Below are 57671 nucleotides of genomic sequence, written 5' to 3' on the forward strand. Positions count from 1 at the left end.
GAAAAGAATTGTGCGGTAAAAACCAAAGTAATTTCAAAACCTAAGCAGTCAACACGCTTTTATAAAAAAGTTCGCGGTTCAATGCGGAATTTTCTATAAATAATGAGCACTAAGAGAATGTAATGAGACATAATTCAAGAACGAATGCGACCAATAACAATACCAACTTGCAGATGTTTGATGATGAAAATCAACAGACTAACAAGAAACTGTCGGATTATCTACCAAACTCGGTTACCAGCTATTACTGGTTAGCCTGTAAATCAACAGCCTTTCTGCAATTTTCTATTGCATCAATGACTCGATTACACTTTGTCTTTTCCCTAGGTTCCATTCACTGGGATTCACTTCCTCATAACACAACTTGTTTGTTGATGGGTGGGCTCCAACCAAACAAGAAAGCGTTACTAGTTAAAGAAATATGAACTTATCGGAAGAATATTTTTAAGGAATGGATTTGGGTTTGTGGGATTGGTACATCTGTGGTAGAAGGAAACCATTGGGTGGCGGGTCTAGTTCCCCTCCCTCAATTCAGGGCGGGGTGATTATACCCTCAGTAACGCACGTTAAACTGCATATAACCATACCCCTCGCGAGCACTCTGCCCGTAACTCACTGAGGACGGGAAATTCGCAGCATTCCCTCCAATATTTCATCAAGTGAATCACCCAAAATTCTCTTGCAATATCTTGATTAAATGTAAAAATTTCAGGAACCTGGAATGGATTCCTATCTATGAAAAAAACCCTATTATTATCTTTTCTTATCTCACTTACCTTTCCCCTACTTGCAGTCAATACCGTCATTCTAAAGAACGGCAAAACACTCAAAGGGAAAGTAACCGACCAGGACGAACGAGGACTCACCGTCCAAACGGCTGAAGGACCACAAATCGTTTCCAAATCTCAGATTTTAAAAGTAGTTTATAAAGATGTGAGTGAAAAGGAAGCAGAAAGAATTCGAATCGCAGAAGAAAAAAAATTAAAAGAGAAAGAAGATAAAGAAAAAGCTAAACTAGAGAAAGAACGTCTACTTGCTGAGGCAAAGGAACAAAAACGTCTGGAAGAAGAAGCGAAACTTGCAGAACAAACAAAACTAGCCGAAGAAAAAAATAAAGAGACATTAGCGGAACGAGAAGCGAGAGCAGAGGCAGAATGGCTTGCCACAAGAAAATTGGGGCCATCACCGGCGGCGACCCAATGCGGTGGTCGCTTAGCAATCCTTTGGCGATCAGCAATTTTACCTGGTTGGGGACAACTTTGCGGTGGATACAATGTATCTGCAGGATCATTTAGTACACTTTTTATAGGAACTTTGGTTTATTCCCTCGGGCCCCTTCGCACAGAGGAAAAAAATGCACAATCTCATTACGACACAATGGTCCTTCTCAACCAAATCGGAGGGCCAGGAACTAGGTTCAATGCACAAAACATCAGTTTGCCATCGGAACTTGTTCTCGGATTTATGGAAACTTCCTTTGCGGAAGACCTAATTGTTAAAAGTAAAAACAACGCCAAAGAGGCTAATGCCAAATACTTGGCCGGACTTGGGACTGCAGGTATCATCTACATCACAAATTTAATCCATGCTTTTATGATTGGGCAAGATCGTTACCCCGATCGCCCAAGTGTCACCACAGGGGGAAAACAAATTCGCGAAGGCTTGGACTTCGATACAGGGTGGGACAGACCTTACTCCATAACAGGCATTCGGCCACAAACAAATTCAGTTTATGCTGAAGTTCGGTATTCTATTTTATTCTAAGGAGCCTCTCATGAAAAACTTATTCATAACCATCATATTACTTATATTTTCATTCCAATGCAAAATCTTCAAACCTTCTGACTTAGACCCAACACAAGATTTAGGATCTTTGCAAACATTACTTCGATTTCTAACATTAGCTGATGCTTTCAATACCTATAGCCAATCTGTTGTCTTTATGAAGTTTACCGATTCTAATGGAACTCCATATAGCACTGGTACTGTTGAGTATTCTGTTTTCAATGAGGCCGATGAAAATGGAGTTCCAACTTCCCCTTATGGAGAAACTGGAAATATACAAACATATACGGTCACTTTGGATACATCCGGTAGAGGATTCTTAGTCTTTAGTGAAAGGGGGATTGCAACTCTCACTGTAAAAAACTCAGGTGCAGTTGTGGTTGGTTCGGCAAGGTTTCGAATTTATAATGGAATCACAAAACAATCATTTTCTATATTATCCCAATCGGGGGCCACTCAGTTCCACTTAGAGGATTTAGCCAATTACCGCAATCGCTTGGCATCCAATTTAACATTCACTCCGCTTGGTTCAGTGAACGGAAGGCAATTTCTGTATGTACAAGTGCAAACATCTTATATATCGCCCACAGATAACGAGTTCAAAGGATACATCATCTCCAGCGCTGATGGAGAAAATTACGACCAAGTAATCGCTATTGATGGAGTCTCCATCAATACAAAAAGCACTACTCAAAAACGGCTAAAAATATCACTACCAACATTTGACGGAAGCCAGTATGTTTTTTTCCTATCGGAACAAACGGATTTGTCTGGCAGTTACAATTCCAACAGAGATTTAGTATTTAGAATACCAGCATTCTTTGCACCATCGTCAATTACCGTAGAACCATTAGGACTCCCGACAAATTATCATTTATTTACACTAAATGATAATACCTGGCTCTATCCTGCACTCTATGCTGGGAACGGAAGGTTTCTTGTTACTCCGTTTTTATCCAATGTCCCTAGACCCATACTCCTAAGTTTTGATTCCACAACTACGAATGATTTAAATTCTGGTTTTAGTTGTAACATTGCAACACCGGAACTCCATTTTCCAGGTTACCAAGTTTTTAATGTGAATGGAATTGCATACCTACAGTGTCCCACTACAGTAAGTTTGGTCGTAAATCCTTTGCCAGTACGAACCATCCGTATGACTGATTTGACTTCAAATACAATCAACTTTGATGCTGGACTTCAATTCGAATCAAACGTATTCTCATATAAAGGTAAGTTGATTGCACTTGCAAATGGAACCCAACCATATAATGGTTATACATTTCCCACAGGTTCGTACACCTCTGCCAATCCAACAATTACGAGAAATACTCCGATCATTTCCGGAGTTTCTGTTTCTATGTCATCGTCATCTACCTTGCTCAGAGCCATCAAAGGGTCTTTAAATACAGATTTTATGATTATATCAAACAATGGTTTATTTTCGACACCAACCCTAATAATCTATAAGTCTACTGATTCTCTTGCTAGTGTTACAACCGTTGGAACTCTACCGACAACCTATTTCAGTACTAACATCAACAATCCGGAACAATTACAATCCGCAAATGGCAAACTCAACTATAGTTACTTCATATCCGTCGGGACCGGGGTTGGATCCGCACCAGTGTATCTGACCTACTTCACAAATGACGATGGGACTTGGGAAGCAATCCCAAGATTAATTAAAATTCGATAGAATTCATCACCTATCTAATGATAGGTGATTTTTACAGATAAAGAACTAATTCATCGAATTAATGTTAGTTGTATCTAAGATTCTCGAACTTTACAAAGGAAGTTCCTTTCCCGTTAAGATCCAAACAAACAATGGAAATACTTACATTCTCAAAATGAAAGGAGCCGGGAATGGTGCAAAAAGCCTAATCCAAGAATTTATTGTCAATAGAGTCGGCCATCTCATTGGATTCCCTATTCCCAATGTACAGCCAGTCCTTATCCCTGACGAGTTCCCTTGGACTTTCGGAACCGATGAATTCGATGATTTGGTAAAAAAGAGTTTTGGCATTAACTTAGCTCTGGATTATATAGAGAACCAAAGAGACAAAATAGAAATAGAACTTAACTCTTTGAATGAAGAGTTAAGAAACCAAGTGAAAGCAATTGATTTCTTTTTTAAAAATTTCGACAGAACCATTCAAAGTAATAATTTTCTAAAAGACCAAACAGGCAAAATTTGGATCATCGACCACGGAAGTTGCGAATTCCTAAATGATTCGTTAATGAAAGAATCAAAATTGCTTCCATCCAATCATATTTATAAATCCGAGCCCGTTCAAAATGATCCGTATCTTATCAAAATACTACAATTTGATTTTGAACCATTCATCCAAGAGGTCCCCAAATCATGGTTAAACGAAATCGGGCTTCAAAAAAATGACCTCAGACTGATCTTACGTAACAGAGTGCAATGGATACTATCTGCATTTTCATCATAACATACAGATTTCCTTCATTACGAAAAAATTATTTTGGAAAGGAAGTATCTTCTTTTAAAAAGGTATTCACAATGGATTCGTATTCCTCATATCTTAGATCAATCGACTTACAATGACTAGCTCCCCAATCAGTAACAAACAACTGTTTGTGATTTGATCTTAAATTTTGGAAAATCTCTTCCGAATGAAAAGAAGGTGTAATCTCGTCAAATTTGGAATGAATGAGAAGGACTGGCTGAGAAATGAATTTGGCTGCCCTTTTTGGAGATACTTCATCTACAAGAAAGTCTGCCCGAAGTTCTGCAATGGAAAGGGCAATGGGAGAAAGAAACAAAACCAAAGGTGAATACAAATCTGCAGCTCGTTTTTCCACAATGGAACGCATATCCATAAAAGGAGAGTCTGCAATCACAAAAGCATAATCATTTCGTCCTTCAGCGTATTGTAAAGCAGTAGCAGCTCCGAAAGAAGCTCCAAAAATACCAATTTGTTCTTCAGGAACTGTGCTAATTTCTGAAAAAAATTCAATGGCTCGTTCTAAGTCATGTTTTTCATAGAATCCGTACGTTCCGTATTCACCGGCACTTTCTCCATGGTGGCGTGCATCATAGGCAAACAAACTACAGCCTCTCTTCCAAAACAAAGGTGCATATTTAAGAATCCCATAACGAGTCCTGGTATGCCCATGAAGCAAAACCACTCCACATTTTTTCTTTTTAGGATTTTTGAAATACCATCCACGGAGTCGCAAACTTCCGTTTTGGAATCGAACAGATTCGGGAGTTGGTAGCCCAAAATCTGCAATGGAAAGAATTTTTAATTTTGCCTTATCTTCTTCTAAACTTGTAATAGGAAAGGAAACAATGGAAGATGAAAAAAAATAACCTGCACCTAGCAAAAAAAAGGTGAGAAAAATTACGGATATACTGAGAATCTTTTTCATTAAAGGAAGCCTAGTTGGAAAAATCTAGGAGAGACCACAATCGGAAAAGCGAATTTTCCAAAATGTCCGTTTTTGGCACGAAAAAGAATTGCCTACTTGCTATCGTCCCCCCATTTCTTAAGGAAATCTATGAAACTATATTTAGCGTGCCTATCCCTCCTCCTAAGCCTTTCGTTGGTAAATTGTCGTACGATGGATGCCGCCATCCAATATCCCGAATCGGGAAAAACAGATTTGGGAATCTCCAAAGTAGCGGTTTTGCTTTTCGACATTGAAGAAGCAAAATGGGGGGACGAATTCACAGATGCAGTTTCTTTACAAATTGCAAAACTTCTTCCGATCAAAGTGATCGAAAGGGAACAACTTTCCAAGGTTGTGAACGAACAAAGTTTTTCAAAAACGGGAATCATCGACACACAAACAGCTGTTCGACTAGGGAAAGTTTTGGGAGTGGATGCACTTATTTTTGGTCGGGGGTCGGCCCTCAAAAAGTATGATGAAAAAGGAAAACTCATCCCTAATTTAGTGGATACCGTTTCATTAAAAATAGTTCATATTGAATCGGGACATGTCATCGTCAATGCTCGCAAAAAACCTGGAGCTGATTGGACAGTAGGTCGTCTCCTGCAATACAGTTTGGGACTCGGGTTCATTTGGAGTCGCGAGGACATTCTAATTTCCACAAGCCAATACGACTTTGTGGCAGAGAGTTTAGTCGAACGAATTGTTTCAGAACTTAGTAAATAAAAAGCACATACAATAAGGACAATTAATGAAAATTAACATTGGAATTCCCGAAGAAGAAAGGAGCGCCATCTCCGAGTCATTAAAAAAACTCTTAGCTGATACGTACACTCTGTATCAAAAAACTCATAGTTACCATTGGAATGTAACAGGGCCGATGTTCCAGACTCTACATATTTTGTTTATGACTCAGTACACGGAACTTTGGAATGCCATCGACCCCATTGCAGAAAGAATTCGATCCCTTGGATATTATGCTCCAATGGGTGGATGGGAATTTGCGAAATATTCCAGTATCACGGAAGACAAAGAAGTTCCCAAAGCAACTGATATGATCAAAAGATTGGTTGAAGGTAATGAAGCAGTCATTCGCACTGCACGCGCCGCTTACGAGCCAGCCGAAAAAGGCAATGACCAAGCCACATTGGATTTACTCACACAAAGACTCGACATTCATGAAAAAACCGCTTGGATGTTACGTTCGTTACTCGAAGACTAAAGATTTGAACAGTAGTCAGATATAGACTACTGTTTGTTACTTTTCTTAAAATCGTTCTAATCCTCAACAAAAACACCCACTAACACCTATTTTTTCTTGCAAACTTTTCTCACTTTACATTAACCTTGCGTTAAACGAGGGAAAAGTGAAAAACTCAATCTTAAAACCTACCATCTATCTCCTTATTTTTCTTAGTGTTTTCCTAATCGGTTGCCATGAAAAAAAAGACAATACAACGACAAATCTACTCACACTCTACATGTTATCTGGTGACCCAACGGATACAATGAATTTAAACACTCCTCTCGGACGTGCCAGCGCAACCGCAAATGTGGTTTCTTCCATTTCGTCAAACTCCACAACCGTTTCGAATTCGGGAAGTTTCACTATGAAAAACCCTAATATGAAACTGCCGTTAGACAGGCAACTACTCGCGGCCATTCATAAAATCTATCAATATGGAAAAGATCCTGTTGTTGCGAAGGAAGTGATGGCAGAGTTTATTGCGACCAATTTCCCGCAAAAAAATGGCAAGGTGGAAAAGGTATTAACTGCTTGGTCTGGTGCCACTGTTGTCAATGGCCGGAATGAATACACTTATTCTGGAACATTAAAAGGAAGAGTTTTTGAAAAAAGATCAACGAATATGACAGTGAATGGAGCTGCTTGTCCAATCACTGCTTATTTTGTTGCACAATTACAACAAAATCAATTAGCAGAAAAGGGAAATGCCGTTTTTTCCAATGGAAAACTATCTGTCAGTCAAACCAATACGTTAGGAGATTCCATCAACAAAGCGGACATAGTTTTTAATAACTTTGGATCCATTTATACTGATAGTTTTGCATATTACAAAGAAATGAAAAAAATGAACAGCCTGCCTACGATTGGTACTTGTGAAGGTCTTCAAACATCTTATGCAATGCAAGATAATTACACAAAACCCGTCACGATGAATGGTCCTCTCAGTTTTGAATCTACTTATTTGGTAACGGGAAGTTTTCCAACAATAAGATTTAGGGCTAAGTCCGTCAGCAGTTCCAATGGATTGACGATTAGCCAAGGTGATATTACAACACCTTCATTAGTAATTGAAAGTTTATCCTATGATTCTGAATTCGACTTAGTATCTTCCAATAGTAAATTGGCAGGAACCATTAAGGTTACGATTACCGGAAAAATCAATGGAGCAACATTAACAGAAAATCTAACTGTTATCTTCTAAGTTAAATCAAAGAACTTTACTGCACTCTAAGGGTTAATGTAAAAAACATTTTCAGAACGGTTTCGAATTACTTTGATTTGTAATCGTTCTGAACGGGCCACCTTCCTAAAAAAAGAGTTCATCTCATCGTTATTACTTATCTTCTTCCCATTGATTTCTACGATCAAATCATACCGTTTTAAACCAGAAACTTCCGCAGGACTTTTTTCTACTAAGTAACTGATCAGAACACCTTCCCTAGTTGGTAAATTCAAGTTTTGAACCAAAAAATCGGTGATGGTGGGTACCTCAACAATTCCTCTTTGTATCTCATCATTAGAAAATTTCGTTAATGGAACGGAACTTACAAATTCTGACAAGTATTTGGATAAAATGGCAAACCCAACTCCTTGTTGATTGTATTCTGAATTTTTTAATTGGAATTGCGCCATTCCTAATAAATTCCCACTAACATCAAATATGGCAGCTCCAGAACTTCCTGGCAATATCGATTGGTTGAGTTGTAAAAAAGATATCTCCGACAAAATGGAATCAACTCCTATTCGTTCAGGATCGGCCACTACACCAGTTGTAAAACTTTCTTCTAAACCCAATGGCGAAGATATGGAATAATAACTTTGCCCTCTTTCCGCTCTTTTAGTGGGATTCAATTCAAAATAATCAAAAGTATCATCCGTCTCTAATACAACCAAAACGATATCTTTTTTTAAATCGGAAGTGATTACTTTACCTAGATATCTTTTCCCCGATCCACCGAGTCGGACCACAAACTTTTTGTGATAATCTCCAATAACGTGAGCGCAAGTAAGAAGGAATCCATCTTTAGAAATGAGAAATCCAGATCCAACCCAATGTTTTTTTCCTAATAGATCTTCATTTTCAATAGAGATCGAAACTGTTCGAGAAACATTATCCTCAAAAATTCTTTGGTTTGGGTTTTTTGATTGAACCCTACATAAATTAAAAAAGACAGAAAAAAGGAAAATAGAAACACGGAATTTCATTACAAAATGCACAACAACAAATATCAGTTATGTGAATACTTAAATCAAGAAATTAAAGCAAACTCATCACTCAATATCTGCAAATATTCTTTTTGGTGCGTAAAATGAATATAATGTCCGCCCTCAGGAATGATTTTAATAACAAGATTGGAAAAAACTTTTTGGATTAAAACTAAATCTTCCTTGGTGATGTATTCAGATTTTCCTCCAATTAAAAAAATAGTTTTAGTTTTTGATATCACTGTTTCTGAAAACGCACTTTCGAACACTCGCCTTGCCTTGTTTAAACCAGACACATTCAATTTCCAACGATATTCCCCAGATTCCATTCTGTCCAAACTCATCTGTAAAAATTGGCGGATAAAAGTATCAGGCAAAAATTTTGCCATTTCTGTATCGATCTCTGTTCGAGAACTAAATCCATTCAACGAAAAAGACATAGACTTAATTTCGTTTTCATAAGCAAACGGATAAGACCGAGGAGAGATGTCTTGGATGATGAGTTCTTTTAAAACACCCGGATGGGCAAAGTCGAAGTACATCGCCACAAGTCCTCCCATAGAATGCCCGATCAGAATCGGCGATTTCAACGCATGATCCGAAATGAATTCTTCTAAATCATCTGCCAAAAGGGGAATCGAATGTTCACTAGAATGAGGTGAGTCTCCATGATTTCTTTGGTCGAGAGTATACACTGACCCAAAAGCGGAAAGGGTTTTTGCCACTGTTACCCAGTTTTTAGACGATCCGAATAATCCATGTAAGATGATGATATCCCCGATGGATTTTTTCCCTTCTACATTGGATTGGAATGGGTATAGTTTGTAACTTAATCTCACAAAATGATCTCTAACGAAAACATTCTTTCTTTAGGATTTGTAAATGAGGAAGAATTTGTTTTTTTTCTCTCGGCCCAATTTCAGAAGCATATCGAATCATCTGATTGATTTCAGATTTGATTCCTTCTCCTACTGGCGTAAAACAAGGAATGGAGTCAGGATCCTTTGTCATCGATTGTAAACTGGACACTAAATCCTTAGTGTATAAATTAATATAATTACCTGTAGGGAATAAATAAATATAACGAAGTTTCCCTTTTCGCAGCTCTTCCAATCGGCACCTTAGATCCGCTCCACAATCGACATTAGGCATACTCTCCGTCGCCAGATAACCTGCGTAATCCGAATGTTTCGTTTTTGGGTAAGATTCTAAAAGTTTCCAAAAATAATTAGAATCTACATAGTATTTTCCGGAAGTATAATCATATAACAACTGAGTTTGATGGCGTTTTAAAAATTCAAGAGTTGCAGGATCGTTATCAGGTTTGATTCCTTTCGTATTCATGAGATCCACTGTTTTCTTTAAAAAAAATCCAGCCTTCGCCCGCAGAAATATAAAATCATCACCCGTAAATTTTCCAGAACCTGAAATTTGGAAAATTGTATCTGTGATTTCTTGTTTCGCTAAAAAATCAACATCCTTCGACAAAATCATTCGTTCCGCTTCAAATAACAAAGTGGGTAAATACTGTTTGGGTGGAACAGAACGAACGATAGACCGTTTAATAAATCCAGACAGACCATCTTCCAACTTTACCGGAATCCAATCTTCTTTCGGACTTTCTAGGGAATCTTTATCAAAAGAAACTGGTTCTCCAAACTTAAGTTTGCGAAGAACATCACTTTTTACATCAGCAAACAAATGTAAGTTCAAGCCAATGACAGGGATCACTATCAGTGAGTTAGAATCACGTTTTACTAGTTCAGAAGGTTTTGCCTGTTTCTGTTTTTCTACCAAGGTAGGTGTTGAAAAAACTGGCCCTACCATAAAAAACATTAAAATTGCGAAATAAGAAGAAAACCCAAATCGGATACAAACAGCAGATTTGGGTCGCATAAATAAAATAATATAAGAACTCACAACCCCTCTACGAAATGGTTTCAGTAAAGGGCGGAAATTCATTTTACTTTTGTAGGTCCTCTACCATTTGTTTGATACGAGCCACACCCTTTTCAATGTCTTTATCACCTAACGCATAAGACAAACGAATGGCTTTATCATCTCCAAATGCTATCCCAGGCACTGCTGCCACATTGTATTTATCAAGCAGGACGTCACAAAATAGTTTAGAGTAAGAACTTTCTTTTTTCTCAGCAAGAAGTCTTTTAAACCCAGGAGTTTCATAAACACCGGTGATATAAGGGAAAGCGTAAAAGGCACCTTCAGGCATACGGCAATCAACACCTGGAATCTCACGTAAAAGGCCAACAATGAGTTTACGTCTTTTGTCAAAAGCTTTTAACATATCCGCAACAGGTGTTTGGTCTCCGGATAACGCTGCCTCTGCGGCGGCTTGAGAGATCGAAGATGCATTACTAGTTGATTGGCCTTGCATGGTGTCCATGTTTTTCACAATCTCTGCATTCCCTGCTCCGTATCCAATCCTCCATCCAGTCATGGAATACGCCTTGGATACTCCGTTAATCACAAAGGTTTTTTCCTTCATCTTGTCTGAGATCATCGCAGGATTTACAAATTCCAATCCATCATAAATGATTTTTTCATAAATATCATCGGAAACGGTAACGATATCTTTTGGTTCCAACACCTTTACAAGAGCTTCCACATCCGCACGTGTATAAGCTGCCCCTGTCGGATTAGATGGTGAGTTAAAAATAAACACTTTTGTTTTAGGAGTGATCGCTTTTTCTAATTGAGCTGCAGTGATTTTAAATCCACTGGAAATATCCGTGGATACAATCACCGGAGTTCCCTCAGCCAAACGAACGATATCCGCATAACTTACCCAATACGGTGCAGGAATGATTACCTCATCACCAGGATTGATCGTTGCCATAAAAAAATTGTAGAGAACCTGTTTTCCACCTGTTCCAACTATGATTTGGTTCTTTTCGTATTTAAGACCGTTTTCAGTTTCTAACTTACGAATGATTGCCTCTTTCAAAGAAACAGTTCCACTCACAGGAGTGTATTTGGTTTTCCCTTGGTCCATTGCTTTTTTAGCAGCTTCTTTGATATGTGTAGGTGTATCAAAGTCAGGTTCCCCTGCGCCAAATCCAACAACATCAAGTCCACTTGCTTTCAGCTGATTTGCTTTTGCAGTGATCGCAAGTGTGGGGGAAGGTTCTACGACATCCAGTCGTTTTGCTACAAGTTTCATTCTATCCTCTATTTAGTGAGTAATTCTTCCGGTACAGTTTCTTTAAACTGATCCAAAGTATAAATTTCATATTCATACCCTTGTTCGGTGAGGAAGAGTTGTCGGTTTTGTCCAAACCTTTCTTCGTTGGTATCACGCGAAATCAGTGAGTAAAAAATCGCTGTATTGTCTTGGGATTTCGGACGAAGGATCCTTCCCAAACGCTGCGCTTCTTCTTGTCTCGAACCAAAAGTTCCTGATACCTGAATGGCAATGTTTGCATCTGGTAAGTCGATAGAGAAGTTTGCAACCTTTGAAACCACAAGTTGTTTGATTTGGCCCGTACGAAATGCTTGGTAGAGCTCTTGTCTTTCAGGTAATGGTGTTTTTCCTGTAATCAAAGGGATTTTGAAGGTTTGGGAAATTTCTTCTAGTTGATTGATATACTGTCCAATCACCAAAACGTTGTTAGTAGAGTGTTTTTTCAAAATATAACTGATCGCACGAAGTTTCTCTGGATTTTCTGATGCTAAACGAAACTTTTCGCGGTCATCAGCCACAGAATACTTCATTCGAAGGTCGTCTTCCATAGGAACACGAATCTCCACACAATTAGCTTCCGCGATCCAAGATTTTGCTTCAAGCTCCTTCCAAGGCACATCATATTTTTTAGGACCGATGAGTGAGAACACATCTTCTTCCAATCCATCTTCACGAACAAGCGTTGCCGTTAGACCTAACCTACGTTTTGCTTGAAGTTCCGATGTCATACGAAATACAGGAGCTGGCAATAAGTGAACCTCATCATAAACAATCAATCCCCAGTTGTTTGCGCTGAAGATATGAAAGTGAGTGAAGTCTCCACCTTTTTTCTTTCTATGAGTTAAGATGTTGTATGTAGCGATTGTAATCGGTTTGATTTCTTTCATCTCTCCCGAATACTCACCGATGTCCGATTCTGGAATGTCAGTTTTGTCTAAAATTTCATTTCTCCACTGACGAATGGACAAAGTGTTCGTTACAAGAATGAGAGTTTCTGCTCCGACAATTTGCATAACTCCCATACCTACGATGGTTTTTCCCGCACCGCAAGGAAGAACCACTACACCAGATCCCCCTTCGTTACGTCCACCTGCATGAAAAGCTTCAACAGAAGCTCTTTGATAGTCACGCATTCCAAACTTAATTCCTCCGATTGTCGTAGGACGTAAGTTAAACGGATATTTATTTCCTTCATCGTAACCCGCAAGGTCTTCTACAGGAAAACCAATCTTGATTAACGCTTGTTTGATGTGACCACGGTATTCTTTTTTGATACGAATTTTATCACCTTCCATTCCATCCACAAAGGGTTGAACGGCGCGGTTGTTTGCAATTTCTGTAATGAATCCTTTTTCGTTGGAAATGATATACAATTCCCCAGATTCTTCTTTTACCAGTTTCACTTTTCCGTAACGAGAAATTTGTTCTCTCACTTCATTCATTACGTTTTTCGGAACTGAATAACGAGCAAACTTTGTTAAACCTTCAATGATCTCTTCTGCCGTCATTTTGATAGAGGCTGCATTCCACAAAGACAGTGGAGAGATGCGGTAAGTATGCATATATTCCGGGCTTTTTTCGAGCTCTGCAAATTTGGCAATGAGGTCCCGACAGGCTTCAAATTCTGGGTTATCCACCTCAAGAAGCATTGTTTTATCACTTTGTACGGTGAGTGGTTTGGTCATGGTATTCCCTCTCAATTTAACCAGGCTGGGAACGGAAACCGCCCTGTCAACCCATTTGATTTTAATAGATTTTGGATGCCATTTCGCGCTCTTTTTGAGGTAAATCCAGAATTTTTCGAACCAATCGATCCTCTCGACCGTCTAATCCAAGTTATCCTATACGCTCAGGATTAAAATAATTGATTTGACTTTTCTTTTTTTTATGGGCGTTCCCAATCCTTACTCTACCGAACTTCTATTCAAAACTGGGTCAGGCTACTTCGGGGTGCGCTAAACGCTCCCGTCCCCCACCATCTAACGATGGTAGGTGACCAAGCCCTACGTATCCTTAACGCGAAATACAAGCTTCCAAAATGGATTCATTAGCACCGTTTGTATGCATTCTGTCGGTGAGGAACTTTCGATATTCCCTTGCCCCTTTTTCTCCGTGATAAAGTCCCAAAATATGGCGAAGGATGTGATGAACTTTCCCTTCCCTAACTAAAACACTGCGAACATAAGGGATCAATTCAGAAAGAACCTCTTCCCGTAGGCGGACAGGCAATTTTGATCCGTAATATAAAACGTCTACGTCTTGAAACAGAAATGGATTGTCATAAGCGGCTCGCCCAATCATCACTCCATCGACCTTAGATAAGTGATCGGCAATCTCTGAATGGGTTTTGATCCCACCGTTAATGACAATGGATAAATCAGGAAAGTCCTGTTTTAGTCTATAAACATCTTCATACCGAAGTGGTGGGATACTTCGATTTTCTTTCGGGGAAAGGCCTTCCAAAATGGCAATCCTTGCATGAACGATGATTTGGTCGACACCTGCCACATTGATTTTAGAAACAAAATCATATAGATCTTCATAACTTTCTTTTCCATTCACACCTATACGGTGTTTCACGGTTACGGGAACCTTTACCTGTGATTTACAAGCAGCCACCATCTCAGCAACCAGATTTGGTTCCTTCATGAGACAGGCCCCAAAACTTCCACTTTGGACACGGTCGGATGGACAACCTACATTCAGATTGATTTCATCATACCCATAATCCTCACCGATTTTGGCACATTCCGCAAGGGAACCAGGAGAATCACCACCTAACTGTAGGGCTACGGGATGTTCTTCTTTGGAAAAACTTAAGTATCTATGATTGTCTTTTCCGCGGAGGATGGCCCCGGTGGTAACCATCTCCGTATAAAGTAATGCATGTTTGGAGATCAGCCGCATAAAATACCGATAGTGCCTATCAGTCCAATCCATCATTGGTGCGACGGAAATTCGACTGAAAGGGACTGCTGGCTTCAAAGACTTTCTCCTATGCTTCTTGTGGGTGTTCCTCTCTAGATGGAAGGCTGAGAACTGAGGCAATTTCCGTAGGAACCCCTCTATGGATCTCTTCCGAAGCAATTACAGCAAAGTTCCTGGGGGGTAGTTCCTTTGTCAAAAAGAATGCGAACGCTTGTCTTAAGTACCTGGACACAACAAAAATAAGAAACCTATTTTCATCGAGTGCCTTCTGGAGTTCATTGTATACAGATTCCAAAATTCTCACACGAACATCATGAGGAAGGATGATGATTTTGCTCCCATCCGTTTCATCAAGAGTGATACTTTTGTTCATACGATCAATGATCCTTGGATCAATTGTGACCACATGTAATTTTCCATCAGGAGAAAGGAAATCATTGATGATTTGTCTTGAGAGAGCTTGTCTTACATGTTCTGCCAAATCAAATGGATTGTTGGTACGAGGTAAATGGTTGGCAATGGCATCCATAATTTTGGGAAGGTTTTTAATTGAAAGACCCTCTGCCAAAAGATTTTGTAAGGTTTGTTGGATGATTCCAAGTCTTCCTTGTTTATCGTAATCCAATTCGCCCACAAGTGTTGGATGTGTTTGTCTCAAATGTTCAAGAAGAGCTTTCACTTCTTCTCTTCCAAGAAGCTGAGATGCATAATTGGAAATCAGTTCTTTTAAGTGTGTGATGATGACTGTGGATGGATCAACCACCGAATAACCCTTGTTCTCCACTTCAATTTTATCGTTAGGATCAATCCAAGTGGCTTTCAACCCAAACGCCGGTTCCGTAAAAGGTTCACCAATGATCGCTTCCAAATTACGTGCGGTATTATTCATTGCCATCAATCGATCTGCTCTTACTGCCGACTGACCCACTACAACTCCGTTGATACGAATGCTATAGTTATCATGAGGAATTTCTAAATTGTCTATGATACGAATGGCAGGAATCACAAGTCCAAAATCAATTGCGAATTTTTTACGTGTATTGGCAATTTGTTCCAGTAAGTGTCCACCAGAAGATGCATCCACTAACGGAAGTAAGTCGCGTCCTAATTCCACTTGAATGGCTTCCACAGAAATTTCTTTGATGTAGTTCTCTGGTTTTTTCTCTTGGACCTTCTCTTGGGCCACTGTTTCGATTTTTTTGATCTCTTCTTTGGCTACTTTTTCAATTGAATAACCCAAATACCCGATGGCTCCTGCTAAAAACAAAAGAGAAAAGAACGGAAGACCCGGAATCAAACTAGAAAGTCCTAGTGCCCCTGAAACCACATATAAGGTTTTTGCATTTCCAAAAAGTTGGTCTTTGATCTCCACAGTGAGTTTTTTTTCTGAACTCGAACGAGTGACAATGATACCAGTTGCGGTTGTAGAAAGTAATCCTGGAATTTGGGAAACAAGTCCATCCCCAATAGTAAACTTTCCATAAGTTTCAATCGATGCGAGAAAAGATTCACCTCGAATGGTAGATCCAATCAAGATTCCACCAAGTAAATTGATCGCGGTTATGATCAAACCCGCTCTCACGTCCCCTTGAACAAATTTGGAAGCTCCATCCATAGCCCCATAAAAATCAACTTCTCGTTGGACTTTTTTACGTTTTACCTTTGCTTCCGCTTCAGTGATTGCACCACTATTCAATTCCATATCAATGGACATTTGTTTTTGTGGTAATCCGTCCAACGTAAACCTTGCTGCCACTTCCGAGATACGAGTCGCACCTTTGGTAATTACTAGAACCTGAACAATCGTTAAGATAATAAAGATAATAAGTCCCACAACGTATTTACCAAGTCCCGATTCTCCACCCACCACAAAGGTTCCGAAGGCTTCGATTACACTCGAATTCATCGCAGGTCCCTTGGATAAAATTTGTCTTGTTGTTGAAACGTTAAGAGCTAACCGAAACAAGGTGGTAATTAGAAGTAAACTAGGGAAAATAGAAAACTCACTAGGTTCGGTAACAGAAAGTGCAGTCATGAGTATGAGTAACCCAAGCCCTATACTCACAACAATCAGAACATCTAAGACAAAACCTGGCAAAGGGACAATCAACATTGCCAAAATAAGAAGTGTCCCCACTCCCAATACTAAATCGGATTGTTTGAGTAAGTCTCTAAAATTCATTCGCTTATCCCATTCCTACTTTTTTTCTAAACTTCTCAAGAGTGATTAGGATTTGAACTACCGCATTAAAGAACTCTTGCGGAATTTCCTGACCCACTTCGACTTGTGCGTATAAAAGACGTGCTTGTTTTGGACTTTCTACGATCGGGACATCATTTTCCCGAGCGATCCTTCGTATTTCGAGTGCTAAGCGGTTTTCACCTTTTGCAATCACTCGAGGAGCGGAGTCCCTTCCCATTTCATAAGATAATGCAACAGAATAATGTGTGGGGTTTGTAATGACAACATCGGCTTTCGGAACTTCACGAAGCATATTCCCTTGCATCATATCTCGAGCTAATTGCATCCTGCGGTTTTTCATCACAGGGTCCCCGGAATCTTCTTTCATCTCTCGTTTAGCTTCGGAAGGAGTTTGTTTTAGCGATTCTTCAAATTCTGACTTTTGAAAAAAGAAGTCAGCCACAGCAATCCCAAGTAACAAAAGTCCGGCGGCCATCATAATCTTAAAGCCTGAATATGTGATGAGTTTGATGGCTTGCATCATTCCCATATTTCCCGTCAGAAGAACTTTTAAAAAATCACCGGAGATCAATATATAACTAATGATACCAATTAACACAACCTTAGCTAGGGACTTAACTAAGTTAAACAATGTTTGGCGGTTAGGCAGTACACGTTTAAAATTGGGAGAAATTCGATCAAACCGAAAGGATAATGCTCGAGGGGAAAACATAAACCCCACTTGGACTACGTTCCCCACAACAGCAAAAACTAAAGTAATTGCAAGTACAGGCCAAAGGAGATTGAAAAAATCACGTGAGACTCCCGCGAGGATCACCCGAAACTCTTCGGCTCCGAACCTATCAATTTTCATTCCCATCGGAAGGTATTTTTTAATAAAAATGGCAGTATTACGAATAAAAGTATCACCCAATATAAAGAGGACACCTGTTCCACCTAACAAAACCAAAGTGGATGCTACTTCATTGGACTTAGGAACATTCCCCTTCTCTTTTTCTTCCCGTCTGCGACGTTCACTCGGCGGTTCCGTTCGCCCTTCATCGGCAGCGGCAAAAAGTTGGAGGTCTATCTCATAGTATCCAGAGGAAAAACCAGGAAGAACCAATGTGGTTTCCTTCGGTTTTAAAGAACCCAAACCAAAGGGAACAGGCAGGGCCAAAGAAAATGAATCAAATCCACCAAACAACGATTTGATCCAAGTAAAAATGAACTCCCTATTTAATACAAACTGAATGAATCGAATCCATTTCATAGACTTGGCCACTCCCGAATGAGTAAACTTGCCTTATCCATAGAAATTTGAATCCCTTGTACCATTTGTGTAGCGATAAAAGTAAGTGTCGCAATGAGAGTGAGTGTTCCAATAAAGACTTTCAGCGGAAAAGACATAGACATCACATTCATCTGTTGTGCGGCCTTTCCCATAAGGCCTTCCGCTAGAGAAACTAAAAACAAAATTCCCATCACAGGAAGTGCAATTTTGAACGAAACCACAAACATCGCACCAATGGCATCTTCCATCAGTCGATATAAACCTTGGTTCACCTTACCTGTAAAAGAAATGATTCTAATTTTTTCGAAAGAATAAGCGAGTGTTTCAATAAGAAACCTATGTGCGCCAATCACAAGAAAAAGGGCCGTAGCCATTAGGTTTTTCATCGTTCCAATCGCTGGGAGTGAGTTTTGAGTAACAGGATCTAAAATTTCTGTATATCCGAAACCAATTTGGTTATTAAAAAACTCACCTGCCATTTGAAAAGCAGCAAACACCAGTGAGACGAGAAATCCAATAAACACTCCAATCAACATCTCAGAAATAATGAGAATTCCGTAGTTAACCATATGGCCCGGAACTGTTGGCATATAGGTTGCCACAACAGGATATACAATGAGAGAAACCATAAAGGAAAAGATCATTCTAAGCGAAAAATTGATCGACTCCGAAGAAAAGAAAGGGGCAACAAGAAAGAGTCCGAGGAGGCGGACTAAGACCAAAAGGAAAGATTGAAAGTGTAAAACAAATGGTTCCATATCATATCTTTTCTATCATAAAAAAAATTTCACGAGTATAGTCCGTCATCACTCGCACCATCCAAGCTGAAAAGAAAACAATCACAGCAAATATAGATACCAGTTTCGGAACAAAAGCAATGGTTGGCTCTTGTATCGAGGTAGTTGTTTGTAAAATACCAACAATGAGCCCCACAACAAGAGCCGTAATGAGGATAGGACTAGAAATCTTGAGTGTTACAATAAATGCATCGCGGAGTAAGTTGACTACATCGACCTCTGTCATTTATAACTCCTCACTAACTCAAGAACGAGTAAGTTCCATCCATCAATTAAAATGAAAAGAATGAGTTTTAGAGGAAGTGAAATCATCACCGGAGGTAACATCATAAAACCCATAGCGAGAAGTGCAGAAGCTACAATCAAATCGATAACAATAAAAGGGATGAAGATATAAATACCGATAATAAAAGCTTTTTTAATCTCGCTTAACATAAAAGCAGGAACTAAAACATAAGAAGGAACGTCTTCAAAGGACTTCACATTTTGAACCTTCCCAATTTTTAAAAACAAAGCGACATCTTTTGTTCCATCTCGCCCTAATTGGCGGATCATAAACTGACGTAAGTGTTTCATTGACCCTTCCATAAATGTGGATTGGTCAATTTTTCCATTTAGGTAAGGTTGTAAGGCTTCATCATTTACCTTACCAATGGTAGGTGCCATAATGAAAAAAGTAACAAAAAGAGCAAGCCCCATCATCACCTGGTTTGGTGGTAAGTTTTGAAGTGACAGAGCCCTTCTCACAAAATCAAAAACGATTACAACCTTTGTAAACGAAGTGACACTCATCACAATGGCCGGAGCCAAGGATAGAATAGTCACAAGAAAAAGAATCATAAGAGAAAGACTTGTATCCTTTGGTCCTTTCGCCTCATTCACGTTAAATGATAGATTAGGAATTGGAATTCTTGTGCCTTTTTCTTGAGCCATAAGTCCGGTGAACCCACCGGCCGTGATCAGGAATAAAACACTAATGAGAAAAATAATAGATTTATGTCTCTTACAGAAGGAAAAAAAACGCAGTCTCACGATTCCCCTCCTTCTAACAATTCCCGGTGTTTTCGTAAACGTTCCAATCCTTCTTTTGCTTTTCTTTGGATCTCGGCTGCTCCGTCAAATTCCAAACTTTCCATTTTGGATGGATTGATGCGGATTTTTCTTTGGGCTTTCGATTGTAAACTTTCCAAAACAGTTTCTAAAAAATTCGGAACATAAGGATCCGCTTCTTCTTTCATCTTCTGAATTTGTGATTTTTCATCAGGACTTGTTACTTCTGTCAGTAAACTCACAGATCCATCAGCAACACCTAACACAAGTGTACGTCCCCCCACTTCCACAATTTGTACTGATTGGGTTGCTGAAAGTGACAAACTAGACAAAACCTTCATAAATCCTTTTACAGGATATTTTGCCGATTTTGATTTTTGCATTTGTAGAATGAGGTAGTAACCTGCACCAACGAGAATGGCTAAAATAAATAAAATTTTCAGTAAAATCCAAGTCGCAGAAGGAGAATCATCCGGGTTTTCTGCATACCTTTCTTGAATGAGATTGGTTTCTTCAGAGGCCTTTCCTGCCTCACTCGCATTCGTTTTGTTAGAGTTAGCTGAACCTTCGAATTTTGGAGCTGAATTAGAATTGTTTGGTTCCGTAGGTTTTGTTTTGGAATCACCTAACTCTTGACGAAGAATTTGATCCAATTCCTTTGTCTCCAAACCTTGCGAAACAACAGGTGAAGTGACCAAAACAAGGGTCAGGCAAAAGTACATAACTTGCCCCTTTTGTTTTGACATTCTCATTAGATTCTTAATCATTTTTCGCCTTTGAGTCGGTCGGTAGGACTTACGATATCGGTCACACGAACACCAAAGTTTTCATCGATGACCACAACCTCACCCTTTGCAATGAGTTTGCCGTTAACCAGTAAATCTACCGGCTCACCAGCTAACTTATCTAGTTCGATGATGGAACCTTCTCCGAGCCCTAAAATGTCTTTGATGTACATTTTAGTTCTTCCAAGTTCCACAGTCAGTGCCATCTGCACATCCATAAGAAGATTGAGATTGGTTTGTCCGGGCCCACCACCTGCAGTGGCAAGTGAAGGAAAATTAACACCTTTGATTCCGACAGAACCTTGACCGCCACCCATTCCCATATTGGGTTGCATGTTAACGTTCATTCCGCCAGACTGCTGCTGTTGTTTTTGGCCTCCCCCTTTTTGGATGTCCAATACGGAGTTTGCCATAGAGAGAGAAATTACATAATAAACTTTAAATGAACCGACTCCGTCAATATTCAAACTGAGAGAAGTCTTCACCAAACTATTGTCATCTGGCAGCTGTAAATCACGGCCAGAATTCACAAGGGCAATTTCAGGTGGACTACCAGACATGGTACCACCCAATTTCATCCCAATTTGTGCTGTTACTGTTCCTAAAATTGGAGCAAGGGAATCTTTTAAAGTTTGGAGTTGTGCATTGTCGAGTTGGCCCGGAGGAGTCATCCCCCCCATCATCACACCAGCAATTTTGGCTGCGTTCTCTTGTGCCATAATGAGGCAAACACGTCCCGCCAAACTACCGCTAATGGTTGAAAATAAACTGACTGACTTGGTTCCAAGCTCTTTCTGGATATCGGTAGAGGAGCTCGATTCGGTGGCAGGGTTCATAAAACGAGTGTTTTTTGCCAAGATCGTGCCAAGTGTGTTCCCCGCCACCTGGAATGCAGAGCCGATCACATCGGAAATAATGTCGCGGTCAATTGGAGATAGGTTGTCCGATGACGAACTTGCGGCGCCACTTAAAGATGAGAGGTCGAATGTATCATCCGCGCCTTGTAGTAATGCGTCTATCTCGTCTTGTGAGAGTGAACCTTCACCCATACCCTTTTATCTCCGGAAAAACTTAGGATAATGAGACATAATATGAATCTTTTTGTCACTCAGTTTTTTTCCGAATTGACAAAAAGTAAGAAGAACTAGTCGAAAGCACTCGCAATTCCATCCGAATAGGCACGGAGGTTGTCATAGGAGTAAATTCCCGTATTATGGTAGTCGCTCCAAACAATAGAAATCGCATAACGGCCCACTTTCGTCCAAGAAAGGAGTTTGATGGACTGGATATGGCCAGTTGCATCCCCTACTTTCCCCCCATGCCCACCTCGGCAAGTGGCACAAGGGCATTTTTTGCGAAGATCGAGAAGCGAATACTTCGAACCGTGCCCATCCTTCCATTCGATATAGAGAGAATCGTCATCGAATGAAATCTCTTTCGGGAAGGTGGCAAGCTGCGAGTTTGGCATTTTTACGCTTTCACCGGTAGTTTGGTCGTTTTGGAACGAAAGTTTCCTACGGTAGTCCCGTATTGAATTTTGTCACCAAGAGCAATGTTTGTCAAGTCGATGGTGTCATTTTCAAACACTAGGATGACCGTAGAACCCATTTCAAATCGACCAAGTTCTGACCCTTTGTCGATCATGATGGAGACATCTTTGTAATGGTGTTCCTTTGCAAAACGGATCCAGTTGTTTGTGACAATTTTATTGTCGTAAGTCACTCGGATCTTTCCCACGTTGGAAGCCCCTACTTTGATGACCGCAACTTTACCGTATTCAGTTTGTAAGAAGGTAATGAGCCTTTCATTTTTAGGAAAAAGCCCTCGGATGTTAAGAACAGCCAAATCATTTACCGGAAAAAGTTTTCCTGGCTCATAATAATAACCCAAAATTTGACCGGCAAACGGACTGTGAATACGATGGTAGTCTTGTGGGGATAAATAGAATGTAATGTATTTTCCATTTGTAAAGAACGGATAGTATTTTTCTGAACCTAACAATTCTTTTACGGAATAGTCAATCCCTTTGGCTTGAATGATTGTTGACTGATTGATATTACCAAAACTGGTAATTTTAGAATCCGTCGGAGAGACCACTGCATTCACTGCAGAGTCAATGATCCTTGCTTCGGCACGAAGGGCACGAGTAAAAAATTGATTGAGTGAGGCATATTCTTTAATCTCAAGCTCTGCTTCGCTTAAATTGATTTTATAAGCCTTTGCAAAAGCCTTTAAAATAGGAATCATCATAAATCGTGGCAAACGCAATGTTGAAAAGTAACCGAAAATTTTTGAGATTAGGTTCTTCGGAAGTAATGTTAAAAACAACAAGTAGAAATCTTTGAAGATTTCATACCGAGCGCCAGACTCAGAAAGGTATTTTTTGAGTTCAAAGTTAGCAGATTTTCCAAGTAACATAAGGGAAACAAGCAGAGGAACACTTGTAATCACTGCGGCAATATAACCCCAATGCATCACAAAACTAAGAACATCAATCCCATACTTTACATAAAGATAAGAAAATCCTAAAGTAGAACCAATGAATAACATTCTGAAAAAATTAGAGAATTTTTCCCCAAATACATAAAAAGCGTTTTGTTCCCCGCTATAAAACCAACCGGCAAGACTGAGAATCCCAAAACAAAGAAAAGAAAGACAAAACAATATCACAGACAAAGATTCTTTTTGTTCCAAAATTCTTGCAGGAAAGGAAAGGATAGTTTCTAAATTGACAGCGCCATAAGAATATAAAACAAACCCAACGAGAGTTGCCATGATAAAACCCTCAAAAAAGGAAGCCAACATACTCACTAAGCCTTGTTTTGCGGCGTAGTCAGTCCTCACAACACCAGCAATCCCAGAAGATTTACCAACAGCAGTTTCAGTAGAAAGAAAAAAAGTACTCAGAGAAACCGAAAGGGCACGTAAAACGCCGAAAGCACCTCCACCTTGTAAAGCTTTAATGGAGAAGGCTTCGTTTGTGACATCGGATAAAAATCCAAAAAAGGAAATCATAGCGTTGGAAAAAAGAGACACATAACCAAAAATAAAAAGAGTGATTCCTATAGGAGCGAGGATAGACGAAGCACGACCAACTCGCCTAACACCACCAATAACGATAAAAAGTAAAATGACGGAAATGGATATAGGACCAGAGAGTCCGGATAAGTTTAAACCTTCCTTGGTGATGTATGTAAGTCCAACAAAGGGAAAAATACCACCAAACAAAAGCACTGTAACCATACTAGCAAGGGAAAATGCCACAGCAAGCCACTTCGCACGTAAGGCTTTTTCGATAAAGTACATAGGGCCGGAAAGATAACGTCCGCTCGGAAGTTGGTTTCGAAACTTGACAGCCAAAGTTGAAGACACAAACCGAATGGGCATAACAAACAAACTCATCACCCAAATCCAAAAGAGAACGCCAATTCCGCCGTAGGCGATGGCAAGAGCAGTTCCAATGACAGAACCCGCAAGAAGGGAAGACCCAATCCCAGCAAAGAAAGCTTGTGAATGGACCAGTTGACCCTTGGAACCTTTGAAGTCCATATTTCCCGTAAGGATTTTAAGAGCGAGAAAGAGAAAACGAATTTGTGGGAATCCCAACCGAAAGCTCAAATAGAGCGAGGCGATAAGGATGAGATAGAAATAAGGGCTGAGGATGTCCGATCCTAAAATCAGATTAAACTTAGATCCGTTTTGAAAGAGTGTTTCCATATTGGTTCTTCCTCACGAAATTGGATGAAATTGTTATGTCAAGATGTATTGTGATCCTTCCGTTTCTGGTTTTTATGATTTCTTCCTTAGTCTTCGGCAACTTAAGAGCGGAACCCTCAGGGATAGAAGTGGGAATGCGGTATGGGGCCGGCGAAAGAATCCCGGGCCGCTTTGATGGTAACCTACAGCAGTTCTCCTCCACCTTTAACCCTTTGGTTTTCTCCGATGTAAGTTTGAGCGGCGGAAAAACTACCAACCTATACGAGGGATTTGTTCGTTTCCTTTTGGATTCAAGATCAAGGGTAGGATTTGTTGTCGGCAGAAACGACTGGCAAATGCTTCGTCTAACAGAAGTTACTAGTGACTTCTACTATACAAAACTCCGTTCGGAAATTTACTCATACCATGTCCTCGGAATGTATTATTTCACTATGCCAATTTATAAAAACTGGGAGTGGGAAAATGGACTTGGAATCGGTTTTACTTCCGCAGACTGGAATGTTCGAGGATATTCCATTGGGGAATTACCCCCCAACACACAGTACTTTAATCAAAGAGGAAGACTTAGAGGGAGTGGGCTCGCTTACCGAGTAGAAACTGCCATCAATCGCCGGTTATATGAAGATACCTTTTTGCAGATCGGACTTGGATATCACCATGTCGCTATTGATAAGTTTAGCGGGAATTATAATGGCGAAACCTCAAGTTTCTATATCCGAGCCGATGGGAAAGTCGGAGTCATTGATGATACAAGAATCATTGATGCCACAGTGAGCACTGCACAAACTTTTCGAAGGTTAGATATGAATTCTGGATCATGGGTTCTTTATTTTTCAGTCTTCCAAAGGTTTTTGGATTGACGATCTCTTAGGAAGAGTATCATTCTTTAAGAAAATTACATGAAACCCTCTAAAATCATTACCATCGGTATCAAAGAATTGGCTCACCAAAAAGTCATCCTTGCTGCTTGGTATAATTTTCTAAAAGAAAACTTTGATGCAAAAAAAGTTTCTGCGGAAGAATTCACCCAATACCTACAAGCACACGTAATGTATGATTTAGACAAAGATCAAATTGAGTTGATGTTGTCTGGAACAGAACCGCTTTTAGAAGATTTCAAAAAGTCTATTTTTGGATGAACCTCCAAATCTTCGGAACCAAAAAATGTAAAGATTCTAAGAAGGCACAGCTGTTCTTTCAAGAACGCCGTGTTACTTTTCAGTTCATCAACCTCCAAGAAAAAGAAATGAGTAAGGGAGAACTTAGATCCATCCTCGGAAGTGTGAGTTTAGATGATTTGATTGATACGGAATCGAAAGTCTACGAAGACAAAAATCTAAAATATATGTTATATGATAAAGAAGAGGCTCTACTCTCCAATCCTCTTTTGTTCAAAACACCAATTGTGAGAGATGGCAAACGGGCCACCATTGGATTTGTTCCTGAAATTTGGAAACAATGGATCTTAGAATCTAAAAAATAAATGATCAAAACAACCGTTTCAGCGGTGATCCACAAACCAGTCTCCGAAGTATTTGTTTATGTTCGAAATATGCAAAACCAAACGGCTTATAATTCCAGTATTTCCTCTTCTGAAGTAGTAGAAGGAAAACCAAATGAATACAAAATCCAAATTGACTTGGGAATTCTCAACCTAAACGAAACTTATAAACTGGAAGAAGTTCTTGAAAACAAACTCATTGTAGCAAGTTGCCAATCAAATCTCTTAAAATTTACGGATCGTTATGAATTTGAAAATACCGATGGGAACTGCCTCTTAACAATCACGGATCAACTGGAACTACAAGGCCTATTTAAACTAAGCGAAGGTCTAGTAAAAATGAACTTAAAACAACAAATGGCATCAAATCTAAATGCGTTAAAAAGTATTTTAGAGTCTTAAATTATCAAGACTCTTCTTTCTTTCGTTTAGAAAATTCTTTAGTCATTTCTGGTAACATAGGAAGTGAACTATGAATTCGATGCATCTCCAATGCAGGTCTTGCCGGAATTCCGAAATAAACTGTTTTTTCTTTCGAATCTTCAGTGAGCCCCGATAAACCAAGTAGAATCGATCCTTTTTTCATGGTTAGGTGTTCTGCTACGGCCGATTGTCCAGCAAGGAAACAACCATCTTCAATGGTGACAGAACCCGCAAGAACAGTAGCTCCGGCAATGTATACATAATTACCCACTCGACAATTGTGACCCACATGTACATGGTCATCAAATTTAGTAAAACTTCCAATGGTCGTTGATTCGAGGGCCGCGCGATCTACCGTACAGTGAGCCCCCATTTCCACTTCATCACCTATGATTACGTTTCCAATTTGAGGAACCTTATACCGAACACCAGCGTAATCATAAAATCCAAAACCATCAGCACCAATAACAGTATTCGAATGAATTAAGTTTCGTTTTCCCAACTTACAGTTGTAATAAACAATCACCCCTGATTTCAAAACACTATCTTCGCCAATTTCAACATTTGGTTCCAAAACAACATTCGGGTAAATGACAGCTCGGTCACCAATCACTACATTTTCCTGGATGACAGCAAAATCCATAATGGTAACATCTTTTCCTAGTTTGGCGCTGGGGTGGATACTCGCTTTTGCAGAGATAGAAGTTGTATATTTTGGTTTTTTTTCAAATAAACCCACTACTTGAATGAATTTTACTTTTGATCCTTCTTCTGGAATGATGATGGCGTTTGGGAATTGAGAAGCTAAGGATTCAATCGTAAGAGCGATTTTTACATCGGAAGCCTTTTTGTGTTTGGCTAAATACTTTTTAGAAGCCACATAATAGATGCTATTCGAATCTACAGGAGTATGATGTTCTAAATCTTTAATTCCATTAATTTCCAAATCACCTAAACCGGTGAAACTTGCACCTAATCGTTCAGCTAAATCCTTTAGTTTCATTGATACACCTTAGACTTGAAAAATAATTTGAAGGGACATATTTCAATCATAATTTTAAATTCTATCGTATGGAAACTTTTCCAAATATCCGATAATTAGAATATGTTCTATTCTATCCCAAACAAAGGGCTCCGCTTGCTTTTGTTAACTTACAGTGTTCAATATTGTTTATTTATGGGTGGGCTTGTAGCACAAGAAGGTGTGGTTTTCGAAAACCCATACAAAAAGGCAGAAAATTCATCTGATCCAAAATCGTTCACCGTATATTTTGCAAAACATTCCTCGAAAATTCCCAATGCTGATCTAGTTCGCTTACAATCTACTGCGGATTTTTTGAATCAAAATAAAAATCACGAAATCTATATTCACGCCCATGCAAATGAAGGGAAAAATGCAAAAGAAGATGTTTCCATTAGCGAAAAAAGATCTTTGGAGGTGGAACGGTTTTTACTAATTCATTTTGTAGAACCGAACCAAATTCGACGTCTATTTTACGGCAACTCTAAATCACCTAACAAAACAAAAGAACACCAAACACTCAATAGACGTGTAGAAATCAGAGTCCAACCTCTTCCTTAAAGTTACCCTTTCCAAAACCTTAAGTCATCAATATCATCTATATCACATAACTCATCAAGAAGAGTGAAAGTTTTGTTGTTTTTTCGGATAGACTCAATTGTCAGAGACAAAACATCTTTTGTACTCCAAGGAATAGAATGAAAAACAAAAGGCAAAAACGTTTTCATCCCCAGTAGATAATAACCACCATCTCGAGCCGGACCAAGAATAAAGTCGGAATGATCCAAGTCTTTGTATGCTTTTAATAGGATTTCTTCGGTCAAAAACGGACAATCAGTTCCAATAATAACGATTTTTCCCGTTTCCATTTGAAATTCCTTTTGAAAGGCGACTTCCATCTTATACCCAAGATCCCCCAGTTCCTGGGTTTTATTCGGATATCCAAAATCAAAACTTTCAGATGAATTTTTTGTTAGATGATCCCAATAAACAAACTTCTCTACTTTGAGATTCGAAGTCACTGTTTTTGTGATTTTAAGTAATTCATAATAAATCTTTAATGTTTCTTCCTCACCAATACTCACCGACAAGCGAGTTTTGACTTTTCCTAACTTAGGTTGTTTTGCGAAGATAATTAATTTGTTTGTTCCCATAATAACCTAAAACCAAAATTGAAGACACCCAATAGATGTATACAAAACCATTATAAACATACAGTCCATAGGATAAAAAGGCCAAAAAGGAAACTGAAGCAACCAATGTTTCCATTTTAGCTTTTCCCATTACAAATAAAATCCAAAGAATCCAATACCATGGATGGATGACGGGAGAAAACAAAAGGAACATAGAATAAATGGTTAAAAATCGATCGGGATAACCGAACCCAAAACTTAAATTCTTTTTGATACAGAAAATATAAAGGGCAAAAAGAGTCGCAAAGGATATAATTCCAGAAAGATATTCTCCCTGAAATGGATACAAAAGAAAATAGAAAAAAGGTTCCAGTATACCTGCAAATCGAAACGAATGAAAGAATAACCCTATCCCCGTACTACTCTGCGATACCAAGTCAGAAAAAACTGTAATCTTCCACAAAACGAGAGAAACTAAACTAACAAAAAATAAGCGAATCCAAACCGAACGATCGCGCCAAAAACTTAAAACAAAAAGGAAAGCATTTAATTTTAGTTGGGTTAATAGAAAAAAAGAAAAAATTCGTAAACCCTTCGACTGGGACAAAAAGAAAAGAAGGCAGCCAGTTACTAAAAGGATCTCTGGATGCATTTGCGAAATCCCTTCTAAAATCACGATTGGATTTCCCCAATAAATCCAATATGATGGATTGGATTTATTGGGATATAGTTTTCGAATGAGAAATAAATTCAAAATATCTAATAAAAAAAATAGACTCTGAATTCCTAAGAAAACAGAACCGAATAAAGATCCAATAATCGTTCCAAACGAAAAAAACCACTGTATTAACAATGGATAAACGGAATAATAATTCGGACTATTCATCTTTGATAAATAGGATTCCAATCCTACGGTTGAGACATTATCCAATTGTAAATACTTTTCGGGTGTATAATGATAGGGTGAAATTCCCTCCAAACAAATTTTTGCGTCAAAAAGATAACGATAGATATCATCACTCCATAATGCGGGAGAGCCAACTACCACGAGGCGCAGTAAAATTCCATAGAACAAAAAAAGATAAAACCGATTCCCAAACAAGGCAGTTAAATCTGATAAAAAATAAAAGTATAAGGGAAGAACTATGGCAACAACTAGAATCACACTCAAATCGTTTCTATCACCAAAATGTGCAGTAACGAATAATAAGGCGGGATAAAGAATCGCTAATAAAATTTTTGTGAGATTAGGGATGAACACGAAAGAATAACAACCGAAAAAAAGTGTATAAAATTTTGGTCCCAACACGTATCGACATAGAAATCGTTCCAGATATTTTCGAAACACCCGCAAAACGCTTTCTGTAATTAACAGAGATCTCCCTTATATCCATTTTTTGTTGTAATGCCTTCACATGCATTTCAATATTCCATCCCCAAGTGGGGTCTTCCATCTGCAAACGAACAAGCGAAGAATATTTTAAAATTCTGAGTGGCCCCATATCTGTAAACCTACGCCAGAAAAAAATAAGAATCAAGAAACAAGTGAGTGCATTTCCAAATATTTGAATGGGGGACAAAGAACCTTTCTCCACAATACCCATAGTCCTTGAACCAATTACCAAGTCAGCTTGGCTTTCTTTGATCACTTGGATTAACTTTTGAATGTCCAAAGGATCATCGGAGCCGTCGGCATCACAAAAAAGAATATAATCAGGTACCAAATTCGATTCTTTGATCCAACGTAGCGCCGTAAGACACGCATTTCCATAACCGATCTCCAGACAATCCAAGGTGGTTAGTCCCATCTTTTTCACTATGATTGGTGTTTGGTCCTTAGACGCATTGTTTACTACAATAAAACTGGATTTTGGTAATCCGGAATTCTGAATAAGACCAGATAACGCACGCTCAATGCCTTCCTCCTCGTCTCTTGCAGGGATGATACAAAGGATCTCATTCACCTTTTCTTTCTGCATTCCTTTTGAATAAATCCTCTAAAGTTGTGTCTTTTCTGGATTTTGTTTTCAACTGATAGGAAGATTCAATCACTATAGAACTATGTGGATATAAATCTTTCATATTTTCAACTTTTTCCTTATAGGGAGAAGTTAAGTAACCTGAAGATTGAATCATATAATTAGAAGTGATGTTTTTTAACCGAACATGAACTGCTTGGAATTTATAAGATTCAACGGGGAGTTCTGTTGGTTTTACCTTCCAAACAAATATTTCCCCTGAGGGAATTCGTGTATCATTTACTTTTTTTGCTGCAGGTGACCAAGACCATTCTTGACCAATTGTAGTTTCCGATTGAAAAATAGACTTTCCTATTTTATCGAAACCTACAATTGATAATCGATAAAAACGCTCAGGATCACCAGTAGTGACATGATGATCCGCATTTGTATTCTTGATTTGAATTTCAATAGAATCGTTTTGAACCTTGAATGCCGAAAGAACAATTCCAGGTTTGTAACCCAATCGAATTTGGTCAGAATACAAATCGAACCTTTTGGGAACACCACCGCCAATAAACCCATGTTTATGAGCTGTTCGAACCGGTTTATTTAAAGAAGCTTTTACAAAAGAACGACGAACTTCTGGTTGGTGGCAAGACGAACATGTTTGGTTTGAATGTGTCGCTTGTAACTCGGAACCTGTTTGAAAGGAACAAACCAAAGATTCATTTAAAGTATAAGTTTCATTGTGACAATCATAACAACGATTTAACAATTGTTTTCGATCAATTTTAATTGGATGAGGTGGAGAAGTTCCGCCTGTTCCTCCGATCACATAACTTTCTTTAGTTTGTGAGTCCACTCGTACATGACAAGTAGCGCAAGTAACCCCTTCTGCTTTCATATCAGGATTAAAGTCAGGATTTGGAATCTCCACTGGCCGGAAGTAATCTCCGTTTTTTAGTCCAGTAATGATTGTTTCTCTTTGGTTTTGGACCGGAATATGGCAGTTCAAACAAATCCACTTGGGAGAACTTGGTTTTGCTAACTCAGATTGAAATTGTATATCAGTAAGAGCATTGGCGTGAGTGGATTTTTGCCATTCTTCATAAATTTCCGTATGACAATTTCCACAATTTTTAGCGGTCGGAGCACCAACACCTTTTAAATCAGGAAGATTCGCAATTGGTTTAGACCAAATTTTACCAGGGAACACTTGTTCAATGGGAACTTCTCTTTGATTGATATAGAGAAAAGTTCCCATTCCCAAAACAATGAGTGTAAAAAAGGATATGTATATGTTTCTTTTCAATTTCCAGTTTCCAACGGAAGTTTTGGGTCGTGAGACCATTCCCACATAGAACCAGCATAATTATAAGCATTATATCCGTAAGTACGAAGAATTCCAACGACAAAAGCAGAGCGAACACCACCCGTGCAATAAGCAACAATCGGTTTATCTTTTTGGATACCCTGTTGTTTCAAATAGGATTCCACCTCTGATTTAGATTTGATATTTCCTTTGGCATCAAATAACTCTTGGTAGAAAAAAGATTTAGCTGTGGGTATATGACCTCCTCTCGATTCACCGTATGGTGTAGCACCAGAAAACTCCCGAGGTTCTCTTGTATCCAGAATTTGGTATTGTTTCGAAGGTAATCCCTTTAAGATGTCTTCTTTCAAAATCGCCGAAGACGGGTTCGTTTGTTTTGGATCAATTCTCAGAATTGGTTCTTTGTTTTTCTGCTTCGGATCCGATTTTTTTTGAATCTGCTTTTGATATGCCGGAAATCCACCATCCAACCAAAACGATTGTTTAAAACCTGCTTCACGTAAACTCCAAACAATACGTCCTTCTTCACCCCATCCCGAATTACCATCACCTAACACAAGTATATTGTCATTTTCCTGAATTCCCAACTCATTGATTTTTTTTCTTACAAGTTTAATTTCAAGTAAGTCCCCTTTTCTCGGGACATCGGTTCGGGAAAGGTCTTCCCAAGAGATCGTTTTAGAACCCGGAACTTTATCCTTCCATCGATTCACGGAGGTGCGAGTGTCAAGAATGGTAAATTTTGGGAGTTCTGCTGCCGACTCGGCGGAGAGAAACCAAGGCCTTTCTTTTTGCTGGGACTCGACAGGATGCGGAGGTCCAGCACTCAGCTGGAGCCAAAAAGCCCATAATAAAGAAAGAGAAAACAAATAGATTCCATAACCACGTAGTACTTTCACCAAGATACCTCCCAAATTCTTAAGCCTTTCTCTTTTAAGACGAATTTCCGTCAATAAGATAAACATTTCATCCAAGAAAACGAATTTTTCTTGCCTATAGAGACCCCACTCGTACTTTAGGAGTCAATGGAGGGCAATATGAAAATTGGCTTTTATCCGGATGTGGTCAATGAAAATGTCACAAGGATCGTCGCATCAACCGTGGTATTCCTTGGTGTCTTTGCCATTTTATTCCCAAACCCTTATGTGCTCGCATTCCTACTTCTTGGATTTACTTTACGACTCAGTTATGGGCCCAAATTAGAACCATTTGCTTTTTTTACTGCCAGGTATTTAGTGCCTTGGCTTGGAATTTCCTTTGTTGCTTCAGCAGGTCCGCCCAAACGATTTGCTCAGCTCATTGGATTTTTATTTAGCATCAGTGCGATTGTATTTTTTGTTTTGGATTTGACTCTTGCTTACCAAATCACATTGGCTACACTTGTTTTCTTTGCATCACTCGAATCTTTTTTAGGTTGGTGTGCTGGATGTTTTGCATTTGGTTTACTAATGAAATTAGGAGTGATCCCAGAAGAAATTTGTGAAAGATGTAACAACCTAAACTTTAATAAATAGAATTCAAACACTACTTTGTTTCAATGGATTCTATTCTCAATTGTCACCTTGGTTACCATTCTTTTTATTTGGATGGTAACCCTTCCAAAATCATTTTTCAAAAAACAAAAAACTAATATTTTTATTATAGGACTTGGGGTTCGAATTCTATTTATTTTTCTTCCTCCCATTTGGGAAGATGATTGGTCGAGATATTTATGGGAAGGAAATTTAATTCGTAATGGGCAGTCGCCTTATGAAATCGCTCCCATCCATTCATTTCAAAAATTAAATTTAAGTGATATAGAAACGGAAGTTCTATCTCAAATTAATCATCCTGATTGGACTACTATATACACACCCTTTGTTTTGCTGTTTTTTGCCTTATTTTCAGTAGGTTTTTCAGGTATTTTTTTAAAACTTAGTTACTTAGTCCTCGAAACCACCAGTTTCTTAGTATTTTCCAAAAGGAAACTTTCCAAACCCCAATTGTTATATTGGACCTTCCCCATTTTAATAAAAGAAGTATATAGTAACTATCATTTCGAAATATTGATACTTTCCATTTTTTGGATTTTTATAAATACAATTAAATACCGAAAATACCTGCTTTCCAGTTTTCTATTTGGTCTTATTGTCCATATTAAATTTTTTTCTTTGTTCTACTTTGTTTACCTTTCCAAAACAATATCATTTAGAAACTGGAAAAAAGAATGGAGTAAATGGATTTTCCTTAGTTTATCTTTTTTCTGCGGATTTTTTATTTTTTATTTCATCTATTATTTGTTTTTCCCCAATTCAAATGACTTTGGATTTACCAATTTACTCAAGTTTGGTGGAAGTTTCAAATTCAATCAGTTTTATGAACCATTCTGGAAAATATTTGGGATTATAGATCTCAAAACATTTCCTTTTATCTTCTGTTTATCTACCGCGATTGTATTTTTATTTCTCTTCCTTGAAAAAGAAAATCGATTCCAAAAATTCAAATTGATCTCAACAAAACTCGATTTTTATTTTTTGTTTGGATATCTTTCTCTTTGTTTACTGCCAGTTTATAATCCTTGGTATTTTTTAATCCTGCTCCCGATTCTCGTGACTTCAAAATCAGAAAGAATTTTTCCTTGGATTTTGATTTCGATACCCCAGTTGTCTTACCTCACCCGGGCACGTTTAGGCTTTGAATTTACCTACTTCTATGAAATTCCGGATCCTATCCTTCTTTTGGAAGCCCTACTTTCACTAACCTGTCTTGCTTGGTATTTCATACAAATATTCATTTTACTTTACAATATATCCAATATATCAAACATAGCCCGTAAGGGAAGTATTGGGTATGGAAACAGAAATTGAGAGTTTTACGGCCACAACAGAAAACGAAAGAAATGTCGACGAAGTGTTAACGGTTGTCCTGGGTGAAACCTTAAAACGCAGAAGGTTGGAACTTGGATTATCCATGGAAAAACTTTCTCAGTTATCAACAGTTAGTCGAGGAATGCTCGGACTCATTGAGTCAGGCAAAACAACACCTAGCATCGGGATTTTATGGAAATTATCTAAATCGTTACGAATCCCTATCGGGGAAATGATTCCCGATCTTTTTGCCCAGTCGCCTCGCTACATTGGATCCAATGAAGGAAAACGTTGGATTTCTCCTAAAAATACAGCAGAATCGCGAGTTTTTTACCAAGAAGAAAGAGATCGTTTGAGTCTTGTCGAGTGGAAACTGGCCTCGGGAAAGGTTTCTCAGTTCGGTCACTTACCCACAGCCTTCGACATCAAAATTTATCAAGTTACTGGAAAAATCAAAATCAAACTAAAAACCAAAGAGATCGTTTTGGAGCCATCAGACAGTGCCTTTTTCCCCATTGCGGAATTGGAATCTATAGAAAATGAATTCGGAGAAGAATCCAAATTCCTGTGGATCGCTTCCAAAAAAGCTCGGTAGAAATGTTTAGAGACATACAGGAACGATTGATTCGAGAAAAGAGAAAGGTCCAAAAGAATGTACATGAGGAAAATATTTTGGGCGTTATATAGGATTTATTGTTCAATATATAAGATTTAGTATTCTTTCATTTGCCCCCTTTTTCAAAACTGACCTTACCATGTTTCCTATCTCTGGTGCAACCCCTACAGGGAGGAAACAGGAATAAAATCGAAGGATTAACAAATGAAAACCAATCTACTCTACAAGTTGATTGCTCTTACTACCGCGGGGTTCATCGGAGCCTGCGGCGGAGCAAAAAACAATGACACACAGAACTTGCTACTGGCAGCCCTTGCCCTTTCCTCAGGAATTAAGGTCAATACGGCAACCGAGTTAGCAAAAGAATCTAACGACGATTATAATCTAAATCAATATGGTCTGATCACTCCCTCTACCTTAGGTAAATGGGTGAACAATTGGTCCGCTACAAAACCTGCCGGTGTTAACGGTAAATTGGTAATCTTACAAAACGGTGCCAGTGCCACTGTAGGCAAAGAGTATATTGCCGGAAACGGAAACGATGTTGTTGTCTATTCGTTTACCTTTGCTGATGGAGCGAGTGCTCTTGATGGTGGTGATGGATTTAGTCAAAAACGAAGCAGTGGACTCAGTGATACAATCTCTATCATTGCCAATGGAACGAAAGTGGATGCCATCTTAAATCGTTATGGAATTGATCCAAACAACGACCTTGTTGTATTTGTTTCTTCTGCAAATGCGAATAGCCATGTGCAAGGAACACTACGCGGATTTTATACTTTCCGCTATTGGGGATTCGATCATAAAAATCTGGCCTTCTTAAACGGAACTCTTCCTCGCCTTGCAGTAACAGACGGAAACTTCGTACCTTTCAGTTCCACAACAAACACTCCTCCTAGTTATACCAACCGTTATACGATCAAATCGGTTCGCGTAGATAACACCATCCTTATGTTACCTGTGGAAGATGTGATTACCGCTGTCAAAAATCCTAATAATGTAACTCTTGCGGGCCTTACTTCCAGTGTATTTATCTCTGATGCGAGATCGTCTTCTGGAAGTAGTAATGAATACAATGGAGTGGCTCGTAGTACGGCTTCCGAAGTTGCTGGTAAATATGCTGGTTTTGAAGGTCGTATTCGAGGTGCTAAAGAACTTAGATGGACTGATTTGCTCGATACAGAGTTTAGATTTAAATCAAAAGCAGACCTAAAAGCATATTATGCAGGTAAAGGATACCAAGAAGGTCAAACAGCAATTCAACTCTGCCGAACCAACAACAGATCACAGGTAACAGGATTTTCATACATTGCAATCCTAGGTTATCCATCTACATATTATGATGGAAGTTGGATTGAATGGGGAAGTTTAACTGGAGGTGGACCTGCAGCAAAACTCCCTGCTGATTCTCCTTACCGCACAGATGTGCCGGAACTATCCGAAGTAATCACTTATAATGTGGCTGGTGATGTGGATCCAAATCTTCCAACGAACTTGAATGCGTTTGCAACAACTTCAAGAAAAATCGTAGAAGAAGACAAAGCTTACAAACGCTAAAACAAAATTTGAAAAACGGAGAGGGATGATCTAACGTCCCTCTTCTTAAAAATATATAAATCGATTCGCAGGGAAAGTAATATGAAGAACGTAATGAATTTTTTGATCATTAATCTAATTTTGATCTCATCCTCCTATGCTTCTGGAGGGATTGGTGGTGGTGGTATTGCCAACATTCCACAAGGTCAAGATAGAGAAAAATACCATTTAGGAAAAGCTGTCTTTAACCAAGATCTAACTTTAGAAAAACAACCAACAGTCAATGTAATCGAACAAGAAGAACGATTGGAATACCTCCAAGGAAGTTTGCCAAATACGGAAAAAAGAAGAGTTAACCTTCCTGATTTTGCAGGCAAACTAACAGAAGAACAATTACAAGCCTTAGAATATTTTGTTCAAGTTAGATTCAATGTAAAACTTCCAGAGAAAAAGAAGGAATAAAACATGAAATCTTTCTTTAACTTTTTAAAATTTGTTTTATTTTTAGCTAGTTTTGTAGCACCCAGTGTATACGCACAACAAGCCTGGGCACCTTACGAAAGACAACTTTGGGTACGTCCCGTTTTTGTTCACTCTGAATATGATAGTGCCTTCCTCGCCGGACAAAAAGCAAAATACGACGATAACGTTCGTTTGTCGGTCGCAAACCTTGCATTGGAATACGGGATCACAGATAGACTCACTGCCGATTTGACAATTGGATTCGGGAAATTAGGTCGTCATAGAGTATTCAACAGATATCTGGGATTACAACAAACTCCAGATGTTCCTGATAAATATGGATTTATGGATACAAGATTCGGTCTTCGTTATAAGATTTTGGATGAATTTGATTCCAAATACCGTTGGATGCCTACTATATCCTTACGTGTAGGAGGAATCAAACGAGGAGACTATGACAGAAACCCACAGTCTCTCGGAGATGGAGCCAGTGGTGGTGAAGTAAACCTTTACTTAGCAAAAGATTTTGGAGTTTGGGGTCTTGGGGGACTTGGCGAGTTTTCTTATAGGAAAAGAGAAAACCCTGTTCCTGATGATATCCTTTATTATTCGGCTTTATATAAACGATTCTTCGAGTCAATGTTCTTAACATTAGGTCTTCGTGGACAAATCGGTCAAGGTGGATACGCTTATGCTGACCCAAGGCAACAACCACCATGGAATATGACACGTTTTCCTCAACCTTCAGTGTATGGGATTAATCCATATGATATTTACGTACAAAATGAACGACCTGCTTGGGGAAGAAAAGAGATCTATCACAATGCCGAAATTGGTGTGAGTTATTCCGATAGTTTTGGAAATTTTTACACTCTTTTTTATTCAGAAACAATTGCAGGTTATAACACTGCAAGATTAAAAACCGTGGGATTTGCTGTAACACTCCCGTACAATCTTTGAGGGTATTTCAATGAAATTTAAATATTTAACATTACTTAGTCTAATATTCGTTCAATTGATTGGTTGTAAAGGTCTTCCGGAATATCTATTCCTACCACAGAGTATGAAATTGGACTTAACTCCATTTTTGTTTCGGGTTTATACACCAGCAGAACTTGCAACTTTATCCAATTCTGACTTTAACTTAAATGAGAGTGGCCTCATTACAGGAACCAAACTCTCTCGTTATTTATCAAATTGGGCAAACAACAGACCAGCTGGAGTTTATGGAAATTTGGTCCTTTTCCAAATCCAAACAAATGGAACTAGCGGTCGTTATGTGTTTTTTGACGGGAAACAAACATTCTCTTATCCGATTGCCAATCTACCAGATCTCCTTACAGAAACTCGCGATGATGGAGTTTTATCCGTTGATAACCTTGTTCCCAAAGGAAAAAAAATTTCCGATTTCTTTTCCATATACGGAATAGATCCAGCCATTGATTATGTTGTTTTTGCACAGGATGCTTCTTCTCTTGCCAATCTTACGTCAGCAACCTTTGCATACTACTCACTTCTCTATTGGGGATTCCCAAAAGAAAGGTTAGCTGTCCTCAATGGTTCCATTGCTGATTTAACAACCGCAAACACTTTGTTCACAACTCCATCCTACACTTATACAAATAGTAATCGTGCAGGGAGTACAAAAACTTTGTTTAGAGATCATACAGTTTTGCAGTTAACGATTGGTGATTTAATCCATGCGATCAAAAATGGAAATACTATTTTTGAAGAAGTAGATCCAATCCCTACAGAAGGATTTTACATCATAGACGGAAGACCTAATGCATCCTATACGGGAACAACAAATTCCACCGCATCAGGTTCGAAATATGGTAACTGTACAACCAAAATAAATTCTACCTTTGTTACTAACACTTGTGTGGTAACATTTGAAGGAAGGATCAAATCGGCTTCCAATTTAGTTCCAACAGATTTATATGATGGAACCACCTTCCAATTCAAATCTTTTAGCCAACTCCAAACCTATCTCAATAATACTGGATACCCGTCTGGAAAACAAATTTATGTTTATGGAGAAGATGCAACAAAAGGTTCGTTAGTATGGTTTATTTTACACCAAGTTCTAGGAAAACCAACAAGACTGTATGAAGGTGGTTGGAAACAATACGGTGCTCTTGGATTACGAACTCCTTCTTCTGGATCAAGTCCGAGTGCCATCAGTCAACCTGCTTCTTATTGGAGAACAGACATTGTCAGTCTTTCCGAAAACAATACAGCGAACGCAGATGCAAATGTTCCTAATTACCAACTAGATGTTTCCAGACAGTTTGTAAAAAATTCCAATAAACTACGTTCTGAGGACAAAACTTTTTTACGTGGGTCCTCTTCGGGAGCAGCTGCCAGCAGTGGTGGTGGTGCCCCTACTGGTGGTGGAGGAAATGCTTGCGGGGGTTAATCAATTAAATAGAATCTACTTACCGTGAGATTCCAAACATTCCAACTTACGAACATTTTCTTTTTATTAATGTTCGTAAGTTGTTCTGATTCCAATTTTTTACAATCTCATTGGAAGTATCCAATACCGGAACAAGGAGTCCCTCCTTCCCATTTTTCTTCGTTAGAAAAAAACCTAAATCCAACCTCTTGTGCCACTTGCCATCAAAACCAGTTTCAAAATTGGAAAAAAAGTTTTCATGCAAAGTCTATCAGCAGCGGATTTTTATGGCAGAAGGAAATACTAACTCAGGAAGAATATAGTTCTTGTTTCCAATGCCACTCACCATTAGCAGAAACAAAATCCGAACTTGATTCTAAATACCAAACGAAGGAAATTCTCAATTCAAAAGCTCATAATTTTTCTACAGGACTAGAAAGTCCCTCAATCCTCTGCGCCTCTTGCCATATCAGAAATCAAATCCGCTTTGGCCCTCCTCCTAGAGACAATCCAAAAAAAGAAATTACAACGGGGAACCTACCACATAACGGTTATGTTGCGAAAATAGAATTTGAATCTTCTGAATTTTGTAGATCCTGTCATGAGAGTAAAGAAACAGGAGTCAAACTAAATGGAAAACGATTGATGGAGGTTTATTCGGAATGGAAAAAAACTACCTTTGCCAAAGATGGGATTCAATGCCAAAATTGTCATATGCCAGACCGCGAACATTCATGGAAGGGAATCCACGATAAAACTTTTGTCCAAAATTCTTTACTACCCACTTGGACTATTACAGAAAACAAAGGAAAATACAGAATACAAGCGGAACTTAAATCTATAGGTATTGGTCACGCATTTCCGACTTATATAGTTCCAAAAATTTACCTACGTTTCTACGTTGTTTTAAAAGATAAACCCAATCCTATCCTTCTGGAAGAATCGGTAATAGGAAGAATTGTGAATGCAAATCTGACAGAAGAATACTTAGATACACGAATCCAAGCACAGAAAACACATTTAGTTCGTTTTGATTTTGAACCAAAAGAAAATCAAATTCAAAAATTTCTTTGGGAAATTGAAGTAAATCCAGACGAACAATATGTCCGCAGTTTTGAAGAACAATTAAAAAACAAAGGAAATCAACTTTCAAATTTATCTAGAAAGTTGTTAGAAGAGTCCCTTTACGAAAAAAGGAACTCTCGTTATACGTTATTTACTTTGAGTTCAAAAGTGCCTGTTTCACTTCCGCAATGATATCATCAATATGTTCTAATCCAACAGAGACACGAATGAGACCAGGTAAAATACCTACGGCAACTCTTTCTGCTTCCGTTAACTTAGAGTGTGTTGTTGAAGTGGGATGAGTAACAGTGGTTCTTGTATCCCCTAAATTAGCTGTAAGAGAAAACCATTTTAGTGCATCCAAAAACTTTCTTGCACGGTCCACTCCACCTTTGATGACAAAAGAAACAATGCCACCACCCGATTTCATTTGTTTTTTTGCAATCGCATAACCTGGGTCATTTGGTAAAAATGGATATCTAACAAGTTCTACCTCTGGTGATCCTTCTAAAAACTCCGCTAACTTGATTGCATTTTCAGAATGTCGATCCATCCGAACAGCAAGTGTTTCTAAACTTTTAGAAATGATCCAAGCATTCATTGGAGAAAGAGAAGGTCCCGTATTACGAGCCATGTATCGAATCGGTTGGATATATTCTTTTTTACCTAAAATAATACCTGCGATCACGCGGCCTTGCCCATCCAAATACTTTGTGGCAGAGTGAATGACAATATCAGCGCCGAAGTCAGCAGGTTTTTGAATATAAGGTGAACAAAAACAATTGTCTACAATGAGAATCGCATTTTTCTTTTTACAAAGAGCCGATACCCAAGCCAAATCTACAATATCTAAACCCGGATTGGATGGTGTTTCAATATACACAATCTTAGTATTTTCCTGAAATGCCGATTCCCATAACTCTTGTTTGTTGATATCTACGTAGGTGGTTGTTACTCCGAAACGAGGAAGGATATTCGCGAAAATTTGATGAGTGGATCCAAATATGGCCCGCGCAGAAACAATATGATCTCCTGATTTCACAAGACCAAATACAGAAGTAAACACGGCGGACATTCCCGAGGCTGTGGCAATTCCATCCTCTGTATGTTCTAAAGAACAGAGTTTATCGATGAGTTCCGTGGTATTGGGGTTGGAAAAGCGAGTGTATTGATTTCCAGTGACTTCTTCGGCAAATAGGGCTCTGGCATGTTCTGCATCATCAAAAACAAAACTAGAAGTTAAAAATAAAGGGGTGGAATGTTCCTTTTCCCCGGTTCGTTTGGTTTGGATGCGGATGGCGTCAGTTTCGAAGTGTTCAAACATACTTCTACCAAGTTTGGCGATGAACCTTCGAATTCATCATTTTTTTTGGAAAATATCTGCTATAGAATCGAATTTAAACTAATATAACAGAATTTTCAAGAAATTTCTGCAATTTTACCGTCAACCATATGGACACGACGTCCAGCAAGCCCCGCATAATCAGGGTCATGCGTAACAAAGAGAATGGTAGTCCCATCCACTTGGTTAATCCGTTTGAATATCTCCATCACCTTGTCACCGTTAGCTGTATCTAAATTTCCTGTTGGCTCATCCGCAAATAAAAATTTAGGTTTTTGTATCAGTGCCCTTGCGATAGCTACCCTTTGTCCTTCCCCACCAGACATTTGACTTGGAAACTTATCCTTACAATGTAATACAGAAAAACTGTCCATCAGATGTAGGGCATACTCTTCTAGAGCCTTATGAGTGCCTGTTTTTCTTGCTGGCATGGTGATATTTTCTAATCCAGTAAGTTCCGGTAATAAATAATGAAATTGAAAAACAAACCCAATGGATTGGTTTCTTAAATTATGAATCTCGGCACTTCCCATACCAATCAGGGAATTTCCTGCAAGTTTGACATCTCCACTAGTTGGATTATCAAGTCCACTAACAATATAAAGCAGTGTTGATTTACCAGATCCAGATTTTCCAGTTAATGCAACAAAATCACCCAGATTCATTTCCAAAGAAACGTCTTTTAAGACTTCTTGAGGAGGGTCACCAAAGGACTTAAAAATATGTTTGGCTTCAATCCCTAACATTTAAGTTGCTCCCCTAATGATATCCACAGGAGAGAGACGGCTTGCCATACGTGCCGGAATATAACTTGCGATAGACGCACTAAGAACCGCAATAGAAAACCCTTTTACATAAATCATCCAATTCCATGAAATCATCATCGTTTTCATTAAGGCCTTAGAATTTTGTTTTGGATCACCAATGGGAATTCCGTCTATATAATAACATCCGAGGATACCTACAAAAATTCCAACAATAGCACCTAAAGTTCCCAAAAACAACCCTTGAAATATAAATAGTTGAATTGTGTCTTTCTCGTCGAATCCAATAGAACGAAGGATGGCTACTTCCTTTTTCTTTTGATTCACAACCATATTGAGTATATTATAAATTCCAAAAGCAACGACAAGAATTATGGTAAAGGTAGTTGAGTTACGAACAATATCTTGTGTTCTAAAAACTTGCAAAATACTCGCGTTCACTTCGTCCCAACTTTCCACCTTGTCTTTGCTAAAGTATCTCCAGCTTTCGGCAATTGTGGCGGCTTCTCTAATGTCTTTTATTTTAACAATAATTTGTGAAATTTCACCACTGGATTTGGTAATACTTTGCACTGTAGATAATGAAGAATAAGCTGTTACATCATCCACAAGTCGATTTCCTGTACTCAAAATTCCAACCACTTTGACGGGAATCAAATCTGTTCCAGGGATGTACACGGAAATGGTGTCTCCAATTTTTGCTCCAAGTTTACCAAGAACCCCCTCTCCCATAATGACAAGCGAAGTCCCGCGAGACAAATTCGCTAACTTACCTTCTACGATATAATCACTAAGATTAGTAACCTTAGGTTGGATCTGAGGATCAACACCTACGAACCTAGCAGGTGCCGTAGTTTTTCCATATACAAAAATCACTTCTTTGGTGAGTTGTGGGGCAAAGGAAATAACACGATGGTCATTGGATAATTTCTCCATCCACCCAAGAACATTTGCTAAACGAGAGTTATCGGTTCTTCCTGAAGGAGGAGAAAGCCAACGAACTTCTTTTCCTTGAAAAAAAACATCATCAAAAGTTCGTTCAGTAACCAGTTCGTCTTTTGGCGAAATTTTGATTTGTCCATCCGAGTTTACCAATTGATCGGTGATGACAGCTTGAAAACCCAACATAATCCCTGAAAAAATAATGTAACCGGCTGTACCAAGTATGATTCCGACAAGTGTTAAAATGGATTGCTCGGGCCTAGAAAAGATTTGTCTAATGGCAAGAAACAACATATTAGTTTTTTACCAAAACTTCGTCGCCTTCTTTCAGATCTCCTTGGATGAGTTCCCCATACTCCGAATTGATTGCTCCAATCCGAATTTCTAATTTATCACGTTGACCATTTCGAAATCGAATGACCTTTCCTCTGTCAACTGCAATTAACGGAACCAAGACAACATTGTCTTTAGATGAAACTTCAATGGCAACATCTGTTGTCATATCTGGTAGAACCCCATGGGGAAATTCATCGGCTTCGATTCTTACTAAAAATTGCCCATTCGAAGGATAAATTCTTTCGACCTTTCCTTTATACACATTCCCTCGTATGGATTCAAAACTCAGCTGAACAATTTGTCCAGGTTTGACTCGTAAAGCTGACTCTTGATCCAAAGATACGGAAATATATACTTCTTTTAAGTTTTGAATTTCGAGAAGAGGTAGGCCAGGCATCGCAGTTTCATTTTTTGCGACATTCAATTTAGTTAAGGTTCCATTGAAAGGAGAACGAAAGGTAATTCCTGAATCATTAGTAAGAAGCGCTTGGCCTTTTGTAACTGTTTGTCCCTCTTCCACAAAAATCTCACGAATAGAGGCTGCAATTCCAAACTTCAAACTAAAACTATCTATAGGTTTTACCGTACCTAAGGCATAAACAGCTTCCACAAGTGATCCCCTTGTGATCACCAAACGATCGGATTGCGTATTTCGAATGAAAAAGTAGGTTATAAGAATTAGAATGATTACAAAAATAAAACCAATGATAAATTGTTTTTTACGATCCATGATGACCAAATCGTAACCAATTGAAAGTATTTGGAAATTCTTTTTCTAGTGGAAACTAAAGAGACAAACCGAATACAAACTCACCTTCTTTGTCTTTTGCAGGTTTGTATTCCAAACACCTAACATCAACAAATTGGCCATTTTGTAAGGTATCAAAGCGGAAAGAATCGGCCAGACGACCTTTGAGGTAATTGTCGGTAACAAACCGGCCATCGTTTTCTAAGATAGCTTCGTAGGATTTACCAATCACAGTCTCCGCATACCTTGTATGAAGTTCAGAACTAAGGGACATCAAATCCAAAACTCTACGTTTTTTCTCATCACCAGGAATGGGATCTCCAAAAGATTCAGCACTGGTTCCCTTACGGACAGAGTAAGGAAATACATGTAATTTTGCAAACCCAAGTTCACGTAACAATTGTTTTGTTTCTTGAAACTCTAACTCTGTTTCAGAAGGAAACCCTACAATCACATCAGTTCCAAGGAATAAATTGGGGAGTTTTTCTTTTGCAAGTTCGATTCTTGTACGAAACGCATCCGGATGGTAAGTCCGTTTCATATCCTTCAGAATTTTACGGCTTCCGCTTTGAATGGGAACATGCAAAAATTTACAGAACCTAGGGTGTTTCATTAGATCGAGTAAACCTGATCCTACATCGGGTGGTTCAATCGAGGAAAGACGAATCCGCGAATACTCTAAAATCTTTAAGATCCCTTCGAGAAGGTTAAGGAAACCTTTTTCTCCATTTTCAAGTCTGTACCAGCCTAAGTTTACACCCGTTAGCTGAATTTCTCCAACCCCGTTGTCCTGTAAGTATCTGACTTGGTCTAAAACATCGTTATAATTTCTACTAACACCAAGCCCTCTCGCAGCTGGAATTTTACAGTAAGAACATTTTCTGTTACATCCGTCTTGGATTTTTAAGTATGCACGAGTGTGACCTTCAGGCAAAACATCCGAATAGGAAAATCTATCTAAAACCTGATCTGGGTATGTTTCTTTCCCTTCCCAATCCTCAAGAATCTTATAAGGAAGGGAACTTTTTTCTGTATTTCCAAAAACACCAAACACACCAGGAATGTTTTGTAAAATTTCTTTATCTGTTTCTGCATAACATCCTGTTACATAAACCTTTGCTCCAGGATTAGTGCGAATGGCATTACGGATGATATTTCTATTTTTTACATCGGCTTTGTTCGTCACTGTACATGTATTGACAACGATGTATTCAGCCTTTTCCTCAGCTTCTGCGAGGGAAAAACCTTTATCTTTCAGAACAGAGTACATACCATCGGTTTCAAAAAAATTCAACCGACATCCAAGTGTATGAAATTTAATTTTCACAAGTCGCTGAGTGCTACGATCCGTTTGGAATTTTCTTTAATGGTATTACTTTCGCCATTCAAATCAGAAGCTTTTTGGATACATTCCTTAGCTTCCGTCAAATAGGTGTTTGCTTGAGATTTTTTGCCCAACTTTTTATTTGTTTTATATAAAGACTCTTGGACAAGAGCTAAGTTGTTCCAAATTTCAGGAGAGTTCGGGTTTAAAGAAGAAGCCCACCTTAAACTAACATCTGCTTTATCATAATTTTTTAAGTTATAGTAAATTTTACCTTCTAACTCCAACATACGAAAGTCACTAGGACTTCCAGCCTTTGCTTTTTCAATTTGGGAAAGCGCCGTTTTAGAAGCTCCTCTCTCAGAAAGTGCTAAGGCATAAAAATACCTTACTTCAGGATTTTGTGGGTACAACGGAATTGTTTTTTCAGCAAGTTCAATGGCAGGTTTCCATTTTTTATGACGAGTTAGAATCGCAAGACTACCTTGTAGAAGATCTTCATCGTCGGGTTTACGTTTTCTTGCTTCTAAAATATTTTTATAAGAATTTTCGAAATCATTCAACTTGTCATAGTTAAATGCAAGGAGTGCATAAAATTCGTAAGACGATTTTCCATCGGTCAAAAGACTTTTGACAAGTTCGATGGATTTGTTGTAATTTTTGACTTTATATTCATCAACAGCCTGAAAGTAAGCAGAACCGACCTGTTCTTTTTCTTGAGAGTAAAGGGATGTTACGAAAAGACAAGTAATAGCAAAAGCGTAAATCAAATGTTTCATAAAAGATCCGATGGAACTGTAATGGAGTTCAAATTGACCGAATCTATCCTGGAATGATAGGGTTCGATGGGGTCCAGGTATAGGAAAACGCTTCCCCCTTTAGAAAGCAAGTAATGTTCGATATGTTCTTCCGTGATGATTTCCGTGTCTGCCGTATACAAAATGGGGTTTTCGCCCGGGCCCAGATGGACATGGAATTCTTGGGTTGGTAAGAAATCGGAAAGGTTCAGATAACCCGAGCCAAAATAAAGTCCTGACTGAAAGTAATATTTATAAAAAACTTTGACTTCAGGGAGAATGAGGTTGGGGCGAATGTAACCCAGCTCGATCCGTTCGATTGTTCCAACTGTGCGGATTTTCCGAAGTTGGAACCAAACCTTACGAATGAAAAAATAAGAAAACAGAAAGACGAGGGGAATGAGGATAGCCATTACCGTTCGCCTTTCCGAAAGGCTCTCTAAACGAGAGCCAAATCTTTTTCCTCGGCACTTGGAGAAGAACCGTCATCTTTTTTCGGAACCTCTTTGAAGTCAGTCCAAGGAGTTTCTGAATAAACGAGTTTTCCTTCTGCAAAATCAACTAGGATCTTAGTTGGGTTATCATAAACACCTTTCAAAGATTGTACTGCCATATAATCTTCCAATTCTCTTTGGAACACACGTCGAAGTGGTCGTGCTCCATAGTTTTGGTCGTATCCAATGGTTGCAAAATGTTCTTTTGATGTTTGCGAAAGTTCAACAATGACTTTCTTTTCAGTCAGACGTTTGTTAAAGTCTTTCAACATGATATCCACAATGCTAACGATCTCTTCTTTTTTGAGAGGAGCAAAATAAACAACTTCATCCACACGGTTAAGGAACTCTGGATTGAAGTGTTTTTTCAATTGTTCCCTAGCTTGTTCTGCTTTGTAAGTTTCTCTTTCTTCAGCAAAATCCTCAAAACCCAATCGTCCACCTTTGGAAATTTCTTTCGCAGCAATGTTCGAAGTCATGATAATGATGGTATCTCGGAAGTTTACTTTTCTTCCTTTGGTATCCGTCAAATTTCCTTCTTCCATAATTTGAAGTAGGATATTGAAAAGATCATGATGTGCCTTTTCGATTTCGTCGAGTAAAACCAAACTATATGGTTTTCTTCTTACGAATTCGGTGAGTTGACCACCATCATCATATCCTACGTAACCTGGAGGAGCTCCTATCAGACGAGAAACTGCATGAGGTTCCATGTATTCGGACATATCGATACGAAGCATATTGTCTTCAGAACCAAACAGTTGCTCTGCGAGCGCTTTTGCAAGTTCTGTTTTTCCTACACCTGTTGGCCCAAGGAAAATAAACGATCCTGTAGGTCGTTTTTCACTCTTGAGTCCTGTGCGAGAACGTCTGACGGCACGTGCCACTTTTTCGATGGCTTCGGTCTGGCCGACAATCCTTCCTTTGATGTCTTCTTCCAAATTGAGAAGTTTTGCATTTTCCGATTGTTCCATTTTTTTCAACGGAATTCCGGTCCAGAGGCTCACAACAGAAAGGATATCTTCTTCTTCAATCGATACCGCATAACCTTCCATACGTTCTTGCCACTGTTTGGTTTTTTCTTCCAATTGGCCTTTTTTACGATTCACTTCATCGCGAACCGCAGCTGCCTTTTCATACTCTTGGCTACGAACCAAATCTTCTTTTTTAACAGAAAGACCTTTGATTTCTTCTTCAATTTCTTTGATTTCATTCGGACGTTGGCAGTTTGCAAGACGAGCCTTAGCTCCTGCTTCATCAATGATATCAATGGCTTTGTCTGGTAAAAAACGATCGTTGATATAACGGTGAGATAACTTAACCGCTTGTTCGATCGCTTTTTCCGAATAACGAACCTTATGATGTGCTTCGTATGCTTTTTTCAAACCATCTAGGATGAGAACCGCATCATCTACAGAAGGTTCAAGAACCTTCACCATTTGGAATCGTCTTTCCAAAGCAGAATCTTTTTCAATGTACTTACGATATTCATTATTAGTTGTGGCACCAATACATTGTAACTCCCCACGAGCAAGAGCTGGTTTTAAGATGTTTGCTGCATCTACTGCGCCTTCTGCCGCACCGGCTCCAATCAGAGTATGTAACTCATCGATAAAGATGATGATGTTTTGAGAAGTAACGATTTCTTTCATGATTTTTTTCAATCGTTCTTCAAACTCACCACGGTATTTAGTACCTGCAATGAGGCTTGCCAAATCAAGCGATAACACTCGTTTATCGAATAATAAATCCGGAACCAACTTCTCAATCACAGCCTGCGCAAGGCCCTCAACAATCGCAGTTTTACCCACACCCGATTCGCCTACGAGAACTGGGTTGTTTTTTGTTTTACGAGAAAGAATCTGAATCACCCTTTCGATTTCTTTGGAACGACCAATGACCGGATCCAATTTTTTCTCGCGAGCGAGTTGTGTTAAATCTCTTGCAAACTCATCCAAAATCGGAGTTTTACTCTTTTCTTGTCTTGGGGCCGTTTGTTGTTGTGTTTGGCCTTGAGTTGCACCTTGTGTACCCGTAGTTCCACCCACAGCACCAGATGGTGGAGCTCCAAGAAGACGTAAAATCTCAGATTTAATGACGTTATAATTTACGCTGAAAGATGATAACGATCCACCGGCGATATTATTGTTATCGCGAAGTAGTGCCAAAAGAATGTGTTCCGTTCCTACATAGTTATGTTTGAGGCGTTTTGCTTCCTCTTTAGAAACTTCGATCATTTTTTGGTATTTGTCTTGTCCTTGGCTTACATCCAAAAGCAAGGCACCAGAACCCTCTCGAGTTCTTTTTTCGACTTCTTTACGGAGTTCGTTTAAATTGATATTTAGATTCGTAAGAATCTTAATCGCGACAGAGTCCTCCTCCCGGAGAAGCCCAAGTAGAATGTGTTCTGGACCGATAAAATCGGAACCTAAACGTTTAGCCTCATCTTGGGCGATTTCGTTGATGACTCTTTTTGCTCTTTTGGTGAATTCCAACATGCCGCACCCTGCCTTTATTAATTAGACGAACGTCCTTGTTCCCATCATGACCGTACCGGTTTAATAGGAGCCTAGTAAACTAAGAATTTTGTAAAACTGACGTTTTTGAACGACTCTAATGTTCTTCCACGAGATTTTTACGACAAGAACTCGGTCTTTTCCGATGTTCCTAAATCTATGATCGGTGGAAGGAGCAAATTCTATACCAAATTTGACAAGAGTTTGTAAAATTGAAAAAAACTCAGAAACGATCCCTGGGGTGAGTCCGAGTAAGATCGAATCCCGCCTTCCCTTACCCAAATTGGTAGGGCAGGAGGAAATAAACCCGAGTTCCGGGAGGGTAGCCCAATATTTTTTTTGGAACAAAAACCGGAAAAGGGAAACTTTTCCCCTCGGAATTTTCGCCGATTCGCGGCCTTCCTTCTCCCATCTTGGTAAAATGGTTTCCCAGCGAATATGGTCTTCGGAGCCTAAATAAATACCCATCCTCGGTTCTTGGATTTCTTGGGAACCGAGATTTTTTTCAAACTCGTTTGGGTACTGATATAAATCCATCCCAGTATCAACTAACAATTGTTTAGATTTATCAATCAATGGATCATAAAAAGGGAACAAACTTGATTTTAGATTTCTTGTGATTCGGGTTCGCAAAGAAATAAGAGTGAAAGAACCTAAATTCTCTTTTATAAACTTTTCTAACGTTTGGATTTGGATTTCGGGAATTTTTCTTTTTTCATTTGGTTTTGGGTATTCAAAAACTTGAACACAATTGGCACAACCGAACTTACCGCTTTTACGAAACTGAATTTCTTTGGTTCCGCAAAATCGGCAAAAAATCATTTTAGGAAACTGGAGTTAATTGTCCAGAAACGATCCGATTTCTTTTGTGAGCCATGGAGGCAAGTTCCAAGTCATGAGTCACAAGAATCAAAGAAAACTTAAATTCGTTTTGGAGTTCTTTGATCAGATCCATTAGGTGACGTGAGTTATCACGATCCAAATTCCCCGTAGGTTCATCAGCCAAAATCAGTTGCCTTCTTCCTACAAGGGCACGTGCGACACCAACCCGGGCACTTTCTCCTCCAGATAGTTGCGAAGGAAAACTTCCAGTCCTCTCCCCAAGGCCTACTTTTTTTAAAATCTCTGTCGCTTGTATTTTAGCTGTACTTGGATTCATTCTGGCAATGAGTAGTGGCATCATTACATTTTCTAAAGCAGTGAAATCTGGTAACAAAAGATGTTGTTGAAAAATAAAAGAAATTTTTTCAGCACGAAAAGATTCCCTTTGTTTTTCAGTAAGATTTTTTAAACTCACTCCGCAAACTTCCACCTCACCGTCGTCAAACGAATCCATCGCACCAAGGATATTAAGAAGTGTGGACTTACCCACACCCGAGGCTCCTTCTACAGATACAATTTCACCAGGTAACACTTCGAAATCGAGTCCCGAAATGATATGATAACGTTTATCTACAACCTGGTAGTATTTTTCTAATTTGCGAACAGAAACAGTTGGTTTTGTATTGATATCAGTCATTTCGTATTGTATCCACAGGGTTTAGATTAGCAGCCATACGTGCAGGGAAGTAACCAGCAAGTCCAGAAAGGATGGTTGCGGCAGTTGTCACCATAAAAATAAAGGAAATATCGATATCCACAGGGATATGATCGAAGTAATAAATATCTTTCGGAACGAGTTCCACGGGATCCCAATCACCAGGATTTAGTAAACTCCCCACACCATTGATAATCTCAGAGATGGCATTGATGATGACTTCCAGTTGGGTCGCAATAAAGATCCCCGTCATCCCACCGACAAGAGAAGATAAAATCCCGACGATCATTGCATTCAAAGTAAAGATCAATAAAATATCATTGGAAGCTAGACCAAGTGCTTTTAAGGTTCCGATAGATCTGCGTTTTGCGCGGATGAGCGAGTGCACCGTTGCAACCATACCAAGAGCAGCAAGAACGATAAAAAGAAAAACAATGATGGAGATGATTGTTTTTTCAAGTCTTAAGGCTGCCAAAAAGTTTTCCTGTTCTTCTGCGATGGTTCGCACCGACCAAGAAGTTTCATCTTGAATTTTCTGATTCCAATTATCTTCGTTTAACCGAGATAAGATTCTTTGTTTTGTAAGTTTCAAATCATCAAGTGAACGAACCTTAATCGCAACTTGATTGACAGCACCTTCCATTTTAAAAAATTCTTGAGCCTGTGGCAGAGACAAAAACACAAACTTAGAATCATAATTATAATAACCCGTTTTAAATAATCCAACCAAACGAAAGGTTTGTACATTCACCTGTACACCTCGTTCGACCGTAAACCTTCCTCCAGGAACTGCCATTGTAATTTCTCGACCCAACCCATACCCGTAAATGGCACTCATTTCTTTTCCCACTACCACGAGTTTCTTCTTATTGAAGGATTGAATTTCATCCCGATCGTATTGTAAAATCCGCGGGAAGTTCGGAAGTCCATTTTCCACCAATTTTTCTACGGAGTCTACGGGAACTGCGCGGATCATAATCGGATTAAAGTTATTATTACTTTGGATGAGACCATGGCTTGTGATATTCCCTTCAACAGAAACAAAGGACTCCGCAAGTTTGGGGTCGGCCTTAAGGTGAGCAATGACCTTTTCGTAATCATAAATCGCACCAGAGCCATAAGAGTTCTCAATGGTAATATGAGGGCCTCCTTGCCAAAGTGATTCCTTCACTTGTTTTTGGAATCCGTTGAAAATGGAGAGGACTACTACTAGGAGTCCCACTCCGACTGCCATAACAATGAACGACAGCCTGGATTTGATGGAGAGAAAACCCAGCACTCTGGATCCTCGGATGTAACGGATTGTGATTAAAGAGACGATTCCCATGATGACCTAATCTTTTTGACAGCTTTCTTCTAAAGATGGATACTGTCAAAAAAGAACCTTATGCCTGAGACACCAAACTATTATTCTGTCAAAGTAAACCTACGAGACGAAGCGAATATGGTCTACACCATGATTGCGGCAGTCATAGACCCGGTGGAAACCAAATCGGTGAAGTATGAGGGAGTTTCATGTACAAGTCCGCTATCCCTTTTGCCCATTCGTTCCACTTTCCAGGACTTTTACAACCGGATGCAGAGGGTAATCTACAAAGGGGAACAGCAAAAAAACATTACCAAGTCTTTGCAGGAGCTGATCAAAACCAAATTTGGGTCTGAAAGTTTCTTGGAAGAAATCCTTCACTATATGGATCACAACCTAACAGACCGATTGGACTTTGTTTTTAGCGAAATGCACAAAAGAACGGCTGGAAACTCGGAACCCAAAGTAGAAATCCATTTTGAACTCATTGATCCAAACGATCTTTCGAAAACAACAGTCGATGAAGAGGAAATTGCAAAGAAGGAAGCACCTCCACCAACTCCAGTTCCACAAACATCTGGATTTTTAGTCCCTGCGGACAAACAAATTGTTCAATTCAAATTTCAACTTTCCCCGGTCAATGGAGTTCCGCTCGTAGAACTAAAAACAGGCGATAATGTTTACATTCGTTTGGTTCCGGGAGATGTTATCACTGACTCCATTATTAACTCATTGGAGCTTAAGGAAGAATCTGGAGCTATCAAACAAATCCCTGCCAAAATCGTTAATATCTCAAATAACAAAAATTTTTCGGAAGTCGTTATCAAAATTAATGAACAAGTATACGGTAAAATCATTGAGGAAGAAAACTCAGTAAAAATCAAAACAACTGATGCACAACACGGTGCCGCCAATATCATGAGTTCTGTAGCTTCTCCTACGGCAACAGTTTCAAAAGCAAAACAAAATCCTACACTTTCTGCTGATGAAAGTTTTCACTTATGGCCTTACATCATTATGTTAGTAGTCCTAGCCATTGGTATGATGACTATTTTTGTGATTTTATAATATCTCTATGGAAAAATTTAAAAAACAACTTCCAATCCTTACCCCTCTATTCATTGCCATAGTCATCATTCATTCTCTGTTTGTTGATTATTCAGTTCAATTTCCTGATTACATCACAACGGAAAATTCAGAATCAGCGATGGAATCGATGAAACCCAAAGTTATCGCTGAAAATGGCGTTTTGAATCGAATTTCTTACTTAGAATCTTTTTTGGTAGAGTTAGAATCCAGAGAACTTCCCGTTGATACGGAACAAGAAGAAACGAAAGACAATATCAAACGAGTTTTAGTGGGCCAAAAACTACTTCTAGGACTTTCTTTATTTTATTTATTGTTAACTTTTTCGACATCAGTCTCTTATGTTTTCCGCGTTTGGTTTCATAAGTCTTTAGCAAATGTTTTTTACCCAGTTTCTCTTGTTGTACTGTTACCTAAGATATTTTACCAACTCAATCTAATGGTACAAAAAGAAATTCCATCATATTTCTATTTTACCTTTTTAGTTTTTACTTATGTGGCAAGTGCGATAGCATACCGTTCGATTTTAAAAAACAAAGAATTGGCAGAAGGATTTCAATCCCTACAGTTTTCTTCCTCATTAGAAGAAGAAGGTAGATCTCCAGGTAACACAAAAACAGGATCTATTTTTTCTCCCATCTTTCATGTGATCATTATCATCATTATTGGAATTTTAATTGGGAACTTAATTTACATTCCACTCTTTCTACTACAAAAACACTATGTCAGTGAATTCAGTTACTTTATCTTCTTTTTACTGGGACTATTGTCTTTGTTCTATATCTTCAATTACAAAAAAGTGGGTGGGGAACCAAATCTCAACAATTGGAAAAACTTAGCTGTTAGTTTTGCTTATTTACAATTTAGATTTTTAAGAAATAGTTTCTGGGCAGTGTTTAGTACAATTTTAATTGTACTTTTTGTAACATTTTTATTTAGTCTCTTGCTCTTTAATATCGACCTTATCCAAAACAATTTGGGATTATTCGGCAAAGCTACCGAATTCTAATTCCTTCAACGGGTATCAGGAGTGCCTAATGGCACTCTGGTTCTTTTCCTTTACGCAACAAACACCATAATTCTCCACTTGGATAATAAGTAGAACGCGATAATAGTTCTCCCTCATTGGAATACAATTCTGAAGCTTCTTTTGTTCCTGTAGGATAATAATACAACCATTCCCCTACTTTTTTATCGTTCTCATAACTTCCTTTTTCTTCCACTTTTGTATCTGGGTAATAACGCACCCAGTCTCCCGTGCGAAAACCACCATCAAAAAAACCTTTTTCGTTCAAACGACCACTGCGGAAGTAACGATGATAAGATCCTGTTTCATTCCCAAGTTCAGAAGTTTGGATCCAGAGTTGTTTTTTTCTGTTTCCCGGTTTGTAATTTTGTTCAATATAAGGTTTCCCATCAGAAAAATAAAACTTCCAAAGCCCATCTCTCTCCCCATTGATAAACTTACCTTCCATGATTGTAGTCCCTGTCAGATAATTGAGTTTCCTTCCATATCCATCAGGTTGGGCCAAACCATTCACCGGAACCTCTGCTACGAGATTCCCATTTTCATACCATTCCCGGTATAAACCTTCGCCGGTCCATTGGTAGTGGTTGGTTTTCTTTTCAAACCCAGCCTCTTTAGGAACTGAACTTGGTCTTTCGGCCGTAGCCTTACAAGGGCCAAAACCTATACCAACTAACAATATAAAAGTTAATAAGGATATAAAAATCCAAATTGAATTGTCTTTAATGGGTGTGGATGTGGATGTCATTTTCATTTTTGAACTTAATAAGGATTTCTTTGGAGATAAGGATTCGGTTAAGTCGTTTAGACCTTATTGGTGTGAGGTAACGTAAACACATAAGAATGGTTCCTTCAGGTTCTAAGGAAGTATACACAATGGGAGTGGTTTTGCCAAGTCTCACTAGATAGTTTTTTGACATCTCACGAATTTTTGATTCCACGAGCTCAGGTGCTAATACCAATTCTTCATGTAGGATTTGGGCACAAATTTTTTCTGCTTTTTCCCAATTGGAACTAATATCTAAATAAACTTTAAATTCATCCCAAACAAAATCCATCGTTTCTGAAACGATGAAAAAACGGTGTAGAACAATATTATAATTGGGAAAATGAATGAGTCTGTTCGTGGATTGTTCGAACCTTGGGTCAGATGCAATTTCGAGTAATGTGAATTTAAAAAAACCAATATTGACAACATCACCTTTGATGTTATCAAGTTCGATCCGGTCTCCTACTTTAAATCCATTGGCTCCCATAATCATAAACCAACCGACCATATTCAACCAAACTTCTTTGAGTGAAATGACAATCCCGGCACCCGCAAGACCAAGGACAGTTGGCAGTAATGACAAACTAGAAAAAATAATCGGTAGGTAAGCAATGCCGAAAACCAAAAGGAAACCCATACGAGCCACTTTCCGGCGATTGTACTCATGGACGGCATCAGGAGCTGGTTTGATTCTTTCGACAAGAATCATAGTAATTTTATAAGAGAAAACAGCAAACACAACCATGTATCCAAATAGGATCATAGTTTCCGCAAAATCACGATTCGACCGTATTAGCAACGTTAGTGGATTTAAATCCAAATAGAATTCTTTAAAACTACCTCCACCCATTCTAGAACTTTCCTCTTTGACGTTTTAGAATTTCAAGAATTGTTTTTCTTTCAATAGAAACACCAAACTTCGGTTTTCCAAAATCTTCTAATAAAACAAACTTCAAGGAAGAACCTTCCTTTTTTTTATCATGTTCCATATGTCCCAGAACCAAGTCAGGCTTTTCCTCTAACACGGTTGGTAATTCTAATTGTTTCATTAGTGTGATTGCTTTTTGAAAATTAGAATCAGAAAACCCAGCAAGTTCACGTGATAACATTAAGGCTGTAACAAGGCCAACAGCCACAGCTTCACCATGTGAATATTTTTTATACTGAGTTAAGGATTCGATGGCATGGCCTGTGGTATGACCTAAGTTCAATACCGCACGTAACCCGGATTCTTTTTCATCTTGTGAAACAATCCCTGATTTCACTCGTACTGACTCCTCAATCGCATAACGAAGAGTTGGTGAATCGGCATAAAAATCAGATCGTTTTGACTTGGAAATTTTATCTAAAAAGCTGCCCCCATCAAGAAATGCGTGTTTTGTGATTTCAGCAAGACCACAACTCCATTCCTTTTCTGGTAAAGTGGAAAGAGTAAATAGAGGTGCAAATACAAACTCTGGTTGGTAAAAAGCACCTACCATATTTTTTCCAGAATCTACATTGACTGCAACCTTTCCGCCAACAGATGAATCAACACAAGCTAAGAGAGTTGTAGGAACTTGTACAAACCGTATTCCCCTTTGATAGGTGGCGGCAATGAAGCCGGCAAAGTCTCCAACAACACCTCCACCAAAAGCGATGACCACAGCCTTTCTGTCTGCATCCGTTTCAATGAGTTGGTTGTAGACTTTTTTCACTCGATCGATGTGTTTGTTCTTTTCACCAGGTTTTAAATAAATAAAAGAAAAAGGAACTTTTAGGGTTTTTAGTTCTT

The 57671-nt window shown here is 38.7% G+C and carries 57 protein-coding genes (1 of these 57 running past the window's edge); 21 read left to right on the top strand and 36 right to left on the bottom strand.

Annotated features, from left to right (window positions below; genetic code table 11):
* The first annotated feature begins 735 nt into the window (after nt 1–735).
* The 3 genes from EHQ49_RS10030 to EHQ49_RS10040 all read left to right on the top strand — a co-directional run bounded on the left by EHQ49_RS10030 (nt 736) and on the right by EHQ49_RS10040 (nt 4244).
* Nucleotides 736–1764: an LA_0442/LA_0875 N-terminal domain-containing protein gene (locus EHQ49_RS10030; RefSeq protein WP_135578986.1), complete on the top strand. Its 1029-nt coding sequence runs from the start codon at nt 736–738 to the stop codon at nt 1762–1764.
* 10 nt (nt 1765–1774) lie between these two features.
* Nucleotides 1775–3484 (top strand): hypothetical protein, encoded by a 1710-nt coding sequence (locus EHQ49_RS10035; RefSeq protein WP_135578988.1) that lies wholly within the window; start codon nt 1775–1777, stop codon nt 3482–3484.
* 61 nt (nt 3485–3545) lie between these two features.
* Nucleotides 3546–4244 carry a HipA family kinase gene (locus tag EHQ49_RS10040; RefSeq protein ID WP_135578990.1) on the top strand — a complete coding sequence of 233 codons (699 nt, stop codon included), beginning with the start codon at nt 3546–3548 and terminating at the stop codon, nt 4242–4244.
* A 28-nt stretch (nt 4245–4272) separates the two neighbouring features.
* Here EHQ49_RS10040 and EHQ49_RS10045 read toward each other — a convergent pair whose 3' ends face one another.
* Nucleotides 4273–5187 carry an alpha/beta hydrolase gene (locus EHQ49_RS10045; protein WP_135578992.1) on the bottom strand — a complete coding sequence of 305 codons (915 nt, stop codon included), beginning with the start codon at nt 5185–5187 and terminating at the stop codon, nt 4273–4275.
* 129 nt (nt 5188–5316) lie between these two features.
* Here EHQ49_RS10045 and EHQ49_RS10050 point away from each other — a divergent pair, with 129 nt between their 5' ends.
* The 3 genes from EHQ49_RS10050 (at nt 5317) to EHQ49_RS10060 (ending at nt 7655) form a co-directional block, all read left to right on the top strand.
* The gene (locus EHQ49_RS10050; protein ID WP_244241433.1) at nt 5317–5934 is read left to right on the top strand and encodes a CsgG/HfaB family protein; all 618 of its coding nucleotides are present in this window, start codon (nt 5317–5319) and stop codon (nt 5932–5934) included.
* A 25-nt stretch (nt 5935–5959) separates the two neighbouring features.
* Nucleotides 5960–6430: a Dps family protein gene (locus tag EHQ49_RS10055; RefSeq protein WP_135578994.1), complete on the top strand. Its 471-nt coding sequence runs from the start codon at nt 5960–5962 to the stop codon at nt 6428–6430.
* A 145-nt stretch (nt 6431–6575) separates the two neighbouring features.
* Nucleotides 6576–7655 carry a hypothetical protein gene (locus EHQ49_RS10060; RefSeq protein ID WP_135578996.1) on the top strand — a complete coding sequence of 360 codons (1080 nt, stop codon included), beginning with the start codon at nt 6576–6578 and terminating at the stop codon, nt 7653–7655.
* Between the two features lie 26 nt (nt 7656–7681).
* Here EHQ49_RS10060 and EHQ49_RS10065 read toward each other — a convergent pair whose 3' ends face one another.
* From EHQ49_RS10065 to asd, 15 genes are all read right to left on the bottom strand, one after another.
* Nucleotides 7682–8659, bottom strand: a complete 978-nt coding sequence (locus EHQ49_RS10065) for a S1C family serine protease (protein ID WP_135578998.1) — start codon at nt 8657–8659, stop codon at nt 7682–7684.
* Nucleotides 8660–8703: 44 nt separating this feature from the next.
* A complete protein-coding gene (locus EHQ49_RS10070; RefSeq protein WP_135579000.1) occupies nt 8704–9498 on the bottom strand; it encodes an alpha/beta fold hydrolase in 795 nt (264 codons plus the stop codon).
* A gap of 10 nt (nt 9499–9508) precedes the next feature.
* Nucleotides 9509–10495 (bottom strand): SH3 domain-containing protein, encoded by a 987-nt coding sequence (locus tag EHQ49_RS10075; RefSeq protein WP_425269854.1) that lies wholly within the window; start codon nt 10493–10495, stop codon nt 9509–9511.
* A gap of 127 nt (nt 10496–10622) precedes the next feature.
* The gene (locus EHQ49_RS10080; RefSeq protein ID WP_135579005.1) at nt 10623–11840 is read right to left on the bottom strand and encodes a pyridoxal phosphate-dependent aminotransferase; all 1218 of its coding nucleotides are present in this window, start codon (nt 11838–11840) and stop codon (nt 10623–10625) included.
* An 8-nt stretch (nt 11841–11848) separates the two neighbouring features.
* Nucleotides 11849–13546 (bottom strand): DNA repair helicase XPB, encoded by a 1698-nt coding sequence (locus tag EHQ49_RS10085; protein WP_135579007.1) that lies wholly within the window; start codon nt 13544–13546, stop codon nt 11849–11851.
* 328 nt (nt 13547–13874) lie between these two features.
* Nucleotides 13875–14846, bottom strand: a complete 972-nt coding sequence (gene dusA / locus EHQ49_RS10090; protein WP_135579009.1) for a tRNA dihydrouridine(20/20a) synthase DusA — start codon at nt 14844–14846, stop codon at nt 13875–13877.
* Nucleotides 14847–14856: 10 nt separating this feature from the next.
* Nucleotides 14857–16971, bottom strand: coding sequence for a flagellar biosynthesis protein FlhA (locus EHQ49_RS10095; protein WP_135579011.1), 2115 nt, complete (start codon nt 16969–16971; stop codon nt 14857–14859).
* A gap of 4 nt (nt 16972–16975) precedes the next feature.
* Nucleotides 16976–18244 carry an EscU/YscU/HrcU family type III secretion system export apparatus switch protein gene (locus tag EHQ49_RS10100; protein WP_135579013.1) on the bottom strand — a complete coding sequence of 423 codons (1269 nt, stop codon included), beginning with the start codon at nt 18242–18244 and terminating at the stop codon, nt 16976–16978.
* On the bottom strand, nt 18241–19023 hold the full coding sequence (gene fliR / locus EHQ49_RS10105) for a flagellar biosynthetic protein FliR (RefSeq protein ID WP_135579015.1): 783 nt from the start codon (nt 19021–19023) through the stop codon (nt 18241–18243). The genes EHQ49_RS10100 and fliR overlap by 4 nt, the downstream gene beginning before the upstream one ends.
* A 1-nt stretch (nt 19024) precedes the next feature.
* A complete protein-coding gene (gene fliQ / locus EHQ49_RS10110) occupies nt 19025–19288 on the bottom strand; it encodes a flagellar biosynthesis protein FliQ (protein ID WP_135579017.1) in 264 nt (87 codons plus the stop codon).
* Complete coding sequence (gene fliP / locus EHQ49_RS10115; RefSeq protein WP_135579019.1) at nt 19285–20094, bottom strand: flagellar type III secretion system pore protein FliP; 810 nt, start codon at nt 20092–20094, stop codon at nt 19285–19287. The genes fliQ and fliP overlap by 4 nt, the downstream gene beginning before the upstream one ends.
* The gene (locus EHQ49_RS10120) at nt 20091–20834 is read right to left on the bottom strand and encodes a FliO/MopB family protein (protein ID WP_135579321.1); all 744 of its coding nucleotides are present in this window, start codon (nt 20832–20834) and stop codon (nt 20091–20093) included. Before EHQ49_RS10120 ends, fliP begins: the two co-directional genes overlap by 4 nt.
* A 41-nt stretch (nt 20835–20875) precedes the next feature.
* Nucleotides 20876–21946, bottom strand: a complete 1071-nt coding sequence (gene fliN / locus EHQ49_RS10125; protein WP_135579021.1) for a flagellar motor switch protein FliN — start codon at nt 21944–21946, stop codon at nt 20876–20878.
* A 95-nt stretch (nt 21947–22041) separates the two neighbouring features.
* Nucleotides 22042–22365: a DUF971 domain-containing protein gene (locus EHQ49_RS10130; RefSeq protein WP_135579023.1), complete on the bottom strand. Its 324-nt coding sequence runs from the start codon at nt 22363–22365 to the stop codon at nt 22042–22044.
* A gap of 2 nt (nt 22366–22367) precedes the next feature.
* Nucleotides 22368–24614 (bottom strand): archaetidylserine decarboxylase, encoded by a 2247-nt coding sequence (gene asd, locus EHQ49_RS10135; RefSeq protein WP_135579025.1) that lies wholly within the window; start codon nt 24612–24614, stop codon nt 22368–22370.
* Between the two features lie 35 nt (nt 24615–24649).
* Between asd and EHQ49_RS10140 the strand changes: the two genes are divergently transcribed.
* The 4 genes from EHQ49_RS10140 to EHQ49_RS10155 are packed head-to-tail and all read left to right on the top strand — an operon-like array spanning nt 24650 to nt 26517.
* Entirely contained in the window at nt 24650–25474 is an 825-nt protein-coding gene (locus EHQ49_RS10140; protein ID WP_135579027.1) for an LIC_11366 family protein, read from the top strand.
* 39 nt (nt 25475–25513) lie between these two features.
* On the top strand, nt 25514–25753 hold the full coding sequence (locus EHQ49_RS10145) for a hypothetical protein (RefSeq protein WP_135579029.1): 240 nt from the start codon (nt 25514–25516) through the stop codon (nt 25751–25753).
* A complete protein-coding gene (locus EHQ49_RS10150) occupies nt 25750–26097 on the top strand; it encodes an arsenate reductase family protein (protein WP_135579031.1) in 348 nt (115 codons plus the stop codon). Before EHQ49_RS10145 ends, EHQ49_RS10150 begins: the two co-directional genes overlap by 4 nt.
* The gene (locus tag EHQ49_RS10155; RefSeq protein ID WP_135579033.1) at nt 26098–26517 is read left to right on the top strand and encodes an SRPBCC family protein; all 420 of its coding nucleotides are present in this window, start codon (nt 26098–26100) and stop codon (nt 26515–26517) included. It abuts the gene before it with no gap.
* Between the two features lie 4 nt (nt 26518–26521).
* On the opposite strand, the gene lpxD is transcribed toward EHQ49_RS10155, so the two are convergent.
* A complete protein-coding gene (gene lpxD, locus EHQ49_RS10160) occupies nt 26522–27541 on the bottom strand; it encodes a UDP-3-O-(3-hydroxymyristoyl)glucosamine N-acyltransferase (protein ID WP_135579035.1) in 1020 nt (339 codons plus the stop codon).
* 102 nt (nt 27542–27643) lie between these two features.
* Here lpxD and EHQ49_RS10165 point away from each other — a divergent pair, with 102 nt between their 5' ends.
* A complete protein-coding gene (locus EHQ49_RS10165; protein WP_135579037.1) occupies nt 27644–28120 on the top strand; it encodes an OmpA family protein in 477 nt (158 codons plus the stop codon).
* A gap of 2 nt (nt 28121–28122) precedes the next feature.
* Here EHQ49_RS10165 and EHQ49_RS10170 read toward each other — a convergent pair whose 3' ends face one another.
* Genes EHQ49_RS10170 through EHQ49_RS10190 form a run of 5 tightly spaced genes read right to left on the bottom strand, consistent with a single transcriptional unit; the run spans nt 28123 to nt 32885 of the window.
* Nucleotides 28123–28713 (bottom strand): TIGR04282 family arsenosugar biosynthesis glycosyltransferase, encoded by a 591-nt coding sequence (locus tag EHQ49_RS10170; RefSeq protein WP_135579039.1) that lies wholly within the window; start codon nt 28711–28713, stop codon nt 28123–28125.
* Nucleotides 28673–29953, bottom strand: a complete 1281-nt coding sequence (locus tag EHQ49_RS10175) for an MptA/MptB family glycosyltransferase (RefSeq protein WP_135579041.1) — start codon at nt 29951–29953, stop codon at nt 28673–28675. Before EHQ49_RS10175 ends, EHQ49_RS10170 begins: the two co-directional genes overlap by 41 nt.
* Nucleotides 29940–30671 carry a glycosyltransferase family 2 protein gene (locus tag EHQ49_RS10180; RefSeq protein WP_244241435.1) on the bottom strand — a complete coding sequence of 244 codons (732 nt, stop codon included), beginning with the start codon at nt 30669–30671 and terminating at the stop codon, nt 29940–29942. The genes EHQ49_RS10175 and EHQ49_RS10180 overlap by 14 nt, the downstream gene beginning before the upstream one ends.
* Complete coding sequence (locus EHQ49_RS10185) at nt 30649–32004, bottom strand: multiheme c-type cytochrome (RefSeq protein WP_135579043.1); 1356 nt, start codon at nt 32002–32004, stop codon at nt 30649–30651. The genes EHQ49_RS10180 and EHQ49_RS10185 overlap by 23 nt, the downstream gene beginning before the upstream one ends.
* A complete protein-coding gene (locus EHQ49_RS10190; RefSeq protein WP_135579045.1) occupies nt 31962–32885 on the bottom strand; it encodes a sulfurtransferase in 924 nt (307 codons plus the stop codon). Before EHQ49_RS10190 ends, EHQ49_RS10185 begins: the two co-directional genes overlap by 43 nt.
* Before the next feature lie 138 nt (nt 32886–33023).
* Between EHQ49_RS10190 and EHQ49_RS10195 the strand changes: the two genes are divergently transcribed.
* The 8 genes from EHQ49_RS10195 (at nt 33024) to EHQ49_RS10230 (ending at nt 41101) form a co-directional block, all read left to right on the top strand.
* A complete protein-coding gene (locus EHQ49_RS10195) occupies nt 33024–33500 on the top strand; it encodes a DUF4395 domain-containing protein (protein ID WP_135579047.1) in 477 nt (158 codons plus the stop codon).
* 15 nt (nt 33501–33515) lie between these two features.
* Nucleotides 33516–34832 carry a hypothetical protein gene (locus EHQ49_RS10200; protein WP_135579049.1) on the top strand — a complete coding sequence of 439 codons (1317 nt, stop codon included), beginning with the start codon at nt 33516–33518 and terminating at the stop codon, nt 34830–34832.
* Nucleotides 34816–35427 (top strand): helix-turn-helix domain-containing protein, encoded by a 612-nt coding sequence (locus EHQ49_RS10205; protein ID WP_135579051.1) that lies wholly within the window; start codon nt 34816–34818, stop codon nt 35425–35427. Before EHQ49_RS10200 ends, EHQ49_RS10205 begins: the two co-directional genes overlap by 17 nt.
* A gap of 225 nt (nt 35428–35652) precedes the next feature.
* Nucleotides 35653–37005, top strand: coding sequence for a rhodanese (locus EHQ49_RS10210; protein ID WP_135579053.1), 1353 nt, complete (start codon nt 35653–35655; stop codon nt 37003–37005).
* Nucleotides 37006–37086: 81 nt separating this feature from the next.
* On the top strand, nt 37087–37446 hold the full coding sequence (locus tag EHQ49_RS10215; protein WP_135579055.1) for a hypothetical protein: 360 nt from the start codon (nt 37087–37089) through the stop codon (nt 37444–37446).
* 3 nt (nt 37447–37449) lie between these two features.
* Complete coding sequence (locus tag EHQ49_RS10220) at nt 37450–38406, top strand: hypothetical protein (RefSeq protein WP_135579057.1); 957 nt, start codon at nt 37450–37452, stop codon at nt 38404–38406.
* Nucleotides 38407–38416: 10 nt separating this feature from the next.
* The gene (locus EHQ49_RS10225; RefSeq protein WP_135579059.1) at nt 38417–39865 is read left to right on the top strand and encodes a rhodanese-like domain-containing protein; all 1449 of its coding nucleotides are present in this window, start codon (nt 38417–38419) and stop codon (nt 39863–39865) included.
* A gap of 24 nt (nt 39866–39889) precedes the next feature.
* Nucleotides 39890–41101 (top strand): multiheme c-type cytochrome, encoded by a 1212-nt coding sequence (locus EHQ49_RS10230; RefSeq protein WP_244241436.1) that lies wholly within the window; start codon nt 39890–39892, stop codon nt 41099–41101.
* Here EHQ49_RS10230 and EHQ49_RS10235 read toward each other — a convergent pair.
* The 11 genes from EHQ49_RS10235 to EHQ49_RS10285 all read right to left on the bottom strand — a co-directional run bounded on the left by EHQ49_RS10235 (nt 41061) and on the right by EHQ49_RS10285 (nt 53036).
* Nucleotides 41061–42233, bottom strand: coding sequence for a trans-sulfuration enzyme family protein (locus tag EHQ49_RS10235; RefSeq protein WP_135579061.1), 1173 nt, complete (start codon nt 42231–42233; stop codon nt 41061–41063). The genes EHQ49_RS10230 and EHQ49_RS10235 overlap by 41 nt on opposite strands.
* A gap of 95 nt (nt 42234–42328) precedes the next feature.
* The gene (locus EHQ49_RS10240) at nt 42329–42997 is read right to left on the bottom strand and encodes an ABC transporter ATP-binding protein (protein ID WP_135579063.1); all 669 of its coding nucleotides are present in this window, start codon (nt 42995–42997) and stop codon (nt 42329–42331) included.
* Nucleotides 42998–44251, bottom strand: coding sequence for an ABC transporter permease (locus tag EHQ49_RS10245; protein ID WP_135579065.1), 1254 nt, complete (start codon nt 44249–44251; stop codon nt 42998–43000).
* A 1-nt stretch (nt 44252) separates the two neighbouring features.
* On the bottom strand, nt 44253–45023 hold the full coding sequence (locus EHQ49_RS10250; RefSeq protein WP_135579067.1) for an efflux RND transporter periplasmic adaptor subunit: 771 nt from the start codon (nt 45021–45023) through the stop codon (nt 44253–44255).
* 55 nt (nt 45024–45078) lie between these two features.
* Nucleotides 45079–46368 (bottom strand): tRNA (N(6)-L-threonylcarbamoyladenosine(37)-C(2))-methylthiotransferase MtaB, encoded by a 1290-nt coding sequence (gene mtaB / locus EHQ49_RS10255; protein WP_135579070.1) that lies wholly within the window; start codon nt 46366–46368, stop codon nt 45079–45081.
* Nucleotides 46365–47144 carry a tetratricopeptide repeat protein gene (locus EHQ49_RS10260; protein ID WP_135579071.1) on the bottom strand — a complete coding sequence of 260 codons (780 nt, stop codon included), beginning with the start codon at nt 47142–47144 and terminating at the stop codon, nt 46365–46367. Before EHQ49_RS10260 ends, mtaB begins: the two co-directional genes overlap by 4 nt.
* Nucleotides 47141–47575 (bottom strand): hypothetical protein, encoded by a 435-nt coding sequence (locus EHQ49_RS10265; RefSeq protein ID WP_135579072.1) that lies wholly within the window; start codon nt 47573–47575, stop codon nt 47141–47143. Before EHQ49_RS10265 ends, EHQ49_RS10260 begins: the two co-directional genes overlap by 4 nt.
* 26 nt (nt 47576–47601) lie before the next feature.
* On the bottom strand, nt 47602–50154 hold the full coding sequence (locus tag EHQ49_RS10270; RefSeq protein WP_135579073.1) for an ATP-dependent Clp protease ATP-binding subunit: 2553 nt from the start codon (nt 50152–50154) through the stop codon (nt 47602–47604).
* 60 nt (nt 50155–50214) lie between these two features.
* Nucleotides 50215–50994: an ATP--guanido phosphotransferase gene (locus tag EHQ49_RS10275; protein ID WP_135579074.1), complete on the bottom strand. Its 780-nt coding sequence runs from the start codon at nt 50992–50994 to the stop codon at nt 50215–50217.
* A 1-nt stretch (nt 50995) separates the two neighbouring features.
* Entirely contained in the window at nt 50996–51691 is a 696-nt protein-coding gene (locus EHQ49_RS10280) for an ABC transporter ATP-binding protein (protein ID WP_135579075.1), read from the bottom strand.
* On the bottom strand, nt 51684–53036 hold the full coding sequence (locus EHQ49_RS10285; RefSeq protein WP_208732199.1) for an ABC transporter permease: 1353 nt from the start codon (nt 53034–53036) through the stop codon (nt 51684–51686). Before EHQ49_RS10285 ends, EHQ49_RS10280 begins: the two co-directional genes overlap by 8 nt.
* A gap of 60 nt (nt 53037–53096) precedes the next feature.
* Between EHQ49_RS10285 and EHQ49_RS10290 the strand changes: the two genes are divergently transcribed.
* Together EHQ49_RS10290 and EHQ49_RS10295 are read left to right on the top strand one after the other, a co-directional pair.
* A complete protein-coding gene (locus EHQ49_RS10290; RefSeq protein ID WP_135579077.1) occupies nt 53097–54083 on the top strand; it encodes a hypothetical protein in 987 nt (328 codons plus the stop codon).
* 7 nt (nt 54084–54090) lie between these two features.
* Nucleotides 54091–55110, top strand: coding sequence for an LIC_10230 family protein (locus EHQ49_RS10295; RefSeq protein WP_135579079.1), 1020 nt, complete (start codon nt 54091–54093; stop codon nt 55108–55110).
* A 25-nt stretch (nt 55111–55135) separates the two neighbouring features.
* Here the strand turns inward: EHQ49_RS10295 and EHQ49_RS10300 are convergent, their stop codons facing one another.
* The 3 genes in view from EHQ49_RS10300 to aroB are tightly spaced (at most 1 nt apart) and all read right to left on the bottom strand, a layout consistent with a single transcriptional unit that may run on beyond the window.
* Nucleotides 55136–55876: a toxin-antitoxin system YwqK family antitoxin gene (locus tag EHQ49_RS10300; RefSeq protein ID WP_208732200.1), complete on the bottom strand. Its 741-nt coding sequence runs from the start codon at nt 55874–55876 to the stop codon at nt 55136–55138.
* Nucleotides 55851–56747, bottom strand: coding sequence for a mechanosensitive ion channel family protein (locus EHQ49_RS10305; protein WP_135579083.1), 897 nt, complete (start codon nt 56745–56747; stop codon nt 55851–55853). The genes EHQ49_RS10300 and EHQ49_RS10305 overlap by 26 nt, the downstream gene beginning before the upstream one ends.
* 1 nt (nt 56748) lies before the next feature.
* Nucleotides 56749–57671 carry the 3' portion of a 3-dehydroquinate synthase gene (aroB, locus tag EHQ49_RS10310; RefSeq protein WP_135579085.1) on the bottom strand. The gene runs 169 nt beyond the window's last position, so the window shows 923 of its 1092 coding nt (coding positions 170–1092); its start codon lies off the right edge, out of view; the stop codon is at nt 56749–56751.

It is taken from the genome of Leptospira perdikensis (assembly GCF_004769575.1).
GTDB classification, from domain to species: Bacteria; Spirochaetota; Leptospiria; order Leptospirales; family Leptospiraceae; genus Leptospira_A; species Leptospira_A perdikensis.

Excerpts from the sequence above, each read along its gene's own strand:
- EHQ49_RS10250 (WP_135579067.1), bottom strand. The coding sequence starts at position 45,023 with ATGGATCGTAAAAAACAATTTATCATTGGTTTTATTTTTGTAATCATT.
- fliN (WP_135579021.1), bottom strand. The coding sequence starts at position 21,946 with ATGGGTGAAGGTTCACTCTCACAAGACGAGATAGACGCATTACTACAA.
- EHQ49_RS10130 (WP_135579023.1), bottom strand. The coding sequence starts at position 22,365 with ATGCCAAACTCGCAGCTTGCCACCTTCCCGAAAGAGATTTCATTCGAT.
- EHQ49_RS10150 (WP_135579031.1), top strand. The coding sequence starts at position 25,750 with ATGAACCTCCAAATCTTCGGAACCAAAAAATGTAAAGATTCTAAGAAG.
- EHQ49_RS10280 (WP_135579075.1), bottom strand. The coding sequence starts at position 51,691 with ATGACTGATATCAATACAAAACCAACTGTTTCTGTTCGCAAATTAGAA.
- EHQ49_RS10205 (WP_135579051.1), top strand. The coding sequence starts at position 34,816 with ATGGAAACAGAAATTGAGAGTTTTACGGCCACAACAGAAAACGAAAGA.
- EHQ49_RS10100 (WP_135579013.1), bottom strand. The coding sequence starts at position 18,244 with ATGAAATGGATTCGATTCATTCAGTTTGTATTAAATAGGGAGTTCATT.
- lpxD (WP_135579035.1), bottom strand. The coding sequence starts at position 27,541 with ATGAAACTAAAGGATTTAGCTGAACGATTAGGTGCAAGTTTCACCGGT.
- EHQ49_RS10170 (WP_135579039.1), bottom strand. The coding sequence starts at position 28,713 with ATGGGAACAAACAAATTAATTATCTTCGCAAAACAACCTAAGTTAGGA.
- EHQ49_RS10295 (WP_135579079.1), top strand. The coding sequence starts at position 54,091 with ATGGAAAAATTTAAAAAACAACTTCCAATCCTTACCCCTCTATTCATT.
- EHQ49_RS10165 (WP_135579037.1), top strand. The coding sequence starts at position 27,644 with ATGTTCTATTCTATCCCAAACAAAGGGCTCCGCTTGCTTTTGTTAACT.
- EHQ49_RS10045 (WP_135578992.1), bottom strand. The coding sequence starts at position 5,187 with ATGAAAAAGATTCTCAGTATATCCGTAATTTTTCTCACCTTTTTTTTG.
- EHQ49_RS10030 (WP_135578986.1), top strand. The coding sequence starts at position 736 with ATGAAAAAAACCCTATTATTATCTTTTCTTATCTCACTTACCTTTCCC.
- EHQ49_RS10075 (WP_425269854.1), bottom strand. The coding sequence starts at position 10,495 with ATGTTTTTTATGGTAGGGCCAGTTTTTTCAACACCTACCTTGGTAGAA.
- EHQ49_RS10240 (WP_135579063.1), bottom strand. The coding sequence starts at position 42,997 with ATGTTAGGGATTGAAGCCAAACATATTTTTAAGTCCTTTGGTGACCCT.
- EHQ49_RS10290 (WP_135579077.1), top strand. The coding sequence starts at position 53,097 with ATGCCTGAGACACCAAACTATTATTCTGTCAAAGTAAACCTACGAGAC.
- EHQ49_RS10245 (WP_135579065.1), bottom strand. The coding sequence starts at position 44,251 with ATGTTGTTTCTTGCCATTAGACAAATCTTTTCTAGGCCCGAGCAATCC.
- EHQ49_RS10040 (WP_135578990.1), top strand. The coding sequence starts at position 3,546 with ATGTTAGTTGTATCTAAGATTCTCGAACTTTACAAAGGAAGTTCCTTT.
- EHQ49_RS10145 (WP_135579029.1), top strand. The coding sequence starts at position 25,514 with ATGAAACCCTCTAAAATCATTACCATCGGTATCAAAGAATTGGCTCAC.
- EHQ49_RS10220 (WP_135579057.1), top strand. The coding sequence starts at position 37,450 with ATGAAATCTTTCTTTAACTTTTTAAAATTTGTTTTATTTTTAGCTAGT.
- fliQ (WP_135579017.1), bottom strand. The coding sequence starts at position 19,288 with ATGACAGAGGTCGATGTAGTCAACTTACTCCGCGATGCATTTATTGTA.
- EHQ49_RS10095 (WP_135579011.1), bottom strand. The coding sequence starts at position 16,971 with ATGAATTTTAGAGACTTACTCAAACAATCCGATTTAGTATTGGGAGTG.
- EHQ49_RS10195 (WP_135579047.1), top strand. The coding sequence starts at position 33,024 with ATGAAAATTGGCTTTTATCCGGATGTGGTCAATGAAAATGTCACAAGG.
- EHQ49_RS10055 (WP_135578994.1), top strand. The coding sequence starts at position 5,960 with ATGAAAATTAACATTGGAATTCCCGAAGAAGAAAGGAGCGCCATCTCC.
- EHQ49_RS10270 (WP_135579073.1), bottom strand. The coding sequence starts at position 50,154 with ATGTTGGAATTCACCAAAAGAGCAAAAAGAGTCATCAACGAAATCGCC.
- EHQ49_RS10305 (WP_135579083.1), bottom strand. The coding sequence starts at position 56,747 with ATGGGTGGAGGTAGTTTTAAAGAATTCTATTTGGATTTAAATCCACTA.
- EHQ49_RS10215 (WP_135579055.1), top strand. The coding sequence starts at position 37,087 with ATGAAGAACGTAATGAATTTTTTGATCATTAATCTAATTTTGATCTCA.
- EHQ49_RS10285 (WP_208732199.1), bottom strand. The coding sequence starts at position 53,036 with ATGGGAATCGTCTCTTTAATCACAATCCGTTACATCCGAGGATCCAGA.
- EHQ49_RS10155 (WP_135579033.1), top strand. The coding sequence starts at position 26,098 with ATGATCAAAACAACCGTTTCAGCGGTGATCCACAAACCAGTCTCCGAA.
- EHQ49_RS10180 (WP_244241435.1), bottom strand. The coding sequence starts at position 30,671 with ATGCAGAAAGAAAAGGTGAATGAGATCCTTTGTATCATCCCTGCAAGA.
- EHQ49_RS10235 (WP_135579061.1), bottom strand. The coding sequence starts at position 42,233 with ATGTTTGAACACTTCGAAACTGACGCCATCCGCATCCAAACCAAACGA.
- fliR (WP_135579015.1), bottom strand. The coding sequence starts at position 19,023 with ATGGAACCATTTGTTTTACACTTTCAATCTTTCCTTTTGGTCTTAGTC.
- EHQ49_RS10120 (WP_135579321.1), bottom strand. The coding sequence starts at position 20,834 with ATGTACTTTTGCCTGACCCTTGTTTTGGTCACTTCACCTGTTGTTTCG.
- asd (WP_135579025.1), bottom strand. The coding sequence starts at position 24,614 with ATGGAAACACTCTTTCAAAACGGATCTAAGTTTAATCTGATTTTAGGA.
- EHQ49_RS10210 (WP_135579053.1), top strand. The coding sequence starts at position 35,653 with ATGAAAACCAATCTACTCTACAAGTTGATTGCTCTTACTACCGCGGGG.
- EHQ49_RS10080 (WP_135579005.1), bottom strand. The coding sequence starts at position 11,840 with ATGAAACTTGTAGCAAAACGACTGGATGTCGTAGAACCTTCCCCCACA.
- EHQ49_RS10300 (WP_208732200.1), bottom strand. The coding sequence starts at position 55,876 with ATGACATCCACATCCACACCCATTAAAGACAATTCAATTTGGATTTTT.
- EHQ49_RS10265 (WP_135579072.1), bottom strand. The coding sequence starts at position 47,575 with ATGGCTATCCTCATTCCCCTCGTCTTTCTGTTTTCTTATTTTTTCATT.
- EHQ49_RS10050 (WP_244241433.1), top strand. The coding sequence starts at position 5,317 with ATGAAACTATATTTAGCGTGCCTATCCCTCCTCCTAAGCCTTTCGTTG.
- EHQ49_RS10085 (WP_135579007.1), bottom strand. The coding sequence starts at position 13,546 with ATGACCAAACCACTCACCGTACAAAGTGATAAAACAATGCTTCTTGAG.
- EHQ49_RS10260 (WP_135579071.1), bottom strand. The coding sequence starts at position 47,144 with ATGAAACATTTGATTTACGCTTTTGCTATTACTTGTCTTTTCGTAACA.
- EHQ49_RS10065 (WP_135578998.1), bottom strand. The coding sequence starts at position 8,659 with ATGAAATTCCGTGTTTCTATTTTCCTTTTTTCTGTCTTTTTTAATTTA.
- EHQ49_RS10275 (WP_135579074.1), bottom strand. The coding sequence starts at position 50,994 with ATGATTTTTTGCCGATTTTGCGGAACCAAAGAAATTCAGTTTCGTAAA.
- EHQ49_RS10225 (WP_135579059.1), top strand. The coding sequence starts at position 38,417 with ATGAAATTTAAATATTTAACATTACTTAGTCTAATATTCGTTCAATTG.
- EHQ49_RS10140 (WP_135579027.1), top strand. The coding sequence starts at position 24,650 with ATGTCAAGATGTATTGTGATCCTTCCGTTTCTGGTTTTTATGATTTCT.
- EHQ49_RS10185 (WP_135579043.1), bottom strand. The coding sequence starts at position 32,004 with ATGGTCTCACGACCCAAAACTTCCGTTGGAAACTGGAAATTGAAAAGA.
- EHQ49_RS10035 (WP_135578988.1), top strand. The coding sequence starts at position 1,775 with ATGAAAAACTTATTCATAACCATCATATTACTTATATTTTCATTCCAA.